Origin of the sequence: Flavobacterium sedimenticola, from assembly GCF_030053345.1 — a bacterium.
Taxonomy (GTDB): domain Bacteria; phylum Bacteroidota; class Bacteroidia; order Flavobacteriales; family Flavobacteriaceae; genus Flavobacterium; species Flavobacterium sedimenticola.
The window spans coordinates 57672-115342 of record NZ_JASGBP010000007.1 but is presented as its reverse complement, the minus strand read 5'-3'; the positions used below and the strand labels follow the sequence as shown (position 1 = coordinate 115342).

The following is a 57671-nucleotide window of genomic DNA, read 5'->3' as shown; positions in this document are numbered from 1 at the left end:
GATCGGTAACATTCCATGTCAACAACGAAGCCAAATCACCCAACTGTCCTACAGTACTATCCGGTAAATCGCCATTCACCACACTCAAAGCATTATAGCGAACCGCCATGTAAAAAATAGAACGAGCCACATCGCCTTTCCAAGAGCCTTGTGTACCGTTAGGCCCATTGTATCCGGTTAAACCGTAATCTTTATTACTGCGTGACGTATTTTCAGGTCCATCTTCGGCACGAATGTGGTGCGAATCACCATGACCGGCGGCAATATCATCGGGACCGGTAGCCGCCCAAACATTGATACCATCGGGAATATCGGAAGTTGCATTGGCAAATCCGCCGCGCGATTGCGGATAAATATGTTCTCGGTTCCAGGAACCTACATTACTGGACGTACTTTGAAAATCCAATTTGGCTCGGGGAGTTTCCACATACATTAACCAAACCTGGTTGCTGTTAAGCGGATTCTGATCGGCTACTTTCAAAATATCGGTAACATCACCGTAACTGTGCGCCCGAACGACTGAGGGGTTGGCAATAATGCCTTGCAAAGCTTGTTTTAATGCCGCGCCCGATAATCCTTCAATAGCGTCATAGTAACCGGCCGGAGCCGTACTGGTCACGTTCCCGTAAGTCGGATTTAAAGGCGTTCCGAAAGGAAGTGTCGTAAAATCATTATCCACCACACGAATATCAATATTATCGTTTAAGCGAATAAAACCCGAAGGTAAGGTCCCAAACCTGATGCGTAAAACCTCATCGCCTTCGTCAATGGTGTCGTCAACCAATGTAATCGTAGTGGTAAATGTGTTGGTGCCGGACGGAATCAAAACAGTAGTGTTTCCGGTAAAGTCGGCATTCGTAAATGAGCCGCTATTAAGTGTAAAAGTAAAAGTCAAATCGGAAGTCACATTAGTTTGCGTGGTAAACGTAATCGGAAAGCTACTGCCCTCATTTTTATGAGCCGTGTTTACCGTAATGGTTATACCGTTAAAAACAATTCCGCTTCCGTCATTAAGCGCTCCCGGGGTTGGCGCTTTTACCTCCCAAGTACCGTCGCTTTTACGCTGAATCGATTGTGTGGTTCCCTGACTGTTTGCGTTTTCATTCACCTGAGTAGTTACACCTAATAAAGTTTGCAGCGATGAAGCCTGTGTATTATTATTGGAATGCACCAAAGCATCTACCAAATTAGTGGTAGTCGCAGTCGTATTTAAAGGAAAATCGGAAGTAGAACCCAAATACAAACCTACCCCATCCGGACCATTTTGGATGCTGCTATTGTTAAAAATACGTTCCGGAACCGGAGACACTAAATTGTTTCCTACCACAACCAAACCATTGGCATCGGTAGTTAAGCCATTGAGACTAATCGTATAATAACTCTTGTCGGCCAAAGAACCGGTACCGTTAAAAAATACAAGAACATAGCCATTCAGGGAAAAGAAAGGAGTGGCCGATTTGATTTCTATAAATTCTTTATCATCGGTACTGGGCGTATCTGAATCGAATTCATTAATAAGCACTTGAGACTGGGCAATTGATGTGGACGCCATCAACAGCCAAAAAAATAATTTTTTGAGCATTAATTGAAATTTTGTCAAATGTATTGATAAGCCCCATAATTACAGAAATTTTATATTTTTTATAAATGTTAATTAACGCTTCTACTTTATTTTTAAAGAAAAAACTTAAATTATTTGTCGCCGTTAGAAGAAATTTACTATATGATGTTAAAACACATATTTTTGCACGCAACTAGGTTGAGAATGCTGATAATAAATAGAAATGCATTACTTTTACTTTGATTATAAGCAATCCTAATGTTTGAGTTTTTTGGTTACATCGGAGCCTTTTGTATTGGTTTGGTATTGGGAATCACCGGCGGTGGTGGTTCCATCTTAACAGTTCCGATATTGGTATATCTGCTGAGTCTCAATCCGGTAATTGCTACGGCCTATTCCTTGTTTATTGTAGGGACTACTTCGGCTTTCGGAACTTTTCAAAATTTCAAAAAAGGATTGGTAGCACCCAAAACCGCATTACAATTTGCCGTTCCCTCGGTCATTGGGGTTTATCTTACCCGAAAGTTTATCGTGCCGGCCATACCTGATCCGGTATTTTATTTTGCTTCTTTTCAATTCACGAAAAGCACTTTGGTGATGTTATTGTTCGCTGTGGTGATGTTTTGGGCCGCAGTAGCAATGCTCAAAAAAGATACTGATACAACCGTGACCAAAACCAAGCATCCTTTTTTCACCCTTTTAAAATTATTTTTGGTAGGTGTCTTAATCGGTTTAATTGGTGCCGGTGGTGGCTTTTTAATTATTCCGGCCCTGATGCGATTGGCACAACTGACTATTAAAAAAGCTATCGGTACTTCTTTGCTGATAATTACCCTCAATTCACTGATAGGGTTTTTAGGCGATGTACAAACCATGACAATCGACTGGCCTTTTTTATTGTCTTTTACCGGCTTATCTGTCATTGGGATATTTATCGGCTTGTATGTTCAAAAATATATTAATGAAAAACTGCTCAAGAAAATATTCGCCCTGTTTATCTTAGTGATGGCTTTCTTTATTTTTTACAAAGAAGTTTTTTCATAAAGTATTCCAAATTCAAAATAGTATTGTTTATCTTATCGTTACTTTTGTACAAACCATTTTACTATGAAAATTGAACAAATATATACCGGATGCATTGCTCAAGCAGCCTATTATTTAGAAGATAATGGGGAAGCCGCCATTTTTGATCCGCTACGCGAAGTACAACCGTATTTAGATAAAGCAGCCAAAGATAACGCCAAAATAAAGTACATTTTTGAAACGCATTTTCATGCTGATTTTGTATCCGGTCATTTAGATTTGGCTCAAAAAAGTGGTGGTGCTATAGTATACGGACCAACTGCCACGCCACATTTTAAAGCCATTATTGCTACCGATAATCAGGAATTCAAAGTAGGCCGTTACACCGTAAAAGCCATTCACACTCCGGGTCATACCTTAGAAAGCACTTGTTACTTGCTGACCGATGAAAACGGAAAACCACATGGCATTATTACAGGCGACACTCTATTTATAGGTGATGTGGGCCGACCTGATTTGGCTCAAGCATTAACCGAAGAATTAACTCAGGAAAAATTAGCCTCTTATCTTTACGATTCATTACGCCATAAAATCATGCCATTGAACGATGACTTAATTGTATATCCGAGTCACGGTGCCGGAAGTGCTTGCGGCAAAAATATGAGCAAAGAAACTACGGATACTTTAGGCAATCAGAAGAAAACCAACTATGCCTTGCGTGCGGATATGAGCAAGGAAGAATTTATAAAAGAACTTTTAGAAGGCTTGGGAGCACCTCCGGCCTATTTTCCTCAAAACGTACTGATGAACATTCAAGGGTATGAAAGTTTGGATACTATCATCGAAAAAAGCAACATCGCATTATCGCCTGCCGCTTTTGAAGCCGCTGCCAACCAAGGTGATGTTATTGTTTTAGATGTTCGTCATGAAAATGATTTCGTGAAAGCCCATATCCCTAACTCGATTTTTATCGGCATTCAGGGGAATTTCGCCCCATGGGTAGGTGCATTACTGAAAGATGTACATCAAAAATTAGTATTGGTAACCCCGGAAGGACGAGAAGAGGAAACCATTACCCGACTTTCCCGCGTTGGGTTTGACCATGTTTTGGGGTACCTGCAAGGCGGCATAGATGCTTGGGTAAACGCCGGATTTGAAACCGATAGTATTGCTTCTATTTCTCCGGAAGAATTTTCGGCCAAAAGAACCTCAGACAGCCTTGTAATTGATGTGCGTAAACCGGGAGAATATGAGGCTGAACATGTAGAAAATGCAGTTAACATTCCGCTGGATTCGGTAAATGAAAATTTTCAAAGTATTCCGAAAGATCAACCTTTCTTCCTGCATTGTGCCGGAGGTTATCGTTCGGTAATCATGGCTTCGATTCTTAAATCGCGAGGTATTCATCAGATGATAAATGTAGAAAAAGGAATGAACGGCATCAAGCAAACCAATGTACCTTGTACACAATTTGTATGTCCGTCTACCAAAAAATAAACCGTAAAAAAAACCAAAATTTACTCGTATAGTATTGCAATTTAAATACATTTGCAGACGTTAAAATTTAAAACAGAAAAATGAAAAAATTAATTCTTTTAGTAGCCGTAGCTTTTACTGTGTTTTCGTGTAAAAATTTAGCTGAAGGCGAATATATTGTTACCGGAAAAGTAAAAGGTGTGAAAACCGGCTTGGTATTTTTAGAAAAACAAGGTCCGATGGGAATGGGATTTGCCGCTATCGATACGGTGAAAATTGTAGATGGCGCTTTTGAATTCAAAGGAAAAACCAATGAGCCTGAAATTCATTTTATTCAAATAGATAAAGTCAACGGAAAACTTCCTATCATTTTAGAAGGCGGAGAAATCAATGTGGAAGTGAACAAAGACAGCTTGGTAAAATCTAAAATCAGCGGAACCTACAGCAACGAAGAGTTTACCAAATTCAACAATGAATCGGAAAAAATTCAAAAGAGATTGCAAGGCAAAGTAATGGAGTTTCAAATGAAAAACAGAACCGCAATCGAAGAAGCGCAGAAAAATAATGATACTGCTGCATTGAACAAGCTAAGAAAAGAGTATGATATCATTCAAAAAGACATCACCGATTATACCTTTGGTTATCCTAAAACGCATCCTAAATCATTTATCAGTGTATTGATTGTGCAAATGATGGCCGGCAATCCGAAGTTTACTCCGAAGGATATTGAAGACAATTACAATGCGTTAGACGAAAGCTTGAAAAAAACCAAACCGGGTAAATCCATCAAAGAAAACATTGATGCTTTAAAAAAAAAGCCAGCAGCGGGACAACCCTCGTCGTTAATCAAATAGCGCCTGCCTTTTCAGGACCCGATCCTAAGGGAAAACAAATTGCACTAAAAGACCATTTAGGTAAAGTAACGCTTTTAGATTTTTGGGCTTCTTGGTGTCCGCCTTGTCGGAAAGCCAATCCTGAGATTGTAAAGTTGTATCAAAAATACCATAGCCAAGGACTGAATATTATCAGTATTTCCATGGATGATGACCGAGCCAAATGGGAACAAGCCATTGCCAAAGACGGATTGACTTGGCCGCAAATATCCAACTTAAAAGAAATGGAAGATCCTATTGCTAAACTATATGGAATTTCATTGTTACCAACCACATTTCTTTTAGATAAAAAGGGCAAAATCATAGGTATCGATTTACCGCATGATGCCATGGAAGCCAAAATAAAGGAACTTTTAAAGGCTAACTAATCAATTTTGATATCCCCTGATACCAAATCTCCTTCGGGAGATTTTTTTATTTTACTTATATCCAAAGTCTTAAAAAAAACCTTTCTGATTTTAGACTATTTTATTTGCGAACCCCAAAAGTGTTTCTATATTTGCAGTCGCGAAAGCATTGGGGAGATACTCAAGCGGCCAACGAGGGCAGACTGTAAATCTGCTGACTAAGTCTTCGCAGGTTCGAATCCTGCTCTCCCCACAAATAAAAAAACAAAAAGTCTCAAAACCCTGCAAATCTTAGGATTTGCAGGGTTTTTGTTTTTCTGTTACCTCCAAATTATTCATTCTATCTTAAAGCTTAAGGGGCAAAATCGAGACCCTAACATTTTCTCAAATCCAGGGTCTCGCTAAATCTTCTTAAGCCTTACAAACACTGTACTTTCAAGCAGTTCACTAACCCGTTCAAAAGCTGTACCTCTTGTTTGTTATGACTCAGGAATTTAAATTGAATAATCATTAAAAGGTCACCACCATGAAAACAAAAATCACTTTGCATTTCTATGCTAAAAGCACGAAAATGAATGCTGATGGTAAATTACCAATCTATGTTCGATTAACAATTAATGGTCAGCGATTAGAATTTAGTTCTAAAAAGTTTATCAAAAAATCAAAATGGCTACCGGAGCTAGCAAAAATGAAAGGTCATTCAGAAGAAGCACGTTCAATTAATAGTTATCTCGACATGATGAGATCTAAAGTTTTAAGTGCTGAAATGTCTTTAATGCATCAGAACGAAATAGTCTCCATTGAGAGTTTCAAATCTATTTTACGAGGAATATACAAAAATCACCCAACTCTTGTTGAAGTTTTTCAGGATCATAATAACAAAATGAGAGCACTAGTCGGAAAACAATATGCCTCGGGAAGACTACAAAGGTTTGAGGTTACTTTAAATCATCTTAAAAACTTCCTTAAATGGAAATATGATGATAATGATATTTTGCTCTTAAAAATTGACTATGCCTTTATAACAGAATTTGAATTCTACCTTCGAAGCGTAAAAAACTGTGCTAATAACACCGCAGTTAAGTATGTTCGAAACTTTAGGAAAATCATCAATATCTGTCTGAACAATGATTGGATAGAGAAAAACCCTTTCAGTAAATATGAAGGCAAAGTTTATGAAGTTGACAAAGAGTTTCTGACCGAAGAAGAAATCCAAAAAATCTATTCCAAAAAATTCATGAATACTCGGTTAGAACAAGTAAGAGACATATTCATTTTCTGCTGCTTTACCGGCTTAGCCTACATTGATGTGCAACAACTCCGAAAAGACCATTTAGGAATTGGAATAGATGGCAACAAATGGATATTTAAGAATCGACAAAAAACAGATACACGTTCAAAGATTCCTTTGCTTCCTATTGCGGAAGAACTAATTCAAAAATATGCAGACCATCCTAAATGTTTAAATGAAGATAGAATTCTCCCTGTTCTCAGCAATCAGAAGATGAATAGTTACTTAAGAGAAATAGGAGATGTTTGCGGCATTCAAAAAGAAATAACATTTCATATGGCGCGCCATACATTTGCCACTAGTGTCACTCTAGCTAACGGGGTATCCATCGAAAGTGTTAGTAAAATGCTTGGCCACAAAAGCTTGAGAACGACACAACACTATGCCAAGGTAGTTGACAAAAGAGTCAGTGATGACATGGCTGTTCTAAAACAAAAATTATCAGTTCAAACACTTGTCAAAACCTCTTAAAAAAATATTCTGTAAAAATAATTCAAACTAATGAACGTTGTTCAAAAAAATAATTATCTTTGACTCGTAAATATGATTATGAGTACAGCAGATAGAAAGGCAAGAGATAAAGAAAACCTGAAAGCCCTTATCCTACAAGGAGCTAAAAAACTCTTTTTGGAAAAAGGAATTGAACAAACAACAATAAGAAATATAGCAGATGAGATTGATTACAGCGTTGGAACGGTTTATGTTTATTTCAAAGATAAAAATGCTATTCTTCACGATATTCACACAATTGGCTTTCAGGAATTAGGGGGTAGCTTCACTGAACTCTTCACTATTGAAGACCCTATGGATCGACTGAGAAAGATGGGCATTTTCTATATGAAGTTTGCTATTGAGAATTCTGAAATGTACGATTTGATGTTTAATGTAAAAGCTCCTATGGAGTTTATTGAACATTCTGAAAAGGAGGAATGGAACGAAGGTGTCGGTACTTTTAATGCTTTAAAAAATACAGTTGCCCAATGTATGGAAAAAGGACATTTTAAAGGACATTCACTCGAACCACTATCCTTTATGATTTGGGGAGTAGTACACGGCATGTGTTGCCTCGAAATTCGTCAAAGAACCAAGGGCGTAAAATTCTCAAAACCCGAAACCATTTTAATGGATGGTTATCATGAATTTTTAAAGATCATTGAAAAACTGTAGTATTTTTTTAATCTAAAAATTGAACGTTGTTCAATTATAAAACATTGTTTACCATGAAAAATATATTGGAAATTATGAAAAATAAAAACGAAGTTTTATTGATGTACGGAGCCATTTGTTTGTTGGGCGCACTGGTTTGCATCATCATAAGCAGGTATAGCGTTTTGGAAGTCATGGGGGTAAATGCCTGGATGAAACCGATTAAGTTTTTCATATCCGTGACCGTTTTTAGCTGGACTATGGGATGGTATTTACAGTATTTGGAAAATCAAAGGCAAGTTGAAATTTACAGTTGGTCGATGGTAGTCTTATTTTCGGTAGAAATGGTGCTGATTATTTACCAGGCTGCCCAAGGCAAGATGTCGCATTTCAATCAAGAGACCGCGATTGACCGAACGATATTCAGCCTGATGGCACTGGCCATTACCGTGTTGATGTTGCACACACTTTACATTGCTATTTTATTTTTTAAACAATCCCAATTTGAAGCACCCGAAACTTTAATTCTGGCCGTAAAACTCAGCCTGCTGGTAACCGTACTTTTTGCCTTTGAAGGCTTTGTGATGGGAGCGGCTTTAAAACACACCATTGGGAGTCAAGACGGCTCCCAAGGACTGCCGTTAGTGAATTGGAGTACCCGCCATGGCGACTTACGGGTAGCACACTTTTTCGGCATACACGCCCTTCAAATCATTCCCCTACTCTCCTATTGGTTGGCCCGAAGCAAACGAGAAGTAATGGTTATTGCCTTCGTCTATTTTGCTTTTGTGAGCTATACCCTATGGCTAGCCCTGCAAGGAAAACCATTAATTAAATTATAAATCCATTAAATCTATACCAGATGAAAACAGTCCTCAGCAGTATTTTGCTCCTATTGACCCTTATCTCCTTTGGCCAAAACGGCGTTATTAAAGGAAAAATAACCGATAAACAATCGGAAACACCGCTCCCCGGTGCTATCATCACCCTAGAAAATGTTGTCAATGCCGAAACCACCAGCGATGCTGACGGAAATTTTCAAATTAACAATGTACCCTTGGGAAGACAACTCATTACCGTGCGCTACATTGGCTATATGCCTGTTACCGTTCCTAATATTGAAGTAACATCGGGTAAAGAAGTATTCCTAACCATAGTGCTCACGGAAAATTTTAATGCCTTAGACGAAGTGGTTATCAAAGCGGAAGCCGGTAAAGTTAAAGCCATCAATAAAATGGCAGCGGTTTCCGCCAGACAATTCAGTTTGGAAGAAGTAAACCGTTATGCCGGTGGCCGAAGTGATGTTGCTCGATTGGTCGCTAATTTTGCCGGGGTGTCCACGGCTAATGACAGTCGGAATGACATCGTAGTAAGAGGAAACTCGCCGGCAGGTATGTTATGGCGGATAGAAGGTATTCCGGTCCCCAGTCCTAATCATTTCGCTACTTTAGGTACTACCGGCAGTCCGGTGTCAGCTTTAAATCCAAATTTATTGGCGAACTCCGATTTCTTGACCTCTGCTTTCCCTGCGGAGTACGGCAATGCCATCAGCGGTGTGTTTGATTTGAATTTCAGAAAAGGGAATACCGAAAAATATGAGTTCATGGTGGGCGTTGGCGCCTATCCCGGTGCCGAGTTCATGGCAGAAGGTCCGTTAGGCAAAAAAGGCGGTTCCTTCGTGGTGGCCGGCCGATACGGTATCGCAGGGTATCTGGGTGGTGCCGGCACTGGAACAGCGATTCCTAACTACAACGACATTGCTTTTAATGCCGATTTCGGCAAAACAAAATGGGGCACTTTTGCGGTGTACGGTATAGCCGGAATTTCTAATATTGAGTTTCTGGGCAAAGATGCCGAAGAAGATGATCTCTTTTCGGCCAAAGATGCCAATCAGGAACTGCGGTCTGATTTTGGGGTTTTGGGAGTTTCCCACAAACTGTTTTTCAATCAAAAAACGTTTATAAAAACCAACCTATCGGTAACGGGAAGTTCCAATAAATATGATGAAGAAAGAATATACAATTTAGATACCCCAACCGAAACAACAATACCGTTCACGGCAAGCGACAATACCGAAAACAGAGTAACTTTCAGCTCTTATTTGAATTCCAAAATCAATAAAAAGATTACTTTGAAAAGCGGAGTATTGCTCGAGCGGTTTGCTATTGATTACAGCTTAAACGACAGAGACCGCCAAGAGGATGCTGATGGTGATGGCTATCCCGATTTCAATTCGATTTACAATACCGAAGGTAATTATACCGTATTTCAACCCTATACCCAAGGACAATTCCGACTAACGGAAACATTGGTGCTGAATGCCGGTTTGCATGGACAATTGTTTTCGGTGACCAACGAGTTTGTTTTAGAACCGAGAACGTCATTAACCTATAGTATCAATGCCAAAAACAGTATTAATTTGGGCTACGGCATACACCATCAAAATGTACCGGCGCCAATCCTGTTTCAAAATGAAAATGTGAACGGGAGTTTGGTGCAAACCAACCGCCACCTCGACTTGGTGAGAAGCCAACATTTTGTGATGGGTTATGATATAAAACTAGCCGATAAATGGCGTGGAAAGTTGGAAGTGTACTATCAGTATATTGACAAAGCCGCAGTTGAAAATTTTGACAGCAGCTACTCCTCCTTAACCGAAGGATCTGATTTTGGCTATTCTACCGATAAAACCTCATTAGTGAGTAAAGGCAGAGGGGTTAATCAAGGAATTGAGCTAACCCTTGAAAAGTTTTTCAGCAAAGGCTATCATGCGCTTTTTACCACCTCGCTCTTTCAAAGTAAGTATGAGGGAAGCGATGGTGTGGAAAGAAATTCTCCGTTCAATAACCAGTATGTAATTAATGCACTTGGGGGTAAAGAATTTAAAATGGGCAAGCGTAAAAAAAATACTTTTTCCTTAGATGGTAAAGTAACGGCTGCCGGTGGTCGTTTTTATACTCCGGTCGATTTGGCGGCTTCCCAAGCAGCCGGCTACGAAATTAAAGAAAATGACAAAGCGTTCAGCCTGCAATACGACCCTTACTTTAGACTCGATTTGCGAATGGGTTTCAAATTTAATAGCAGTAAAAAGAAACAGTCTCACCTACTCTATTTAGAACTGCAAAATGTAACCGACAACAATAATATTTTCATCAACCGCTACAATCGTTTAACCAATCAAGTGAACCGCATAGACCAAATAGGATTCTTTCCGGATTTTGGGTATAAGTTTCAGTTTTAAAAAAGGTATAGGGTTATTCTATTCAAAAATGACTTCAATGATAGTTAATTATTAAGATTCTTGACAAGCAAACAAATAGAATAGTACATTTGAAGTGTCTCCTAAATAGTTTTTTTAAATGATCGCAATCTTAAGACAGCATATCATAGACAGACTGGGTAATGATATTGACAATTTAGATTTAGTATTGAGTCATTTTGAACCCGTTAAAACCAAACGTAACCAAATATTAGTAGCGCAAGGGGAAGTTTGTCAATATGTCTATTTTATTGCCAAAGGTTGTCTGCAAGTCTATACATATGACCAAGAGGCTAACGAGACAACACGAGACATCGTAATCGAGGGCACCTGGTGTTCTGAACTCTCCAGTTTTGGCACCGGAAATCCGGCTACTGAAAATATTCGAACTATAGAGCCTTGTGAATTGTTGGCCATTGACCGGCAAAGTTTTAAGAAACTGGTAGAATCCGTTCCGCAATTTGATAAAGTATACAAACAAATTTTGGAAGCTTCCTATAACAACTCAGTGTATCGGATAAATACTTTTATGACACTTACGGCATTAGAACGTATCAAATGGTTGATGCAATTTAGACCCAAACTAATGACTCGAGTCTCGAGCAAGCTCATTGCTTCCTATCTTGGGATTAATAAAGATGTGTACAGTCGGTTAAAAGCCAAGCTCTAAAACATCGACTTTTGTCATCGTTGGCAGAAATTTTAAGTGTGAAATTTGACTATTCAATAACTTAAAATTTTTAAAAATGACAACGTATCTTTTATTATTCAGAAATGCCAGTGGCCAAGAGGGTTACTTGGCAAGCGCACAAGACATGGTGGAAGACATGCCGAAATGGCAAGCTTGGATTGGCAGCATCGCGATGCAGGGCAAGTTGGTGCACACGGCGCCTATTGAATACCAAGCTTTGGTAGCAACCAACGAGGGGATTAAGACCGGACCTTACAAAGAAGCCAACAGTGTGTTGGTGTCCGGATTCTTACTTTGCCAATCAGATGATGTAAACGAGGTAAAAGAATGGAGCACGACTTGCCCTATACTCAAGTATCCGAACAGTTCAGTTGAAATCAGACCGTTAATTCCTTTTCCAACTAATTAAAGCTTGTAACTATGGACAAAATCTTAACTTTCGGAAGATATCTTTTCCCGTTATCGTTCCTATTGTATGTTGGTTTACACCTAGGGAAGCCTGAAGTTGGCGCCGCATTCGTACCCGACTATATTCCGTTTCCTTATTTTTGGAATTACTTTACTTTGTGTTGCATTCTGGCCTTTATCATTAGTGCTATCCTCGGCAAATATGACAAACTTGCCTATGTACTGATGGCTTTGTATGTAGTCCTGATGGCATTTTTAGTTCATTGGCCCAGAGCGATGGGACACGAATTAAGTTCCGACACGATGACCGGAGAGGTAAATCGGGAAAAAGAATTGGAAATGGTCAACTTCTTTAGAAATATGATGGTTACCGGTGCCTTGTTAGCCTTCGCCAAATATGTGGCTAGAGATAAGCGCATTATCGGTTAAATAACAAAAAGCCAAGTCAAATGACTTGGCTTTTTAAATCCTAAGAGAATTACTTCTTATTACCGACTTTCTTCCGTCTTTTGATGATTTCCTGACTATTGGTATTGGCCCAATCAATGATGTATTCCATTTGATGCATCAAGCTCAATCCCAAATCGGTCAACTCATATTCTACCCTCGGAGGTACTTCAGGATATACTTTTCGCAAAACCAAACCATCACTTTCTAAATTGCGCAGGGTTACGGTAAGCATCCGTTGCGACACATCGCCTATGCGATGTTTGAGTTCATTAAAACGCATTTTCCCATACCCTCCCAAAGCATATATAGATAACAATGTCCATTTGTCGCTAATTCGGGCAATAATGTCGCGTACAGGGCAAACACCATTTTTGGTTGCATTGGCGTGTTCAAAAATATTTTGAAATTTTTTATCGGTTGCAATCGCTTTAGTTTCCATAATAGTTACATAACTGTTCCTTAGTAATGCTGCTGTCCCCTCTTGTACATACAATAGTTACTATTTAATTTTGAGTTCTCAAAAGTAACTATAGTAAATTAAAAAAATCATTAAAATGGGAAAAATTTTTGTCACCGGTGCCACCGGTACCAACGGAAAAGCCTTAGTCGAAGCACTGCTTAAAAAAAACGCTGATTTTGTAGTGGGAAGTCGAAATGTTGCGGAGGCGCAACGAATATTGGACCAAGCAGTTGACATCCGAAGATTTGACTTTTCGGATGCGACAACCTATACGGAAATCGGTAAAGAAATTGATAAGGTATTTCTTTTAGGGCCACCTTTAACTCTAAAAGTGGATGAGCTAATCAATCCGTTCTTAGACTTTTTAAAAAGTAAAAAAATCACCAGAGTCGTCTATTTTTCGGCAATGGCGGCAGACAAAATGGGTACTAAACTGGATTTTCATACCAAAATTGAACAAAAGCTAAAAGACGACAACTTTGATTATACGATTTTAAAACCATCCTTTTTTGCTCAAAACTTTAAAAATTACGAGTCCGAAAACATCCTGGAAAGAAATATCGTGTTTATGCCGGCAGGCAATGGTAAAGCCGGTTTTGTTGATGTTAAAGATATAGCCGCTGTAGCCGCAGTAACATTAACAACTGAAGGGCATACCAAAAAAACCTACGAATTAACAGGACCGGAACTTCTTTCTTATAAAGAGGTTGCCTCACTACTATCTGAAGTGCTGCATAAAGAAATCATCTATCCGAATCCGTCGGTGGACCAATTCAAAGAGGTATTGCAAAATGCAGGTGCACCTGCCTTTATTGGCGAATACCTATCAAATGTTTATCAGGTTATTGCTAACAACGAAGTCAATTATGTGACTAACGATGTAGAATCTATAACCGGCAAAAAACCAACTGCTTTAAAAGAAGTAATCACTCGGGATTTCCTTAGCTGAATATAAATATCTAAAATGCCAAATTTTACAATTTGGCATTTTTTTATTTCATAACCGGCAATCGCTTCAATTTAAAAGTACTTGAATGTAATAGTTTTAAACTCAAAAGCTACATTTATAAAAAAATGGATTCTGTTTTTAACAAAAACTGTAACAATACTTAAAAATCAAATACTTATGGGCAAGTAATTCCGGTTTGTTATGGTAATCAACAAAAATATCTTTTCTGACAATAGCGGCAATGAATTGCGTCTGTCGAGCATTATTCAAACGGAACAAAAAGTACCCTTTCAAAACTTTTCGGCAAAATATGTCGCTTCCGGGAATGAAGTTTATACCCTAAACAACAAAAAATTTGTTGTCAAGCAAGGAGAATATGTAATCGGCAACAAGAACACCACTTCAAGTGTCTTAATAGACAATACTTCACCGGTAAATGGAATTTGTATTGATATTGCAAAAGAAATGATCACTGATATTATTGATTTTCAATATCAAAAAACAACCGCTTTCTCAGATTTTTTATTTGAACAAGAATGGATGGTACAAAAATACAATGCCAATAATACTTCTTTTGGCTATGCTTTGCAGCAATTGTCAAATGAATTTGAAAATTTACGTAATGAAAAAACTACAGTAAGTAAAGAATTATTCTATGCTGTAGCCGAATGTATTGTAAAAGACCAAAGCCAAATTTTTAAGGGCTTCAATGCTTTAAAATCAGTCAAGCAGGAAACAAATGGTCGATTATTTAATTTTATTTATGAGGCTAAAAACTACATGGATGACTGTTTTCTTGAAAAAATTAATATCGAATTAATAGCCCAAGAAGCTAAGCTGTCAGAATATCATTTTATCAGGTTGTTCAAAACCGTTTTTAACATAACGCCCTATCAATATATCATCCAACAACGATTAGCGTATGCTCAAAATTTATTATTACAAAAATACAGCCTATCGGAAATTGCCCTGCTAACTTCTTTTGCAGATAGCGCGTCTTTTTGCAAAGCATTTAAACTAAAATATGGCTGCACTCCAAAGCAATTTACCAGTATAAATTAGCAATTTTTGACAATCCTTTTATGGCCGTAGATTTTAATTTTGAATGAAAAATTCAAAGTGTTGAATCTAAAAGAAAATAAAATGACAAAAATCATTATCAAAGTAGCTGTTTTATTGTTTTGTGCTGTAAGCTCTTGTTTTTCACAAGAACAAACTTGGAAAAAACTAACCACCGAACCATATCCCGGCAAACAAGACGATATCACCTTCATAGATGAAAATACAGGATGGTATGTTAACGGCTATGGGAAAATTTTCCATACCACCGACGGCGGCACTACTTGGGAAAAACAAGTGGAACAAAAAGGAACTTTCTTCAGAACCATCGCCTTTGTTGATGAGAATGTTGGATTTGCAGGAACTGTGGGTACCGAATATTTCCCCAATGTAACCGATACTATTCCGCTATACAGCACCAAAGATGGTGGCAAAACATGGAAACCGGTAAACTATAAAGGGTCTTATGTAAAAGGATTATGTGCCATCGATTTGGTTAAAGAACAATATATCAATCACGGAAAAATTGATTACAAAACACACCTCTTTGCGGTAGGTCGTGTAGGTAGTCCGGCAAATATTATGATGTCGCATGATGGTGGAGAAACTTGGACATCAAAGAGTATGAATAACTATTGTAAAATGCTGTTTGACATCAAAATGTTCAACAAAAATGAAGGAATTGTTTGTGCTGCAACCAGCGAGGATATTACACAATCCAATGCCCTTATTTTAAAAACCACTGATGGTGGAGAAACATGGCAAAAAGTATATCAATCGACCCGACCTTATGAAACCACCTGGAAAGTTTCGTTTCCCACTAAAGATGTTGGATATGTGACCATTCAATCGTACAATCCGGATCCAAATGTAAAACAACAGCGGATAGCAAAAACTACAGATGGCGGCAAAACATGGACAGAAATTAACTTAGTCGAAGATGCCGGTACACGGGAATTCGGTATCGGGTTTATTGATGAAAACCACGGATTTGTCGGCACCATGAATAGCGGATTTGAAACCATAGACGGAGGAGTTACTTGGCAGAAAATAGATTTAGGCAGAGCTTGTAATAAAATTCGAATTTATAAAGACAAGAAAGGCAACATCTATGGATATGCTATTGGTGTAAATGTTTTTAAACTGTAAATTATTTTTACAATTCTTTCATCCAAATAATGACAATCAAAAAAGATATCTTTTTAAAAGCAATAAAATCAATAGCCTTTATTATTGTCTTTGGTGGTATTGGTTTTTTTGCCGGTAAAATGGGAATAGCCGCTTCTTCTGGTATGTCAAAATTGACATTCATCACGTTATTGCTGCTCTTTGTACCCATCTTTTTAGTGGTAATCGCCATTCATGAAGCCGGCCATGCCTTAGCTGGAGTCTGGATGAAATTTAATTTCAAAATCTATATCGTGGGTCCGTTTATGTGGGAAAAGAACAATAATAAATGGAGATTTAAGTGGAATAAAAATGTCAATACAGCGGGCGGCTTAGTAATTTGTATGCCGGTTGGGACTGAAAATATCGCCAAACGATTTTCTGTATATGCCGCTGGTGGACCAATTGCCAGTCTCACTCTGAGTTTACTCTCCTATGTATTGTACTACTCTTTACCAACGCATATCGAAAGTCAATTAATAACAAATTCATTGCTTATTATGGCTGTACTATCGCTAATCATATTTATATCCACAGCCATTCCGTTAAGAGCTAATGGATTTTCATCAGACGGCGCACGGGTACTGCGTATACTCAAAGGAGGTGATACAGCTCGATTTGAATTGTTAATTTTAAAATTAATTACAAACGCTTACGCAGGAATAAGACCAAGTGAAATCGACCAAAACGAGCTTAATGAAGCTTTAAGTCTAGCTAAAAAGTTAAAAGCTCCTTTTGGAGTTTATCTTCATAGTTTTTTACATCAATCAGAACTTGATCGGGGTAATATTGATAGTGCAGAGCAACACCTCCTCAACTATATCAAAGAAGTCGATTCAATTCCAAAAGGAATTCGAAATATAGTGTGGCTCGATGCAGCCTTCTTTTATGCCTTCGCAAAAAAAGACATAACTCAAGCTACAAACTATTGGAACAATTTTGAACCTGCCGCTTTAATCCCCAAAGCACAAATCCGAGCTACAAAAGCCGCAATGAATGTATTAAAAAATGAGAGTGAACTTGCATTAAGCAATTTAGAATCGGCGGAAAAAGAAATAGTAAATATGCTTGACCGTGGACTGAGCATAGCTTTACAAGAAAGAATTTCGGTATTGAAAAAAGACATTAATGTTTAAGAATCAAAAAACTTAGTATCCAAAAAAACTTTGCAAAAATATCTTTATGAAATCTATATAATTACAGTTTTTATGTATTTTTATTAAGTACTCAATTCCCGAATCACACACCATAACATTTGATTCGGGAATAACACTTCTATAGCTTTGTTGCATCATTCTTCTAAGCATGCAAAGCCAATCCTACCAACAGCGGATGAAAAATGTTTACCGGATGCTATTCGAATTAGCAACCGGTAATTTGGCTTATAGAATAGAACCAACTCCTTCGAATGATGAAATAGAGAAACTAAGTAGCGTACTTAACACCTTAGGATTGACACTTCAAAATACGATTGCAAAATCAGGCTATGTCATTCCCTACTATAACTATCAAAGCGTTATCCAAAATACTTTTTTACTGGGTATAGATTTCAATATCAAAAGCTTTAATGCTTCCGTCATTTCAAATCTCAGCTATAGTCCTGACGAGCTGAACAAAATGGTATTTGATGAAATGATAGCACCACAATCAGCAGATGTCTGGCAAAGCATAAAACAGGAAATCCTAAAAGATGTAGAATATCATTCCACGATTCAATTAGTTTTAATAACCGGAAATAAAAAACTACTCCCATTACACTTTACAATCTCTAAACTACTTATGAGTAATGAGATTTTAATAACTTCATTAACAACTGTACTTCAGGATTCTCTTGGTGACACTTTTAATTCAAATAATAAACCAACATCGCCCACAAAAGATTCTGCAATAATCCAAAACGTTTACGACTACATACTAAACAATCTCGAGGAACCACTTCCTCCGTTAAAAGTTCTGGCACGAAGATTTGGCTCTAACGAATTCAAATTAAAAGAAGGATTCCGTCATTTTTTCAATACAAGTATATACCAACTCTACAATAATGAAAGGCTAAAGAAAGCTCACAACTTAATTCTTCAAACCGATATATCGCTAAAAGAAATTTCATTTCTCTGTGGTTTTAATTCTTACCTAAATTTTTATAAAGCTTTCAAAAAAAAATACCGATACGCACCTAGTGAGCTCAGTAGAAAAACTACTCTTTAGAATAGTTATCATACGCATTTGAATATCTATAACAAATTGTTTTATAGAATTTTACACTACAAAACACTGCAAAATGAAGATTAGTAAAACCATACGTGAAATTTGCATTCAAACCATATGCGCAATGTATATAGTACTATTTGTGTATGCTGCAACCAGTAAAATCCTAGATTACGAAAATTTTACAGTTCAAATTGGTCAGTCTCCGTTACTAAGTGTGTTTGCCGGATTAATCTCTTGGCTCATACCAACAATTGAAATTATCTTAGCATTACTGCTAATGTCCAAAAAAACACAGTTTTTGGCGCTAAATGCATCATTCGTTTTGATGATGATGTTCACAGCATACATTTTCATCATTTTAAACTTTAGTGCTTATGTTCCCTGCTCTTGTGGTGGAGTACTCGAAAAAATGAGCTGGACAGAACACATGTATTTCAACATCGCGTTTTGTTTACTGGCACTAATTGCAATAATTTTTTCATTACAACAGCTTCCTTTACAAAGCAATACATCGAAGCGAAAATCGAAACTTCTTTTACTAGTAATGGCTGCAGCCTTAGGCATCGCCATAGTTTACGGCTCGTTTTTGAAGTCAGAACACATCATTCATCAGGAAAATAATTTCGTCCGCAGATATCCTCCACATTTATACAAAAGGATGGCAAAATTAGAACTGAAATACGGAGGCTACTATTTCGCAGGTTATTCAAACGATACTATTTACATGGGAAACTACCGTGCTCCGCTCGCAATTCTAGCAATTAGTTCCGACCTTAAAAATGCCGTAGAGCACAAAATAGAATTAAATAACTATGATTTACCATTCCGCGCGGCAAACGTACGAGTGCTCAATCAAAACTTCTTTCTCAGCGATGGCACTGTTCCTTGCTTGTTTAGGGGAGATATTTCATCATGGAATGCCACACAATTGTCAATCCCTAAAAAAAAGTTTTCGGCATTTGAACCAATCGATTCTGCAACAGCCGTCATCAGAAGCAGAAAGCCTATGATTAACGAGAGCATAGTAGGATTAATCAATTTATCGAAACAAAACAGTGAAATATTTTGGAATAACAAGGTACTGGAAAAGCAAATTGATGGTGTGTTTGATTGTGATGGAATATTGAATTACAATATCGAATTGGGATATATCATTTACACCTACTACTATCGAAACCAATTCATTGTATCAGACAATACGTTAAAAATTCAATACAGAAATAATACAATAGATACCACCACAAAAGCGAAAATTAAAATAGTAAAGCTTAAAAACGGAGACCGAAAAATGGCTATTCCACCGGTAACGGTTAACCGATTAATGACCACATCAGGAAAATACTTGTTTGTAAACTCAGACATTCGCGGGCACTATGAATCACTAAAACTATGGAAACAATCCCTTCCTGTAGATGTGTACAATTTAGTCACCAAAGAGTACATGTATAGCTTTCAAGTACACAACATAAAGGGAAAAAAACCCAATGCAATGTTTGCGGCAAAAAATACAGTCTATTTCGTTTTTGACAAAACCATGGTGGGTTACAAATTAGACAAATCGGTAATCAAAAACAATATCAGGAATGAGATCGAACACCTGTAGAAAAAAGTAGATCATTTATAAACTTAATTCTTTACATTATGAAAAATGCAAAATTGTTTTTGTCAGTAGCACTTTTCAGTGTTGCCGCAGTGGGTGCATTCGCAACTACTGCCTCCAAAACAAAAGCTGTAACAGTATCCGGTTACATCAAACAGGGTCCTAATTGTATCTACAAGAATGAATGCTCTGCAGATCCAACCTTAGTACTTTGTACTGAAACAAACACCGGTGGTGCTCAAGTTTTTGGCATGGATCCAAATGATTGTACTGTTGATTTGTGGAGAATCCACTGAGAAACAAAACAATTAAAAAAAGACAGTTCATTAGGCAATGAACTGTCTTTTCATTTTAATTAATTCCGTTTTCTATCCACTTAGGGCTGGTATCTCCCTTCAGAAAATAGTCTAGCCATTGCTCATAACGCCTTGTAAAATCAATTTGACTTTTGTCATTGGTAAGCCTGTGACGGTTCTCAGGATACACCAACATAATTTGCTTCTTCCCTAACCTTCTTAAGGCATTATAAAAGGCTATGCTCTGGTAATAATGCACCTGCCGGTCTAACTCACCCGTCCATATAAGCAGTGGTACCTTCACTTGGTCTGCAAACATAATCGGTGAGTTTTTCAAATAAACTTCCATACCCTCGTAAAGAGACTTACTCATACGCCATTGGTCAGACTCATAACGCCAAATCTCAGCACGCCCGTTATTCCAACCAACAGACAAATAACTACTTACCAAATCCGTTACGCCTGCCCCCACTATCACTGTCGCAAACAAGTCGGTTTGTGTTGCTATAAACGCTGTTTCATACCCACCAAACGAATGCCCCATCAATGCAATCTTGTCTTTATCAATCAAACCCATTTCTATTACCTTTTGCGTAGCGCCTATAGTACAATCCGTAGCACTCTTTCCAACATAGTCCGTTTCATAGGCAATGTCCGGATACAATACAAAATAGCCTTTTGAAGTCAACACGCTCAGGTTAAGTCCCCCACCGTTGTAAACACTGGGATTTACATAATTATGTACATGATTACTCATTTCTTCATAAATATAAACAACCATCGGATACTTTTTATGCGCGTCGTAATTCGCAGGATAAAACAAGGCGCCCTGCAACAACTTACCGTTAACTTCATAATCAATCAATTTGGAGCTGCCCCAATAATAAGAGGATTGCTGCGGATTACTGCAAAAAACTTCAACCGGTTTTCTATTTTTTGCCAAAGCAACCAATTTGGGTGATTCATTAAAGTCTTCAACTTTGCAATACAAGGTCAAACTACCTTCAGTAAAGCAAAGGTCAGTCACGGCTTTATCTTCAAATAGTAAAGGATAAGCAGTCCCTTGCCACCCATAATATCCGGTCGCTTTACTACGTCTTCCAACCGCTTTCAAATAAAATCCTTTCTCTAAAGACAGCAGTGGATAGGTGAATCCGTCTAAAATCGGAATCTTTTTCGTCTGCCCTGTCGAAGGAACAATCCTGAAAATAATTTCCTTTTCCCTTCCCTTAGTGAGTCGCTTAACCCCCAAATCCTTCAAACTGATGGCCCACAAATCAAAATCATCATAAACCAGCAAATCAGCATCATGCGCTGTCCAACCTGCAATGCTGAATGCCGGTTTTACTCCTCCTCTGGTATTTAATAAATGGAGCTTCCTCTGGAAGTTAACCGATACTCGGCTATGCTTTTTAGTCAACAGTTCATAAACAAACCAATCCTCATCAATGCGGTATAAAAAATATTTTCCTCCAAACGAAGGCATCACTTCGTCAGCCAAACACATTTTCTCCTGTAAATGTGAACCTACATCGGGCGACTTCAAATCCAAAACAAAACACTCAATTTTATTATTAAACTCAAACTGTGTTTTAACCCCTTTCGGGTTATAGGTTATCGCATACTGTCCGTCTCCACTCAGCATAATATTACTTCGTTCGGCGGTCGTTAACTTCAAAAACTGTCCCCCATCCGGCCACCACACATAACAAAATTGATTTTCAGGATGAGCTTCCCGCTCAGTCTGACTGTATATCCAGGTGTCATTGCCGTTCCAAATCTGTACCACGTCCTTTCCGTTGTCAGACAAACGCACCGCTCTCAGATAAAAGAACACTCGCTTGCCATCATGAGATAAAGTAAACTTACTAACCATCTTTTCATCAATAACATTACCTTCTCCGGTCGATTTAATAGGCAACTCAAATTCCCTCTTATCAAGCAATCTATAACAGTATAAACGCACTCCGTCGTTCTCTTTTTTAGGGCCTGTATCCCTTTTCAAACACACAAAGGAAGCGCCGTTTTGTTGCCACACGATGTTCTCAAAAACAACATCTTTCTCAGAGGCAAGCTTCTCAAAATGCTCCTGTATACCATCAAACGGGCAATAATGCAATGAAGCCTTTTCTTTGGCAATAGTATAAACCATTCCGGTTCCCGACGGATTAAAATAAAACCCCGTTACCCTTTCAATCTCGGCAAATGCCAATCCTTTACGCTCAAGAACAAGCTGTTGGTTCTCTTTCAAAACAACTAATGTATGACCATCACTTGAAAAACGAAACTTCCTTACACTATCAATCGCTTTGATAAATCCTGTTTTCAGGTTCAGCACTTTAAGCGTACTTCCCACCAAACAGGCAAATCGGTTATCCCGCCCAAAAACACCATGCGTCCCTTTCGGAAAGGCAAAACGCTTTTTCGCACTTTTATCACGTACAAAAAGGGTGTCCGATTTACTTTCATAAGCCAAATTATAACACACCCAATCCCCTGTCGCTGAAGCACATTTAATTTCCAAGGTGCTCCACAAACCATAGTCGCTTTCCGCGAGGTGTTTTTTTGGGGAAACCTGCCCCCATAAGGAGCAGGAAACAAACCCAAAAAAAATAATGAAAAAAATACTACTGTTAATATCCCGCATTTTGAGGCAAAAGGTTGGGATTAATCAATAACTCCGATTGGGGTACCGGCCAAAGGCTATCGTCACTGTTCCATCCGACTTTCACAGGGGTCAAAACAGCATCCAGTTTTCCGGTACGTTGCAAATCAAAAAAGCGGTGGCCAAACTCGGTAAAGAGTTCCACCCTGCGTTCTTTAATAACCGCTTCTATTATCTCCGCTTGCGTTACGGCTGTGGTACCGGCAAGTCCGGCGTTAGCACGAATAAAGTCTAAATCCTGCTTGGCGTTGCTCAGTTCACCCTGTCTGGCTCTTGCCTCTGCCCGAATAAGGTATTGCTCAGCAAGTCGCAAAACAATCGAATGCTCGGTAGTAGCAACATTACCGCTCCCTTGTTTATACTTATACGCATGGTGCCAGGTATTTACACCACTGGTAATGGTTCGTATCCAGGAAGTTCTTCGCAAGTCTCCGGTCTCAAAGGCATTATACAAATCAGGGCTTAAGGCAACCACAGGGGGTGGCCCGGCATTAAAAACAAAAAGGGCTCCCTCCTGCGTGTTTCCGGTGGTACCGGCAGGCGAAAATTGCCAAATCGTACCGGTACAGGCTTTCAAAAACACTTTATTCAAATCAGCCTCCCATACATACAAACCGGTTTGGTTTATCACCGCCGAGGCTTCATTACTGGCTTCTGCCCATTGCCCGTTATATAAATACAGCCGGGCCAACAATGCCTTGGCAGCAAACTTATTGGGACGTGATCTCATACTGCCAATATAATTCTCAGGCAACAAATCAGCAGCTTCTTCCAAATCACTAATACACAAACCATAAACCTGTGCTTTAGGCAATCGGCTTACGGAAACATTTTGCTGATAATCCGTTGTAGTAATGTAAGGACAGGCTCCATATACACCCACAAGGTACGAATGCAGCAAGGCGCGTGCAAAAAGAGCCTCACCGGTGAGTTGGTTCTTTTGTACCTGCGTCAATACCGACGAATGGCTTACTCCTTCAAGTACCGCATTAGCAGCATAAATTTGGCTGTAAGCACTATTCCATAAATCTTGAACATAGCTATGGGTGGCCGTCAAAGCATTACTGTAAAACGGATAGGCGCTGGTGGCCGATGTCTGGTACGACACCAACTCATCTGTATAAACACCGGCTAAGTGAGACAACCCAACCGGTCTACCGGTCATCAATCCAACATCACGCATTTTGGCAAAAACATCCTTCATGGCTGCCGATGCAGTATTGTAATCGGTAAAAACAGCCGCACTGGTCAACTGGGAATTCGGTTGCGCAACGTCTACAAAAGAGTCACAGGAAACAACCAACCCCAAAAGGAAACAACCTGCCAGATACGGCATCATATAACGAGTCATTTTTTGTTTATTTTTCATAATACATTTTTTTAAAGTTTAACATCAACGCCTAAACTAATAACCCGCATTGGAGGCAGGTAATTAAAACTCCTAAACTCGGGATCCCCGTCTTGGTATGCCGTAAAAGTCAAAAGGTTTTGTGCCTGAATATTCAACCTGCATTGAAGTCCTTTCAAATACGTGGGTACCGTGTAGGTCAATGCTATATTTTTTAATCGAATAAAAGAAGCATCGCTAATTGCTGCATCACTCAAAGCATACCGGCTGTAAGCTGTTGCCGCAGCACCATTAGCTCCTGTTGTATACACCTGTACATTCGAAATGTCTCCCGCTTGTTGCCATCCTCCGTTTGCAGAGGCCGGCTGATTTCCAAAGGCACCCGGTGGAGAATATTGCGAAACCGCATTCCAATTCAACTGCTTAACAAACTGAAACAAAAAATCCAATTGAAACCTCTTATAGCGTATTTGGTTTTGCAAACCACCAAAATACTCAGGACTCAAATCCTTTACCGTTTGTGCATCATCGGCAAACGTAATAACCCCGTCACCATTCACATCCTCAAATTCATAAACACCGGTCTGTGGGTTTACACCGGTCAAATGGTAAAGCTTTTGTATATTAATCGACTCCCCTATCACGTACTGATTGCGGTACGAACTGCTTGCAAGTCCCGGAAACGAAACCAGTCTATTCTTCATAAAGGAGATATTAAAATTTGTCGTCCATCCAAAATCCTTCCCTTGCACATTTACCGTTCTCAAAGTCAACTCAAGTCCGGTATTTTCAACCGTAGCATCCAAATTGGTCTGCATCGTCAAAAATCCTGTAGTCGAAGGCAAAGGCATTCCCACCAATTGGTTCGATGACCGGTTGTTATACCAACTGGCAGTAGCAAAAATGCGGTCTTGCAAAAAGCCCAGCTCTAAAGCGGTTTCAAGCTTAACATTCGTTTCCCAACTAAAATTCGGGTTAAACAATCGAATAGGCATCAGTCCAACCGAACCATCGTACAACCCTGTAGCCGATTGATACGTATCAAGATACTGGTAATCGCCAATTTGGTCATTCCCGGTAATCCCGTAACTCGCACGTAGTTTCCCAAAACTCAGGAACTTCATTTTACGTTGCAACAACTTCGCTTCCGAGAAAAGCCAAGCCGCCCCTATAGCGCCAAAATTGGCAAACCGCTTACCGGGACCAAACCGGCTCGAACCATCCCTCCTGCCGGTAAGGTTAACAATGTATCTCTCATCCCACGAAACGTTTAACCGTCCAAAAAATGCTTGGTATCGGTATCGTATCTCATCATCGCTCAAGGCCCTCAAATTACTGGCCGAGGCCAGGTTGTACAACAAACTGTTACTTGAAAACCCCGAGGCCAACTGCACCAATCGGTCCGTCACCTGGTTTTGAAACGTTCCTCCTGCCAACACATCAACCTTGGCCTTGCCCAACGCGCGTTGGTATTGCAACTGGGGCTCCGCTATCCACGACCGGCGGTTGGTGGCATTCACATAAATCGATGACGTTTGCGCCGTAGCAGCATACACCGGGTCATATACTGTTGAGGGGTTACTTCGGGATTCTTCATGCTTCAGGTCGGTAAAGCCAAAGCTTCCTTTAGCCGTAAATCCATACGGCAGCTTATACGATAGCGTAGTATTGGCAACAAAACTGTTGGTTTTGGCCAAGGCCTTGGCTTTCAGGGCTGCCAATGGATTTTCCCAAGTACTGTTTTCCCAGTTCAGGTTCCCGTCAGCATCGTATAGTGCCGGGGCATTGGGGGCTAAGTTTCGCGATACCCTCGTCAAATCCCTTGACGGCTGATCGTTATCCTGCACATCATAACTTCCCGAAAAAGCCATTTTAAACCGTTTGTCTTCGCCCTCGTGTCCCACGTTTACATGAGCACCGCCCTTTTTATACCTAAAATCACCCGGGAATACGGTACCCTGTGTCGAAGCGTTGGCACCCATCAAAAAATTGGTTTGGGCCGAACCACCCGAAACAGAAGCCTGCAGCGTGGTCATCTGTGCAGTACCACCGGTCAATTCCTTTTGCCAGTCGGTATAGCGGTCGCGGTCCCAGGTACCGTTCACATCATAAGCATTGCTCGGATAGTTGGTGATACCGTCGTTGGCAAAAGCCTGCTCTCGCATGGCTATATACTCTGCCGTAGAAAGCAAATCAACCATTCGGGTAACCTGCCCCGTGGCTGTGGTGGCCGAAGCACTAAACTGGGTTTTCCCCGCTTTCCCTTTCTTAGTAGTAATAAGTACCACGCCATTGGCACCTCTCGACCCGTAAATAGCAGTAGCATCGGCATCCTTTAGTACTTCAATACTCTCAATGTCATTAGGGTTAAGGGCATTTAATGGGCTGGTTGTAGTAGGCAGGTTGGTCGAGGTTTGGGCATTACCAATCGCGTCCGATGAAAAGGGCACACCATCAATAATATACATAGGAGCATTACCTATGGCTCTCAAACTGTTCAACCCTCTTATCCTAATATCAAAACCGCCTCCGGGCATGCCTGTCGTTTGTGTAATGTCTACACCCGCCATCCGGCCCTGCATCGCGGCCAATACGTTCAGTACGGGCTGCTTTTCAATATCCTTCGAACTAATTTTAGAAATACTCCCCGTCCGCTCCTTCTCTTTCACGGTATAGTAACCCGCATTCACGGTCACTTCTTTAAGCGTGGTAGCATCCTCCTGCATCGTCACATTTACAACACTGTCAACAGAGACTGCAACTGCAACTGTAGTATACCCAACATAAGTAAACACCAGCGTGTCACCCTCGGCAGCAGCTATACTAAACTGCCCTTTATCATCGGTAATGGTACTAGTAGGTTTTCCTTTAATAGAAACTGTAACACCCGGAAGCACTCCGTTAGCATCGGTTACTATACCGGTTATTAGCTGTTGCATTGTTTGGCTAATGGCTAAAAGCTGACCGCTGAAAGCCCTCTTGCTTCCCTTAGGTAAAGCATAACTGGCAAGACAGAAAAGATACACCCATATAAAAAAGGCATACCTAATAACCTGCTTACCCTTGAATAATGAAATTTTATTCATAATATTGGTTTGGTTAAATGAAACATTAGTTTTGTTTGCTTTAGGCCCTCTCTTCGCCGCCAAGCTATTCGGAGGGCCTTTTTTTGTTTATTGCCACCCTGAGCCAGCCTGTCCTGAGCTATGCCGAAGGATTGATGGGTCTTGGGTGCAGTGTAGCGGTTTTGTTTATTTCATAGGCTGTAGGGTTTAATGGTTTATAACTGTTTTAAAAAGCCTGCGCCGGGCATAGCAACTAACCCAACTTAAATAAAAACTCAACTAATACCCCATACGCAGGCTGTACGAGAAGTTGAAAAACAAAGAGAAATTAAGTGATAATAGGAAAAACTTTTCCCTTATCCCTAGTCCCTTATCCCTTAAAAAAATGATGAATCTAATAAGCCGGAGAAACCGTTAAAGTCTTAATACTTAATACTCCAGTCTTAATACTTTTTTCGCTTCGCGAAAAAAAAGGCGCGGAACTCAGCTTAAACGCTTTCAAGGCACTGGTATACCCGACGCACGAATAAGTGAGCCCACGCCAGTATCGACGTGAGCATCGTACTTATCATCTCGCGCGTTTAAAAATTACCAGTTTTTGAAAACGAGATTCAAAGCGAATGCTTCAATATTGTCATTTGAAGAATCGCAAATTTAAATAATTCGCTGCTAATATAAGAAAAATAATTCAATAAGGACTATAGTCCTTAGTTTTTTTATCTTTTTTAAACTCATTTTGTATAATGCATGAGTCGCTTAGTGAAATAGAAAAGTATATTATAACAAAAGTCAAAGAAATGAGAGAAAGCAAAGGCTTGAGTCAGGTCTCATTGTCTCTTTCTTTGGGTAAAAGCACTACTTTTATTTCAGATATTGAGGCACCTTCAAAAAAGGCAAAATATAATGTCAAACATTTAAATGATATTGCTAAAATTCTTGAATGTTCTCCCAAAGACTTTTGGCCAGAAAAACCATTTTAAATTATAAAAAAAATATGGCTCTTAAAAAAAAGAAGAATTAGCTTATTCCTTTTTTAGATTTGATGACACTGAGGAAATTCATATTTTTGAAGGGAAATTTACTCCCGATAACTGCTCAGCGAAATATTCGTGTATCTGCGGAAAAATTAATCGTAAAGACGATAATTTACAACTCATCGTCAAATGTTTAGACGAAGGTGAATCAAGAAATAGAGCAGCCGAATTAGGTAGAAACGTTTGTGGAGTTTGTGTTAGTCATTTGTATACTACTTATGTATAGAGTAATTTAAATGAATATGACAAAATAAGGACGCTTGAAAAGGTATCTTTTTATATTTATTAAGCCCTTGCCATAACGTAACTCAAAGTTTCATATCAAAAAAGGAGTACAAGACAATATTTTTTTCGTTAGATTTACAATAAATAGCCAATGTCAGATCAGGAAAAAGAAGACTTTGTGAAATATGCTCTTCAAAAAGTGCATTTCTATATCGAATCAAAATTTTGGTCTAAATTAGATAATGATACATTACATAAGTGGTTGAATAATTTCAAATCGACTGATGAAAAATATTGTGCAGCCAAGTTATTAGATAGACTTGTCTATTATTCAGAGGAAGATATTGTTCGACTATTAGAATTTGGATTTAATGAAATCGTATTGAAAAGGTACGTTTTAGAGTTAGAGTTAGAAAATGACTTTAAGGTATCTAATTACGACATTTTGAAATTTAGAAATAAATTTTATTCTAAATCTGTGATTGTCCCTCTGTTATCTAACAAAAATCCTAGCGAAAGTTCCTTAGCGATGACAAGGTACTTGACAAATGATCTTGGATTTCCAGAAAGTCGCATTCTTGATATTACCAACTTATCCGGTGAAGTTCTCAAAAATGCTAATAACCTTATAATTATTGACGACTTTATAGGGAGTGGCACTCAAATATTTGATTTCTGGAACGTAACCAAAATGAAAATTGACGATACAGAATATACTATAAATAAAATCAAGAGTCTTTATCCTAAACTTGAAATTGAATATCTTTGTTTGGTTTGTACAGAGGAAGGCTATTTGAATTTTCATACAAAGAATACCGCCGTCGGGTTGAAGATTACCTATTGCGAGAAATTAGCAAATAAGTTTAGGGTTTTTGGTAGCACATCTGTGTATTTCGATAGGGATGAGGTACAAGAAAATAAATCAATTATCGAAGGACTTTGTGATAAAAACGGAATTAGCTTATTAGGATATCAGGGTTTAGATTATGCAATTGCTTTTCACCACGATATACCAGACTCGTCTCTACCATTATTTTATAAACAAACAGAGAATTGGAATCCGTTATTTAGAAACAAAAAAACTAATACACAAACAGATGTCATCGTTTAACAATCCTTTTTCAATAGACAGAGCAGAGCAGTTAGGTGTTAAGCTGTTTGAATTTTACGCTAATCATAAAAATTTTGAAGGCCTACTTAAAAGTAAGTCACTAGTTATAGAAGGGGGAAGAGGCTCGGGCAAAACTATGTTTTTCCTCTACAATTCTTACTCAAATAAAAAAAATGAAGCGATTAGTAATGGATTAGATTTTAAGTCATTTTTTGAAAAAGAGAAAGTTATAGGCATTTATTTCAGAGCCGATTCAAATTTTGTTCCAGCTTTTCAACATAAAGGGATTGATGAGGATGAATGGACACAACTTTTTGGTCATTTTTTAAACATTACCCTTACTAAAAGGTTAATCGAAATTATAATTGACATACAAAAAGAGCTTATAAATTGGTCAGAAGAAACTATCGATGTTCCTACTGAATTGTCAATTTTTTTTGAAAAAGATTTAACTTCGTTTGATCAGTTATTGGAACTTGTCTTAAGGGAAGAAATACATCTAATCAGCTACATTAACAATTTAAACTCCGTAGAGCGACCTAAAGTTTTACCAAATAGTTATCTCCTCAATACGGTAGCAAAATCATTACTAAGTACTTCAATTTTTGAAGATAAAGCAATACACATCTTTGTAGATGAGTATGAAAATTTATTGGAGTATCAACAAAGATTGATTAATACGCTAGTAAAGCATCCTAATCCAGTTATATTCGATTTAGGAATGCGAAATAAAGGGTTAAAGACTTCCGAAACACTAGCAACAAGTGAAATTATTAGTGCTCCACACGACTTTAATTATTTTAACTTTGAACAATTTACCGAAAATGAATATGAAGAATTCATTATAGAAATCTGTAGAAAACGACTTCAAAAGGTTGATAGCTTAAAAGATTTAAATAATTCTGATTATTTTGATATAAAATTCTATCTTGGAAAATACAGCTATAAGTATGAGCTCAGTTTATTGCGTGAGGACTTAGCAGGCTCAATTAAACTTAAATTAAATGCAAATATAGGCACTAATGAATCTGCAAAAATTATGACAGAATCTGATGACTTGTTAATTTTACGTTTGAATTTAGTTTTAATTGAGAGAGGTTACGACCTAAATCATATTGCTGATGAATATCGTAAGTGGATCGATGGTAAACCATCGAAGTACTCAGATTGGTTGCATAATAATAAAATGGGGGTGGTATATTTATTATGTAAGGAAAGTAGCAGAGATAAATTATATTATGGATTTCAAACATACAAATCAGTTTCTTCTGGTATCATACGTTTTTTTATAGAATTATGTGAATCAGCCTTTAAACAAGCTTTTAGAAATGGTTTTTCATTTGATGAACCACGTGCTATAACAGCTGAAGAACAGACACAGGCGTCATACCACGTCAGTAGATACAAAGTAAATGATATTGAAACTTATACTCCTTATAGTAATTTTTTAAAACGGTTTGTTTTACTCCTAGGCAGTGTATTTGAGAAATTGCACCGTGATAAATTGCTTAGTGAACCAGAAAGAAACCATTTTAGTACCGATTTTGACAAGTTAAATGAGGACAGTAAAAGTTTTTTAAAGAATGCTGAATTATATTCAGTGTTGCAGATACGAGAGGAAACAAAAGTTAAAACCTCTACTATTGACTCTAATAATGTCGAGTATCATTTAAACCATATCTATGCACCATATTTTCAAATCTCTCCTCGTAAAATTAGAAGTCTTAAAATTGATCCAAAAAACTTGGATGCCTTGATAAACGGTGACAGTAAAAAGGCCAATGAAATCGCAAATGCGTTAGTTAAGGGAATAATTAATGATAGAGAAAATGATGCGCAACTCAAAATCGATTTATTCTAATGTTATACAACAGATATTATGAGTTAGGGTCAGATGATAGATTCAATGAGACTTTTAGAAACGTAGATATTGTATTTACAGGAAACAGCTCGGAAACTCGAGCTCAAAAAGTTATTTCACTGATAGAGGAGTTCTATACCGGCAATATCTTTTCAATCAATTACGATATTGAATTTGAAAAATATTCGATAGTTAATTCTCCTAAAAAAATTTCTTATCGTAAAGAAAATTTGAAGGATTCTGGGAAAGATTTATTAGTCGATTTTGAAAAAGATTTGGAAGATATCGGGATTGACAAAAAGGTCATACTTATTGACATTACTTCGTTGAAACACCCACTATTATTTTACTTTTTATCACTTCTAAAGACTAAATTTAAACCGAAAAAATTATTTGTAACATATACCGAACCAGAGGAATACGATCAACAAAAAATGGAAAATGTCACAAAAAAATTTGACCTTACTGAAAAATTTTGTACGGTAAATTCTTTTCCAGGATTTTTGCGAGTTTCAGATCATAATAAAGAAAAGCTTTTAGTAGCGTTGATGGGTTTCGAAGGCAATCGGTTTAGTAAAGCGTTTGAAGATGTCAACCCTTCAATGAGGAAAACCTATGCAATTGTTGGATTTCCTTCTTTTCAGCCGGGTTGGCAATATTATGTCTATTCAGAAAATCAAAATGCTTTAGAGCAATCAAAAGCGCACTTACTAATTAAAAGAGCTACTGCTAATGAACCTTTTAATATTTACAATATTTTGGAAGAAATTAAAAAGAATAATAATAACTACGAAATTACAGTTGCTCCAATTGGAACTAAACCTCACTCTCTGGGAGTCTGTATGTTCGCAATAGACAATCCTGATATTCAAATTTATTATGATTTCCCATCATTTGGCGACAAAAAACGAACAACTGGTGTTGGAAGTAGTTTTTTATATAATTTAACTGACTATATAAATGAATAATTTAGCTCAATTTTATACCCACGATAATTTTTCTAAGTTGCTATTATCTAAAATTTTAGCTAAAAATCCTAAACGAGTATTAGAAATCGGTGTAGGTGGAGGATCCTTGGTTCGCGCTGCAAAGAAAAAATGGAAACACAGTGATATAATTGGTGGTGATATTGACAGTATGAATGTTAGTACTTTGAAGGAGGAATTCCCTAGTATTAAACTTTTCGTTATTAATGGTCTTTCGTCACATTTAAGGGAAGATTTAAAGTTGGAATTAGGTTCGGTCGACGTCGCAATTTGTAATCCTCCTTATATGACGATTAAGAAGTCCGATGAATATGGAAAAATACTTGAGGAGAGTTTATTGGGATGTCTCGACAGCTACAGTCAATTAACATCTGACATAATATTTTTAGCTCAGAATTTGTTACTGCTTAAGGAAGGCGGTGAATTAGGAATAATTGTGCCAGATGGATTACTCACCTGTCAAAGATTTTCAATCTTTAGAGAAAAATTATTATCTAATTATAAATTAACGGGGGTTATTGAATTACCGTCCAAAATCTTTAAAAAAACTGAGGCTAAAACACATATACTTATCATTAGAAAATCAGTGTGCTCGTCGTTAAGCTTGCCAATTTATTTAGCCAATGAAAATGGGACAATAGCGTCTAAAATTCTAGTCAAAAAATCTGCTTTAATCTATCGAATGGATTACAAATACCATTCTTGGAAAAAGAATTCTAATCAAAAGACTTCCAATTCTCTTTTAGATCTAAATGTCGATATAATGCGTGGTTCTCGTTCAAAAAAGCAGTTAGAATCACTGCAAATAAATTACTTACATACAACAGATTTGAAAAATGAATATTGTGAATGTGAATTTCCATTGCATAAAACGATTGATTATCTTAGATATGCAGAGGAAGGTGATTTATTAATGTCTCGCGTAGGTAAAAGATGTATTGGAAAACTCATGTATGTAATTAAAGGTAATATTCCTATTTCTGATTGTATATATCGCATAAGAATTCCTTTTGAACACAGAGCCAAAGTAATTTCGAGTTTAAATAGTAAAATAGGAAAAGAATGGATTAATGCACATTCTCATGGGGTATGTGCAAAAGTTATTAGTAAACGTGACTTGTTAAATTATCAAGTAACTTATTAAGTTCGGATGACATGAATTTATAACATTCATTTTTATCATTAGATAAAATATTTTGACGTCGCACATAGTAATCTAATCGATTTTTTTTTTACCTTATTAAATGATTTTTCCCTGTTACATGATTAAAAGATGCTTGGGCATCTTTTTTTTTAATTCTATTAGTATAACGATTACTCACAAATTGCATACACACACGATAGCGCGGATTTGCAATCCGTAAATTTATCATTCAAAATTTCAAGTTTAAAAACTCATTTTTAGCATAACGATTACACCCAAATTGCATACATTTTTGAAATACTATTCAATACATTGATCCATTTAAACATCAAATCTATGGAATGGTATGAAATAGTAATTGTAATTCCGGCTATCATAATTGGAGCTTACCTTGGCATCAAATTAAAAGAATATAGAAACGGTATCTTTCATAACGACAGTTGGCGGAATCGTAAGAAATAAAACACGTATTTAAGGTTTTATAATAGAAATCTTAATATATTTGAGGTTGATAATTTAGAATGCGTTAGTGGCTATAAAACCAACTGAGAGGTTGATAAAAAGTATAAGATAACGACTATCGAATTGTTAGCGGAGATTCACAGGCACTCAAATCAATTAAAACAAAAATCTTTTTTAGTATTATGAACAGAAAAAAGAAATACATTCCAAAATCACGACATAATCCAGAAGTCCAAGCAAGAAAAATTGATTTACATAGAGAAGAGTTAAGACAAATTAAAAAAGCTGTTGAAGCATTGACATTTTCACATGACAATCACATTTCATACCTGGGCAACTTTGCAAGACACGATATTAAAAATTCTATTCAGAGTATGGATAGCATTCTATCTACAACAACAGCAGAAGAAATAACCGAACAGCAAATTTTATCTTTAAAAACTAATCTTAAAGTTATCAGAGAAACAATGGAAAACTTTTCTAAACTAGTTCCATATTCTAAAGATGAAAAATTCGAATACAGAAATTTACTTATTGCTGTTGAATTGCTAAGTAGAAATGACTTCTATAACGGGAAAATTAAACTCTTCAAAGTTTACCCAGAAGAAGAAATTTATCTTAATTTACCTTTTCAATCTGTTCTTCAAATGTTTAACAATTTAATAATAAACTCAATTAAGTCACTAGAATCAACAGAGAAGCCTATTATACAAATTTCTGCACATACAGATTCTGAAAAGCTCAACATCGAAATATCAGACAACGGACAAAGTATTCCTGAAAAAGATAATGAAAGAATTTTTGAATTTGGATATTCTACAACTGGCGGTTCAGGAATAGGATTATATCATGCAAGATATCTATGTGAACTTTTTAATGGCAGCATTCAATTATCAAATACAAAAATTGGATTTTCTAAGACATTTTTAATACATTTACCAATTATTGAATAAAACTGCAATGAGAAAAAATGTTATAATAATTGATGATGCTAAAGAACAAGCCGAAGGTTTAGCTAAGGGTTTAGGCAAACTTTTACCAGACTGTTCTTTTGAACATTACTCTACTGAATCAGAAATTCTTGATGCCATAGAGAATAGATTTTTTTCTCTTGCAATTCTTGATATTAGGATGGATGGTTTTTCTGTTGACGGGATTGAAATTGCAGAAAAAATATTTGAAGTAAACCCTTTCGCTAATGTCATCATTGTATCTGCCTTCAAGGACGAATACTTTTTGAGATTAAAAGACCTAATACTAACTGGTAAAGTTGTTGATATTCAAGACAAAGAGGAATTTGATAAGTGGCTTCCAAAACTTAAAAATTCAATCGAAAAATATTATGATAAATTAGATAAAGATCCGTCTGAAATAAATAATGCTTTGCTTCAGTTCTATTCAGAAGCAAAAAATGAAAAAGAAACATTCAGAAAAGGTGAAAGATTTGAACATTTCATGAGTTTAATGTTTCAATCAATTGGATTTAACCAAGTTCTTAAGCGTGTCAAAGACCAATCACTTAATGAAGTAGATTTAATAATCCGTAATGATATTGAGGACAGTTTTATAGGGAAATTTGGGAAGTATATTTTAGTTGAATGTAAAAATAAACCTGAAACAAAAGTTAATAAAAATGACTTTATAGTTTTTCAAAATAAACTAAAAAACACAAACGGATTAGCTGAATTAGGAATTTTAGCTACATCAGGTCATATTACAAAAAACACATATACTGAGGCAATTAGAGAATCAGGTGAAAATAGAAAGATTATATTTTTATCAAATCCTGAAATAGAAAAACTCATAAAAGCCGAAAACAAATTAAGCATTTTTAAAAGTTTAATTGACGAGCAAGTTAAAGATAATTAAACCTCCGCTAACAGCGGTTTCGCGCTATTGTTGGTTTTTCTTGAGTTGTACTTCTTCCCTCAAACAAAGTAAAACAGTCCGGGGAGCAATAATCATCAACTCGAAGAATCAAATAGTCCAAAAAGAGTTAAGATATTGTTATTCACAAGAGCCGATATCACTATTCAATGCTTCGACCCGAAAAATTTAGAGGTTGAGTTATAAGAATTTTAAAATTAAACTTTGGCAAAAAAAGGTAAAATGTGCCAAAACCTAATTTTAAATTTATAAAGCAGAATATCAATATCATTTTATGGGCAATTGCACCAACAATTGATAATTACTTTCTCTCCTTGTACTTAACAGCAGTGTTAAATTGCACATTTTCATCAAAAGGCTACTCTTTATTGACTTTATAAGAAAGCAGGCATTTACTATATTAATTCAAATAGTTCTTCATCAATTGGTGTTGCGAATAATTTTTCATTGTGCTTCAGGTGATTAATAATATGACCCGAAAAACCCAAATGCTTTAGTATAAGTTTATTTACGAGTTTATTTAATCGCAAGGCAGTCATAAAAATTTCTAAAAATTCTGATGATCCTTCTTCTATCTGAAGTGCACGGGCATGCAGAAAGCTATTTCTTTTACCAATGGCTTCAATATCTTTGGGTGTAAGTATAATATCATAAATTTTAAAGGGTTTAGATAACTTATCCTGATTAGTAGGACTGTTTAATCGATCAATATTTTTGGTTAAGATTATCATCGAGTCTTCGTTTCCAACCTCCTTAATCTGTTCCTCATACTCATTTAAAAGTAAATGCATTTTTTTAATTAATTCTCGGGAAATCTTTTTATCAGGTATAGGCTTAAGTCCTGCGTTTTCTTCAACAATAATATTTGTAATTTTCTCTAATGCTACAGAATATCCTGCTGGTCTCAGAATTAAACTTGATTTATTTGACTCTAAAATTAAAAGTATCAAGGTGGCATACTCACTTTCTGAGTTTATTTTTGCACATAATTTACCAAACAATTCACAATCAAATATTTTTAAAAAAAGGTCAAATTTTTCGGTTACAGCAGGATCTTGTGTATAACTGTATGGACTTACATGAATTGGGTTAGTCGTTCCATGAGTAATTATAGATTCTCGTAATTGAGAGTACGAAATGCCGTCTATGGTTTTAAATTGATTGTCTTCAGATCGCACGTAATAAGCCTCATTTTGTATAAAATCACCCGAAAGAAAACCATAGCCAACCATTACTGAAAAACATATATCAGCAAACTTTTCAAAATCTATTTTATCGTCAGCATCAATGATAAGATAGTTTAATTTATCATATTTGGTTTCATAAATACTAAAATCTAGCCCTTCTATAGAAACCTTAACCATACCTTTAGCAAATATTGTCGATTCATTTTTATAGGGAGATGAATAAATATAAGACCTAAGGTCACCGCTCCCAAAGGGGATTACAAACCGATAAAAAGACGGACTGGTCGAAAAATCTTCAGTTGAAAATTGTCGCAAAGAAGCCTGTGAGGACATAATACCTGTAAAATATTTATCACCGACATTTCTAGTGAGCTTTGTCGATTTCATACCAATATATAAATCATCAATTCTAAATTTTTGGTTACCATTTATTAGTTCTATATCATAACTGGTATTGATATAACTTACGGTATTATTTATGATTAATGTAAATCCTTTATCATCATTTTTCGATAATTCTGCCGGATGGTTGTTGATACCATGTGCGGGAACATTAACAATAACTGAAGAGGCATTATTCAATTGCAATATCTCAGCAAATGTGGAGTTAATATATAATTTTGGAATGGCTGCCTCCATTTTTTCGATCTCTCCTTTTAGTTTGTTTATTTCTTTCATTTCAATTCAAATTACTCTTTTCGTCACAAATATACATTATAATTAATTTAACATTAATATGTAAACAAATTTGTTTACTTTTGTAATATGAAACGTAATATCAACATACTAAAAGGTATTCATCCCGGCTTTGTATTAGCGCGCGAACTCGAAAAGCGAAATATAAAGAAAGGGAGTTTGGCGTTACAAATTCAGGAATACCCACAAACCATATCCACCATTACCAAAGGAAGACGGGATATGAACATCGGTCTTGCTTTGAAGATTGAACACATTTTAGGAATTGAAGAAGGTTACTTTATGACTCTTCAGGTATATTATGATATTGAAAAGGAAAAAAACAAACTGAATAAATCACATCCTGATTTATCTAAAATTCGTCCAATACTATTCTGGGATACCAAAATGGAGAAGCTGAATTGGCAAAAACAAAAAAAAGCCATCATCAAAAGAATATTTGAACGGGGTAATGAGAGTGAAAAAAATGAAATTATCCGTTTCTACGGAAATGATGAGGTTACTAAAATCTTGAACACATCAAAGCATGCTTCATTATAATACTGTTGACCCTCAACTAAAATCAATTCTCGACACCTTAATGCAGGCAGATATCTTTGCCGAATTCCGTTTGATTGGCGGTACTGCACTAAGTCTGTACCGCGGACACAGAATGTCCGTCGATATTGACCTATTCACAGACAGTGACTATGATACGGTTGATTTTGACGCTATAGACACATTCCTCCGGGAAACATATCCTTATGTCGATACAAACAATTTTACCGAAATTGGTTTTGGCAAATCGTATTACATTGGAGAAAGTGAAGACAACAGCATTAAATTGGATTTGTTTTATACAGAACCTTTTATTCAGGAGGAAAATGTCGTAGATAACATTCGAATGGCAACAGAGAAAGAAATTATTGCTATGAAGCTTGATGTAGTATCTCGCTCAGGACGTAAAAAGGATTTCTGGGACATTCATGAGCTAAAAGACGACTATACTATAGAAGAAATGTTCTCCCTCCACGAACAACGTTATCCTCATACGCACAACAGAGAATTACTCATTAATAACTTCACCGATTTCAGCGAAGCCGATGATGATTTCGAACCGGATTGCTTGCGGGGCAAGCACTGGGAATTAATCAAATTAGACATTATTGAGTATATAGCTACCTTATAATAAAATTGCTATAAAAACTGATAGCACGGTTCAGTAGAACCGTGCTATCGTGCGTGCACTTTATTAGATAAACAAAGTGCTGTAAAGTTAGTCATTTTTTTCGACAAAGTGAAGTCTTCCTGCTATATGCAATCACATATAAAATCTGGTTTTTATACAAAACTATATGTATTTGCATATAAAAAAGTTATTTCAAGCAAAATTATATGCAATTACATATAATTTCATATATTTGTTTGTAATTATATGCAAAAGCATATAAAGCAAACCAACAAATCGGAAACCATGAAAACATTAGCCGCTTTTGTAAAGGAAAAAAGAAACGAAGTCAACCTCACTCAGGAGGCATTTGCCGAGCGTGCCGGGGTAGCGCTTACGGTAATACGAAAAATAGAACAGGGCAAGGAAAACCTCAACCTCGAAAAAGCCAACCAAGTACTCAAAATGTTTGGGCATACCTTGGCACCGGTCAATACCAAAGAATTGTCTAAAAATGAAAACCCATGAGACAGGCAGCCATTTACTATCAAGAAGTTTTAGCAGGTACCCTAACCGAAACCGACGAGGGAGAATATACTTTTCAATACAATAACGAATATATCCAAACCCATCCTAAACAGTTCCTCACCTTTTCAATGCCGGTAACCCACAAACCCTATACCGACAAACGCTTATTTGCCTTTTTTGAAGGGTTAATCCCCGAAGGCTGGCTTCTGGACATCGCTTCCAAAAATTGGAAAATCAATACAAACGACCGCATGGGACTGCTCCTCGCCTGCTGTCAAAACTGTATCGGCGCCGTTAGTGTTCAACCAATACCCCAAGAAAATGCATAAGTGTTTATATTGCTACAAACCTTTAGAGAACAACGAAACCGACTTTCACGAACACTGCAGTCTGGCGTTTTTTGGCACCAAACAACCGCCTGTTTTTGAACACACCTTAAAAGACATGGCAGCGCTGGCAAAAAACGTAGTCGAACGCAGCGTTGCGGTTCCCGGGGTGCAACCCAAGTTATCGCTATCATTGGTAAACACAACCCTGCAAGATGGCAACAAAGGCCGATTAACCGTAGTAGGAGCTTTAGGTGGAAACTTCATCTTCAAACCGCCTTCCGAAAATTATCCCGAAATGCCCCAAAATGAGCATCTAACCATGCGAATGGCAGAAGCCTTCGGCATCAATACAGTCATGTCAAGTTTAATACGCTTGCAATCGGGCGAGTTGTCCTACATCACCAAACGCATCGACAGAACGACAACCGGAGAAAAAATACACATGCTCGATATGTTCCAAATTACCGAAGCGGTCGATAAATACAAAAGCTCTATGGAAAAAGTAGGCAAAGCACTGCAAGACTACTCGAGCAATACATTGCTCGATACCCTATACTTTCTGGAGCTCAGTGTATTCAGCTTCTTAACCGGTAATAATGATATGCATCTCAAAAACTTTTCAATGATCAATTCGGGAGAATCCTGGTCTCTGGCTCCGGCCTACGACCTCTTGAATGTAGCCATAGTAAACCCCGACGATACCGAAGAACTGGCATTAACACTCGAAGGCAAAAAGAAAAAACTAAAATGGGAACATTTTGAGCGATTAGGTAAAAAACTAGGCCTCAACGACAAACAGTTAAACGGAATGGTCAAACGATTCCTCAAAAACAAACCCGTTGCATTACAATGGATAAACAGCTCTTTTTTGTCTCAGGAGTACAAAGAAAAATACATCACTTTATTGGAAGAACGATACGAATGGCTTTTTAAGGCTTAAAGAACCAAATATTTTACAGGGTTTCCTTAAATTTGCCTTTCATTATTTGTCATGCTCACCGATATTTTCCTTCATCTTGTAAAACAATACACGAACCACCACGAATTGGCCAACAATATGTGGTTGGAAATATTTACAAAGTATTCTGAACCCAAAAGGCAGTACCACAATATTGCGCATCTGGAGAGCATTGTAGCCGAACTAAATGAAGTAAAAGACAAAATCCAAGACTGGGACACTGTCCTGTTTGCGGCATTTTATCACGATATTATTTACAAGGCTTCAAGCAGTTCCAACGAAGAAGACAGCGCCAAACTGGCCATGCAAAGACTGACCGAGATTAAATATCCTGCCGAGAAAATTGCCAAGTGTGCACAGCTCATCATTGCCACAAAAAACCACCACCTTTCAGAAGATGCAGACACAAATTGGTTAATAGATGCCGACTTGGCAGTACTAGGACAAAACCCCGAGACCTATCAAGCTTATGCAGATAATATTCGAGAAGAATACACCCTCTACCCCGACTTCCTATACAACTCCGGCCGAAAAAAAGCCTTACAGCATTTCTTAAAAATGCCCAATATCTACAAAACAGAGTACTTCAGCAACAAGTATGAAAAACAGGCACGAATCAATATTCAAAATGAATTAATAGCTATGCAGTAGCTTTTTCTTTCAAAAACCGGTCTATTACTCTCAAAACATGTTCATCAGCCTGTCTGTCCATTTCGAGGCACCGTTTAAAATCAAGCCGTGTTTCGTGGCAAAACATAAAAATAAAAACAACAAAAACAATAGCGGTTGGCCACAATGCAATCATAACAAAAAGAGGTAATTTTTAAAACACGTACAAACTCAAAACCAATACGTTAAGTTACAAAATAAAATCAATCCGGCAGTATAACATTCGGGAATACAACTATTCAATTCGAGAATCAATCAAAAGCACTTTTGGAGGCAATAGCACTCCCTTATAGATTTGCTAAAAACCTAACCCAACCAACTATGAAGTCATTCGCTGCATCATTGATGGCTGAACTCGAACAACAACTACTACACATTAAAGCCGAAAACAACTGCATCATTAAGCAATCCGAATTAGGTGTAAAATCAACCGTCAAAACAATCGAGAAATTAAAAACCTTTTTCTCCAATTACCGTTTCGAAAACAAAACACAGGAAATTGAATTCTTTAAAACAATAAAACCCCAATTTGCCGCAAAACTGATTTTCTTTAATGAAGTCTATAACATCGAGATTACCAAACCCTGCGATTCTAAAAAAGAAATCAAAAAACACTATGCTGCTTACAAGCAAAAACTAAAACGCTTTCACGAGGAAAACATCGAATTTTACAAGTACTATAAATCCGGAAATAGGAGTCTCGACAAAAAGTACTTTCTCAGAGGCAAGCATGATATCAAACTAACTTTAGACAGCTTTTATTTTCAATCAGATTACAGTTTTGCTACCTCGCACGATTACAAAGTAGCGCAGATAATGGCCTACGAGCAAATCCAATACTACCTCAACACCATGACTAAATCACTAAAACAAACGATTCCCGCAAACCACAAATTAAAGTGGTCCGCTTCAAAAACAGCCTTAGTCGAATTAATTTATGCCCTGGATACCGTTGGGGTATTCAATGAAGGAAAGTCGAGTTTACGAGAAACCGCAATAGCAATACAATCGTTTTTCAATATCGAATTAGGACAATTCAATCGGATATATTTAGAAATCAGAAACCGCAAAACCATAGAAAAAACACATTTCTTAGACCATCTCAAGCAAAGCTTACTCGAAAGAATAAACAGAGTCGATGAAAAGTAAATGGTTGCTCAGTGAGCAACCATTTAAAGTGCCAATACCTTGTTAATGTGGCATTGTGTCACTCCTGCTAACTAAAACGACCGGTTTTCGGCAATGCCGGTCACCAAACCCTTCATTACAGCGTCTGCCATACTATCGTCTGCTCCGTCCAAAGCGGCTATAATATTCCCAACCATGTACTGCCATTCCGGATCTTTATCTTTTTTAGGCTTCTTCTTTCTGGCATAAACAGTATGCCTGGCTATTGAAGTAGTTATCAGTATTGTTTTCTTATCAACATCAGGCAAACTGGAACTCAACTGCACGGCATCTTCATAAGAAACTATAAAATCATACAAAACCCCAAACTCCTGCTCCGTTTCACATCTTTGCAGCAAAGTATAAAAAAATGCTGTAAAACTGCTTCGGGCTTCACTACTAACTAAAGAAGCATTGACAATCTCTTCTTCTAACCCGGGCGGGGCTGAAATAATAGTAGCTACTCGATCGGCGTGAACAAAAGAATAGGGCATTTCTTTGGTCAAATCCATAAAAGATGGGGTAACATTTGCTATACCTTCAGCAGAAGTAATGATACCATTTAAGGTAAAAGGCAAACTACTGCTTTGATAGTACTCCGTTAATAGCTGATGATGTACTTGTCCGGCGGCATCATACAAATTGCCCTTGTTTATGGGTACCGTATCAATAATTACTGCTGTTCGTTCTCTGATAGCAGATTGGCTGGCAACTTCAGAGGGATAGTCACACGATATAAAAAGAGAAAAAAGTATTATACATAAATAAAAAAATTTCATAATAGTTAATGTTTTAAAATGGTACTGATTGTTGTTACATCAGTTCATTTCTCCCGGGATAATCTGAACAGGGTTGGATTTAAGAAACAAATCCTTTTGAATTCGGGACAAAACTATAGGCTTCAAAAAGGGCTCACAAACCCAGTAACACGGCATTCTCGAATTGTGGGTATGATATTCCCGAATTACACAGAGAGTACAAATAACTAAATGACAAGCTTTCAAAGCGTTGCAAAGAATCATAATGGGTATGACTGATTATCCCTTTTTAACAACTAAACCATAAGGCTTTTTTAATAATTTAGCTACATTTTGAGGCAAAATGGAATCGTATAATGCAACTCTCTAACACATTCTTAAACAGTGGTTTGAAATATGCAATCATGTTGATGATGTGCAATGGCATGTGGGCACAAAAACCTGCTGAAGGTTTAACAAACAAAGACTACAGCGAATTAATTAACGGAACCAGTAAATCCGACTCCGTCGAAGCCAAAAAATTTGCTGTGGCTTGGATAGCAAAATCAAAATCAGAGAAAAACTGGACACAACTGGCAGCAGCATACAAAGCAATGATGTATTTGGACGATCCAAGATTTCTGATGAAATATGCCGACAGTACAATTACAGTGGCAAAATATTCCAAAAATCCTGAGATTATTGGCAGTGCTTTTCTTACTAAGGGTATAATACATTACAGTCAAAAGCAACTTAAGCAAGCCTTAGACAACTATATACTGGCCGATAAGTATATTGCGTCTACAAACAACAAAAAAGTAAAATACAAGGTAAAATTCTCCATTGCACATACAAAATACTACTTAGGATTTTACCACGAAGCAATCTCATTGTTTCTGGAGTGTTTAAGTTATTTTGAGGAAGAAAGCGATATAGCCTATTTAAACACACTTCATTCCTTGGGATTGTGCTACAATAAAACAGGAAACGTAGAGTTGTCCTCCTATTATAACAGGCTGGGATTAAAAAATGGGAAAGAATTAGAAAATCAGGAAATGGAACCATACTTCAACCACTCCGAGGGTATAAATCACTTTTCCCGTAAAAATTATAAAAAGGCAATCACCGAATTACAACGAGTACTGCCGATAATGCAACAAAGAAAAGACTTCGCAAACGAAACAGTAGCCCACTTTTACATAGGAAAAAGCTATTGGGCAATACATCAGGAACAAAAAGCCATAACGTTTTTTAAAACCGTTGACAACGCATTTCTAAAATACAACTATATCCGACCCGACCTTCGAGAAAGCTATGAACTGCTGATTGACTATTACAAAAAACAAGAAGATGCTGAATTACAATTAAAATACATCAACCGCTTACTCAAAGTAGATAGTGTACTCAATCATAATTACAAGTATTTGTCTAAAAAAATCTTTAAAGAATACGACACCAAAAAACTGATAGCCGCCAAGCAAGATATTGAGAATGCTATGATGGTTAATAACAAAATTCACTATACGGTCATCTCTTCACTCTCAGGAGCAATTTTATTTTTGGTGTGGCGACACACACGAAATAAAAAGCGATACAAGCAAAAGTTTGAACAAATAATGGCCGAGAAGGAAAAACCAACAAAGCCCATTCAAAAATGTACCGGAGAAATACCATTCGATATCAATCCCGAATTGGTAAAAACCATATTGCAAAATCTGGAAAAATTTGAAAAGAATAAGAGGTATCTCGAAAAAGACATGACACTAATCAAATTATCAGGTTATCTTAAAACAAACCCTAAATACGCTTCCAAGATTATCTTAAAATACCGAGGCAAAAAAACAATCGAGTACATAACCGATTTAAAAATTGACTACATCGTCGAAAAATTAAAAACCGAAAACAAATACCGCAATTACACCTACAAAGCACTTGCTGAAGAAGCCGGCTTCGGCTCCACCCAAAACTTCACAAAAGCTTTTAACACGCGATTGGAAATGCCTCCTGCTTTCTTCATCCAACAATTAAAAAATTCTTTCCCTCTTTAACCGTCAGTTCGAGTGATTTTAGCAACGCTAAAATCGTATCGAGAACATTTTATTCAAAAATATTTTTCCACCACAACTTGTGAGGCACTTGTGATGTAAAACAAATCAAACCTCACAAATTTGTGCCATAACAATCTAAAACACACGTTATGGCTATCGAAGTTATTACCCGCGAAGATTTAAACGAGTTCCGTATCCTATTACTTAATGATTTTAAGGAACTCTTAAAAACCAATCCCCAACAAACAAAGCAATGGCTTAAATCCAAAGAAGTCCGCAAGCTGTTAAACATCTCTCCCGGCACGCTCCAAACGCTCCGAATCAACAAAACATTATCTTACACCAAAATCGGTGGCATCCTATACTACGACAACGCCGATATCAACAAACTCCTATCGGCAAACAAAGTTGCTGCTAATCCGACACTTTTCAAATAACTTGTCAAACTGAGCTACGCCTGCACTGAACGTAGACGAAGTGTCGAACTGCCTTACTTACGGCGGGAACCAACCATCACCGCCAGTCCAAAAGCGGGAACCTAACTACTCCGTCAGTTCGAGTGATTTTGCATAGCAAAATTGTATAACAAAACGTCAGTTCGAGTGATTTTGCATGGCAAAATTGTATAACAAAACGTCAGTTCGAGTGATTTTAGCTTTGCTAAAATCGTATCGAGAACACGTCCTAATACTTAGTACCTCACCAAAATGAACTACATCAAACACCTAACCGGCTTTTTCGAAAGGGTAATCCAAGATAAAACCCTTAATCCCACGCATATCAGTTTATACATTTCTTTATTCCAATTCTGGAACTGCAATCGATTTAAAAATCCAATCAGTATTTCCCGGGATGAAGTAATGCGTATTAGCAAAATTAGTTCCAAAGCTACTTATCACAAATGCCTTAAAAACTTGCATGAGTTAGGATACATCAAATACGAACCCTCATACAACCCATTTAAAGGCAGCCATGTCATCATGTTCAACTTCACCGAAGACCTAAAACCGCAGCCGAAAACAAGTTCAAAAAATGAACCTTTTTCTGAACCGCTATCAAAACAAGTAGTAAACAAGAATGATACAAGCGCTAAACAAGCAGTAGTACCTTCTATAAACAATACAAACGAAGTAAACATTTTAAACAATTCAAACTTGGGTAAGCCTGAGCAAAGTTTAAAAAATAGGAATGATAATTTTTTAGATAATGAAGAAACTAATTCAAAAGAAAAAAAGTTGCGCAAAAAAAAGAAAGGTTTCACGGAACCCGGATTATTAGAAATTATAACGTATTTCCAAGAAAACAACTTCCCTGAAATCGAAGCACAAAAATTCTTCAACTATTTCTCTAGTGTAGGCTGGTTGGTAGGCGGAAAAACGCAAATGGTCAATTGGAAAGCGGCAGCCGAGAACTGGATGCTAAATGCTGAAAAATTTAAAGGAGTCGCAGCAAACCACCAACACCTTACCACAAGTACTAATAAAAACTACGCCGAACCTCTATAACAAAACGTCAGTTCGAGTGATTTTACATAGCAAAATTGTACAACAAAACGTCAGTTCGAGTGATTTTACATAGCAAAATTGTACAACAAAACGTCAGTTCGAGTGATTTTACATAGCAAAATTGTACAACAAAACGTCAGTTCGAGTGATTTTACATAGCAAAATTGTACAACAAAACGTCAGTTCGAGTGATTTTACATAGCAAAATTGTACAACAAAACGTCAGTTCGAGTGATTTTACATAGCAAAATTGTACAACAAAACGTCAGTTCGAGTGATTTTACATAGCAAAATTGTACAACAAAACGTCAGTTCGAGTGATTTTACATAGCAAAATTGTACAACAAAACGTCAGTTCGAGTGATTTTACATAGCAAAATTGTACAACAAAACGTCAGTTCGAGTGATTTTGCATAGCAAAATTAAATAACAAAACGTCAGTTCGAGTGATTTTACATAGCAAAATTGAATAACAAAACGTCAGTTCGAGTGATTTTACATAGCAAAATTGTACAACAAAACGTCAGTTCGAGTGATTTTACATAGCAAAATTGTACAACAAAACGTCAGTTCGAGTGATTTTACATAGCAAAATTGTACAACAAAACGTCAGTTCGAGTGATTTTACATAGCAAAATTGTACAACAAAACGTCAGTTCGAGTGATTTTGCATCGCAAAATTGTATCGAGAACACCCATTAAACTGCAAACCATGAACACAAACCTAAACTACCCCGAAATAATCAGCTGGCTCAAAACCAAAGGCCAAGAACTCTATGGTAATCACTTCAAAATACATGAAGAAGATTACCCCATTATCTACAAACTAATCGCCTACTTCCTCAAAGACGAACAAGTATGCTTTCAATTTGGCATTAACCTCAACAAGGGCATTTTGCTTTCCGGACCAATAGGTTGTGGCAAAACCTCATTAATGAACTTAATGAAGTACCTGACACCTGCGGAATTCAAATTTTCAGTAAAACCATGCCGCGATATAAGCTTTGAATTCATCCAAGATGGGTACCAAGTAATCCACAAATACAGTAAAGGACAATTGTATAAATCGGAACCTAAAATCTATTGCTTCGATGATTTAGGATTGGAAAACAATCTCAAATACTATGGTAATGAATGTAATGTTATGGCCGAAATACTGTTGAGCCGCTATGACCTCTTCGTCAGCCACCGAATCCAAACCCACATCACCACGAACCTATCAGCTTCAGAAATAGAATCGCTTTACGGCAATAGAGTAAGAAGCCGGATAAGAGAAATGGTCAATCTGATAGCATTCAACAATGTTACAAAAGACAAAAGAGCGTAAACGTTTAACGCATAACTCTTTCACTGTTTATTGAATGTAACTAAGTATAGTGTAAACCCATATTTTAACTGCGATATCTTTCTCGTGAACTCTCAATTAATAATCAACGCTATTTGAAAAAATGTTGAAAAGCAGGTGGTGCTTACGTCAGTTGTTTGTTAGACAGACTAAAATCACTCCAAACGTTGTAAATCAAGAAAAATAAGAGTATATTAAATTTACGAATAACAGGCTATACTTATTGATTCTAATATTCTCAAGCCTTACTCTTGATTCCTTTACAATCTTTTTGGTATGGAGGATCAACCAACTCTACAAAAAACTAAAGCTACCTGTAATAGGCTATTAGAATTTTTTAGCGAAAATTTTAGATACGCTTTAAAATCGTCAACCATTCTGACAAAGTATTAACATTATTGAATCAAGTCGCTGAAAAGTGCTTTTTCAATAGTATATCATTCGAAATACAGATGATACCGTAAAAAATCAATATTAAAAAAATTCACATAAATCCAACTAACTGAAGTAAAAGTCCAAGAGAGTAATTGAGTTGACTCCCGATATTTGCCTAATAATTTTAAAGAATATAACCATGAGATTACAATTTTTAAAGGCAAATGATGAGTCTATTCATTTCGGACTACTACTGATTAGGGTTTTAATAGGTATAACATTCATTATACATGGATTCCCGAAGCTCACAGGGGGAGTTGAAACCTGGACATTTTTAGGCGGTACAATGAAAAATATCGGTATTGATTTTCTACCTGCTTTTTGGGGACTCTTGTGCGCTGTTGCTGAGTTTTTCGGAGGAATTCTGCTCATCCTGGGGATATTTACAAGGGTTGCCTCAATTGCATTATTTCTAACAATGATTATTGCAACCATTTTCCACATCTCAAACAACGACCCGTTTGATGTTTCTTCTCACGCGATTGAGGACGCGATAGTATTTCTGGGACTGTTCTTCACAGGTGCCGGAGTCTATTCGTTAGACAATAAGTGGTTAAAAAAATAACCCATCATAATAGTCAAAGAGGAAGCATAAATGTCTTCCTCTTTTTTTTCTGTGTTATTATGAAAAAATATATACAACATACAATCCTTACTTTATTTACACTACCTGTATTAGGTCAAATAAAAAATATAAAAATTGATACCTTAACAACATTAGAAAGAATGTATCTTGGAATGGGAGGTAATCAAGTTTTTAAAGTTGATACAGCTTTTAATGTAAGTACGCTTCGATTAGGTACTATACTGAACCAGGACTTAAATGATAAGTTCAGAATAGGAACAACTGCGGTTTTGAAACTTGAAACTTCCAATAAAGTAAAGTCCGCCGGAGCATTTGACTTTACCTATCTAATCAGTTCAAAAAGCAAATTACGAATTGGGTATTTAGCCACAGCTATCACGGAAATACGCCCAAATCCGACAACACCTGAAAGCCAAACTGAATTTAACTCTCAGTCAAAAATTCCCGGTGCACAGCCGACAATTAAATACTCGTTCAATAAAACAAATACTTCGTTTTCGAGCAGTTTGTCCTATAGCAATAAGCTATTAGGTGGTCAAATAAAAGTTGATCATAAATTTTTAAGCATAGGATTTCATCTCGATAAAGCCAGCATAATGACTGCAATGGATGTAAAAATTAAATCCGTTAGAATAATTTCAGTTAACCTTTGGAAAAACCAAATGTTCGCTCAAACAGTATCTTATAACTTCACAAGATATTTTGTTTATCTCGACTCGAAAATTAAAGCACCGAAATGGGAAGATATTGAAGTTGGAGGAAGAAGATATTTCAATAACGAAAATATATTTCTGAAAGGATTTATTAGGCTATCGATAAATTTTATTCCCAAAACAGTAACCGGGGGACTTTTTTTGTACCTAGACAAATAGAAATTATTGGCTATGGCTATAGTATTAAAGATTCAAATACCTGTTGTACATTTTTATAACAGAGTTCACTAACACCCTGTCCCGCCCAAAAGGTAATTAAATCCGGCCTACCCTGCTCGATAGCGGCCTTTCTTAATGTAGACATAAAGTGAGTTTGTAACGGAAACGGTAGGGTATAATTAATCTGGACATCTTCTGAAATTGAACCTGATATTCCCCTTGCCAGTCTTCCCGTAAAACTCTTGGTCAACGACGTATATCTTGCCCTTTCTGAAAAGAGGACATCCCTATATTCGTTACTGGCTCCAGATTCTTGACAAGCTAAAAAGGCGGTGCCGACTTGTACTCCTGAAGCTCCTAATTTAATAGCAGCTTCAACAGATTTTCTATTAGTTATCCCGCCTGCTGCAATTACAGGCAAATTGATTTTTCCGGCGATTTGCTGAATTAATGAAAAAGTTCCGTGTAACGATTTTTCGGCAGGTTTTAAAAATGATGGCCGATGACCACCTGCTTCAAAGCCCGAAGCTACTATCATATCCACTTCGGCAGATTCCAAAAATAACGCTTCATCAAGGGTTGTAGCCGCACCGATTGTAACAATATTTCTTTTTTTGAATTCTTTCAAAATGGCTTGATCGGGAACACCAAATACAAAACTAAATACGGGAATATTTTCTTGCAGCAAGACTTCAACTTGGCTTTCAAATTTACTGATGACAAATTGGGGTTTTTCAGGAATAGGGAGATGTAATTGATCAAAATAAGGCTTAAAATTTGAAACTACTAAATGGTAGGTTTCATCATCTACAATAGTATTGTCGTCAACATCATTAACCCACAAGTTAATATTGTAGGGCTTAGTCGTATGCGCCTTAATATCTGTAATCACTTTTCTTATTTCTTCGGGCTGAAGTTGGTAGGCTCCATAGCCCCCCAAACCACCTAAGTTGGAAACTTCCGAAACTAGCGTTGCGGTTGATAAACCACCACCCATCGGACCTTGTAAAATGGGATAATCCACTCCCAAAAGTGCTTTAAGCTTGTTTTTCATAATTACCTTAATCTGAAAATATCATCTGCACAACTATCCTTGGTATTATTACTTTTTATTTTGAAATTTGTTGTATTGAAATGGGCGCAATAAAATTACGCCCAAATCCTAACAACTGTACAAATCAAATCTTTTTAAGTTAATCGTTAATAACTATCAAGGCAAAGGAAGACTACATGCAATTCGACTTCTCAAAACGAAAGCCTATTCCGAAGCAGAATATAGTTCGCCTAGTTGCATGTTCATCATAATTGCCAAGTATTTTTATAAACTGAATAAAAAGTCGAATAATAGTTCGGAAATTTGTAATAGAAAGTATTATTTATGACTGATATAATAATACCATGAAATTAATTTACATTCGTGAAGAGCTTATTTACGATAACCCATTCTGAATTTATCTTTGAAAGAGATAAAAAATCATAGTAATTGAACCCCAACATTGGAACATGCAATTTTGCTACTGCATTATTCCCAAGTACTTCAATACTCAAGATTTCCATTCTAAAAGGCTCACTTAGCTCACTGGGCGATTTTCGCTCTTTGACACCCATTAGATATTGGTTGACATCTTTAAAATAAGGTTGTCCATTGATGTCTCCAATTAATAAACAGTTGGGGTGAAATACCTTTAAAAGTAACATGGTATCACCATTGAAAATACCGTTAAAATAATTTTGTATTGTTTGCTGAATGGCAATTGATTCTTTTGAATACATATCAAATAATTTTATATTAAAACTTTATTTGTTCATAAATACTTCCTTTAATATTTGAAAGAAGAGTAAACTAGTAACTAAACTACTTTTATCCAAACATGTGACCGGCAACGTGGCCTCCATCCACATTAATGATTTCTCCGGTTATAAAATTACTTTTCGCCAATTGGTATGTCATTTCAGCAATATCTGAAGCTTCGCCAATTCGGTTCAACAAGTGTAGACCGGCTAATCCATCAGCATCGTTAACCCCAATTTTACCTTGTAGTGGACTACGGATAATGCCTGGTGCAATGGTATTTACCCTAATGTTATTCTTCCCGAATTCTGCTGCCAACTGCCTTGTCAAAGCGTGAACACCTCCTTTACTTGTGACAGGTGCCGTAGCGGGAAATCCTGCTATGGCGTGGTCAACCAGCACTGTTCCTATATTGATCACAGAGCCACCACCGTTTACTAACATGTTAGGGATTACGGCCTGTGTTGTAAAATAGGTTCCTTTAAGATTTATATTATAAAATCGGTCTAAATCGTCTTCAACTACATCCAAAAATGGTTTTGGTGCAAATACCCCCGCGTTGTTAACCAAAACATCTATAGAATTAAATTTCTCGATAGCAGCACTTGCCAATTTTTCTCCGGTTTCTCTTTTTGAAATATCACCCGACACTACCAGAACATTTTCTGGAGAACCAAATTCCTGATAGACCTTTTGCAGTTGTACTTCATTAGTCGCGTTCATAATTACATTAAATCCTCTTTCAGCAAATAGCTGTGCAATAGCTTTGCCAATCCCGGAAGAAGCTCCGGTCACAATTACAGTTTTACTCATTTTTTAAAAATTTATTGATTATTGTTCTTTTCGTATTTCTGAAACCTGTTTCCCTTTCCATCCCCAATTATCAAGTCCTATCTCCTGGATTACAACATGTGTTAGATTTGGATCTTTTTTAAGGATTATGGACATAATTTCCGTAACCCTAGCAATGATTTCTTGCTTTTGTTCTTTGGTAACTTCTTCGTCAGTTACCTGAATATTTACATAAGGCATAATAATTTATTTTATAATTATTCTGCAAAGTTCATGTAACACATAATTGTAAAGAATAGCTAAATAGTCAATTTGCTTGCACTATTGCACATAGGTAAGAGGAACAAAAAAAGCATTACTAAATTGTAATGCTTTCAATTGATTTTATTAGCCCGATTATACAGTTATGGTACTCTTATATTGTTGAGGAGAAATGCCCAAACTGTTTTTGAAAAAACGAGTGAAGTATGCGGGGTCATCATAACCCAATTCAAAAGCGATTTCTTTTACACTTAAAGTATTATGATGCAATTGTCGTTTTGCTTCGAGTAAAATTCTTTCTGAAATCAGTTGTCCGGCGGTTTTATCCGAAAATTTTTTGGCCAAGTTATTTAGAGTTCTCGGAGTTGTTTTCAACAATGCGGCATACTCATTGACACTATGGACATTTTTATAATTCTTCTCGATACTTATTTTATAGTTCCTAAAGAGTTCGTATCCTAATTCGGGCTTAAAATTAATCGTCTGCTGCGAACGCTTTAATCTTGAAATATTGGTTATGAGTATTTTTAAGAACGAAGATAAAATCTGCTGCTGACCCATTTCGGAAGTATTAAACTCAACTGTTATTTGATAGAATAAGTCCTCAAAAACTTTGTATTGTGAAGCAGTAAGGTTGATAACAGGAAAGCTTTCGATGGCATCAAACAATAAACTATCAATTAAATATTCCTCAACATCTTTTTGATGTTGAAATAGCTCCGGTAAAAATTTAATTACAAAACCTTCCCCTCTTTGTTCCTGCTCAATTTTGTGGACCTGCCCGGGAGATAAGAGAAACAGTACTGAACCATTGTAATTATAACTTTGTCCATCTATATGGTGAATCCCTTTACCTTTTTTAAGCCAAATAATTTCGTAATGGCTATGCCTGTGATTTTCCTGAAACTCATTAATGGTACAGCTTTCTACATTAAAACCAGAAACCTTAAAGTATTCAATCGCATTTTCCTCACAAAACTGGTTTAGTTTGTTTATCGGTATGGGTTTCTCATTCTTTGCCATAATCATAATTTGTAAACAAAATTAGAAGTTTTTTCAAAAAAAAAAATTGGACAAATAGACAATTATCTTGCATTAACTCAACCTAACTTTCGCTCCGATACCTCCATCCCCGCGGGCATAAATTTGCGAAAGAGCGAAACGGCTTCCAAGGAATCAGAGGCTAGAAGCAGAAAGGCCCACCACTAATCCGTGACTTTTTACCGTTCTTATACATTCGAAAAGAAGGATACCCTAAACTAAATTTGCACAGTATAACTCAGGTAATGAGAAGTATAACTATATCTGGCAAAATATTTTAGAAATTTATTAAATCTAAAGTACCGATGAAATGGCAAAGGGTATAAAACTAGCTAGAAATGAAGTGTAGTTTCGTGAGTCCTTTTATGCAAACTTAATCCATATAAACAATTAAATAACAATGTAATAACACTTAATCCCGTACTCCCCCCCCCCAAAAAAAAAAAGACTGATGGACAGACCGTTCGGACAAATATCAACACCATAATAAAAACACCCGAAAAAACAATATTATTAAAACCTCCTGCTCCCAAGAAGAAATAATGAACTACACTACTCAACTCACAAATACTAAGAGGCCTCGTTTTTATTTCTACCTAAAACTAATACCTCTGGCTACCTTCTCGAAATACCCCTATTAAATGATAAACCTTTTAAAGTTTCGTACTGTTTAACAAGTATGAGAATTCATCATCTGTTTTGTTTTTTTGAGAAGTATGAATTCCATACTTACACCGAAGTTATAAGCAATACCACAAAACTCATTTTAAAATGAACGAAAAAGTAATATTTGAACTTCCTCACATTAAATTAGTCCAGAGTGAGAAAATGGAAATCATTGTTGCGGTTGAAGACACCGAATTGAATGATTATGTTGAAGATTTTTTGTGGGATAATTATGGATTGGATGAATATGGAATAGTAGAAAATGAAAAAGACAATCTAACTTGTTATTACAATTATTACGAAGTCAAAGATTTGGAACTCTTAATAGAAGCTTTAAAAAGTTTGGACGTGAAAGAAATAGTGCGAATTTTTGCTATTAACAATTAATGCAGTGCTTATAACAGCGGTTTGTAACAACTGCTAAGCTTGCGCTTCTCCCGAATTTTTCCTGACGGTCAGTCGCCTTAGGCTCTAGTTTCGGTAAATCCAAGAAGGAATTTTATATTTGTAATTAATAGTCGTATATATCACAAGGGGCGACACTGGATAAACCATTTTAAAGACACCCAAAACATTGATGGAATTATATAAATATCTAAATTCAATTTCTCCGCTCCAAGAAGAAACTTGGAGAAAGATTGAACAAATATTTACTGAAAAAACGCTGGTAAAAGGTGAGTATTTTATAAATGAAGGAGAACAAGCAAAACAAGTTGGTTTTTTGAAAAAAGGAATTATTAGAGCTTTTTATAGAAATAATGAAGGTTTTGAGTATAATAAACACTTTTTTATACCCCATTGCATGATAGGTGGATATTCCTCTTTGATAAAGTCGACACCCAATAAAATAATTCAACAAGCACTAACTAACTGCGATCTTTTAGTGGCCGATTATGCTGAAATCACAAAACTTTATGATCTGTTTCCCGACTTTGAACGAGTAGGTAGACAATTAGCTGAACTATATTTCGTAAATAAAGAACAACGTGAAATAGAAATTGTCCTGTTAAATGCTGATGAACGTTACTTAATTTTTCGTAAAGAATATCCGCAACTCGAACAATTAATACCTCAATACCACATTGCCTCTTATCTTGGTATCACACCCACTCAACTAAGCCGCATAAGAAGAAAATTTAACGAAGTATAGTTTTCTTTACATATGTAAATGCACAAGTGATAATTTGGGCATTTCTTTGCATCAAAATCTAAATTATAAAGATGATGCAAAAAATCTTATTAATCATAGCCATAGCGCTGTTTTCACATGATGCAAAATCACAGACGCTCAATGACCCAATTAATATCAACTACTCTATTCTACCCAAAACGAGTTTTGATAGAGTAGATGGAAATGTTACTACAAATTTTATTGATGTTAATGTAACTACCCCTGACATTAAAGTCAACAACAAAGTAAAAGTATTTAATGCGTTCTATTATCGTAATTCTAACTTTGATTATAATAGTTCACTCCCTCAAAATAATTCCTTTCCAACTACACTTCATGACATTCGTTATTCCGCTATTATTCGTATGCAACTAAATACCAAATGGGAAATTGTTACGATACCAAGAATAATGATAAGAAGTGATCTAAGCCAATCTTTTAATGGTAATGATTTCTTCCAACAAGTAGCCGTTTTTGCCACTTATGTAATAAATGGTAATCCTAACTTCAAGATTGGATTAGGTGGTGCTTTGAACAATGATTTTGAAAGAAATGCCTTTGTTCCGCTCGGTTCGCTTTATTACGACAGTAAGAAAGTAAAAATTGAAATTGTTTATCCCAATGCTAATTTCTTGTATAAAGAATCGGAAAATTTTGAATTTGGCCTTTTTGCCTCTGTTGATGGGGCCATATCAAGAGTTGGTCCATTTCAACTTGGAGATGACAATATAAACTATATCCGAACTTTTCAACTTTTAGTTGCTCCAACTGCTTCCCATCGAATTTACAAACAAATTTTCGGACATCTTAAACTTGGTTTTGCCCCTATACGCAATTTTGAAGCTATGAATAGCGATTTTAAAGCTACACAAAATCAAGACTTTGACTTAAAATCCAGCTTATTTTTTAGAACAGGTATCAGTTTTCGCTTAAAAAATTAATAACCCATAAAAATAATTTAAAATGAAAAACTTCAAATTCGCATTAATTTTATTTTTCTTGTCAACCTTAATAGTACAAGCTCAAAATAAGAAAGTAATCTTTATTATGAGTGCAGCAAAAGAATTAAAACTCAAAAATGGAAAATCGTATACCGAAACGGGGGTGTTTTTGAGTGAGTTCTATTTGGCCTATAAGGAAATTGTCAATTTAGGCTATGAAGTAGATTTTGCAACTCCCAACGGAATAGCATCTTCTATTGACAAGGAAAGTTACAAACCTAAATACTGGGGTAAAAAAGATACCTTAATCAATGAAGCATCTGAATTTGTAAAACAAAATCCGAAATTCAATCAGCCGCTAACTTTAGAACAAGCGCTTGAAAACATAAACTCCTACCAAGGAATGGTAATTCCGGGAGGACAAGGGTTAATGGTAGATTTATTTTTTGAACCCACTATTTCAAAAATCTTAAAAGACTTTTCTAAAAAAGGAAGGGCAATAGGTTTGATCTGCCACGCACCGGCGTTAATACTTTCTATACCAAAACAAGAAAATCCGTTTATTGGATATAAGGTAAATTCTGTAACGGGTTTCGAAGAATTTTTTATTGAAAATTTTGTGATGAAAGGCAAACCCAAAAACAGAAAAATTTCCAAACAACTAAAAAAATTAGGTTTGAAGTACAAAAAAGGAAGACCGGGAGCCAATTTTGCGGTAAGAGATAG

General features: G+C 36.6%; 54 protein-coding genes and 1 tRNA gene (2 of these 55 cut by a window edge). 43 read left to right on the top strand and 12 right to left on the bottom strand.

The features are described 5' to 3' along the window. On the bottom strand, positions 1-1582 hold the 5' portion of the coding sequence (locus QHT84_RS11170; protein WP_283239651.1) for an endonuclease. Its footprint begins 380 nt before the window's first position; only the first 1582 of its 1962 coding nucleotides appear in the window; the start codon lies at positions 1580-1582; its stop codon lies off the left edge, out of view. Positions 1583-1819: 237 nt separating this feature from the next. Between QHT84_RS11170 and QHT84_RS11165 the strand changes: the two genes are divergently transcribed. The 12 genes from QHT84_RS11165 to QHT84_RS11110 all read left to right on the top strand — a co-directional run bounded on the left by QHT84_RS11165 (position 1820) and on the right by QHT84_RS11110 (position 12524). Beyond that, positions 1820-2605, top strand: a complete 786-nt coding sequence (locus QHT84_RS11165; protein WP_283239650.1) for a sulfite exporter TauE/SafE family protein — start codon at positions 1820-1822, stop codon at positions 2603-2605. 63 nt (positions 2606-2668) lie between these two features. Further along, positions 2669-4081, top strand: a complete 1413-nt coding sequence (locus tag QHT84_RS11160; protein WP_283239649.1) for an MBL fold metallo-hydrolase — start codon at positions 2669-2671, stop codon at positions 4079-4081. Positions 4082-4161: 80 nt separating this feature from the next. Further along, positions 4162-4914: a DUF4369 domain-containing protein gene (locus tag QHT84_RS11155; RefSeq protein ID WP_283239648.1), complete on the top strand. Its 753-nt coding sequence runs from the start codon at positions 4162-4164 to the stop codon at positions 4912-4914. Then, complete coding sequence (locus QHT84_RS11150; protein WP_321169582.1) at positions 4911-5321, top strand: TlpA family protein disulfide reductase; 411 nt, start codon at positions 4911-4913, stop codon at positions 5319-5321. Before QHT84_RS11155 ends, QHT84_RS11150 begins: the two co-directional genes overlap by 4 nt. A gap of 150 nt (positions 5322-5471) precedes the next feature. Next, positions 5472-5553, top strand: a tRNA-Tyr gene (locus tag QHT84_RS11145). Positions 5554-5826: 273 nt separating this feature from the next. Next, entirely contained in the window at positions 5827-7062 is a 1236-nt protein-coding gene (locus QHT84_RS11140; protein ID WP_283239647.1) for a site-specific integrase, read from the top strand. A gap of 78 nt (positions 7063-7140) precedes the next feature. Next, positions 7141-7758 (top strand): TetR/AcrR family transcriptional regulator, encoded by a 618-nt coding sequence (locus tag QHT84_RS11135; protein WP_283239646.1) that lies wholly within the window; start codon positions 7141-7143, stop codon positions 7756-7758. 53 nt (positions 7759-7811) lie between these two features. Beyond that, entirely contained in the window at positions 7812-8579 is a 768-nt protein-coding gene (locus QHT84_RS11130; protein WP_283239645.1) for a hypothetical protein, read from the top strand. Positions 8580-8599: 20 nt separating this feature from the next. Then, the gene (locus QHT84_RS11125) at positions 8600-10978 is read left to right on the top strand and encodes a TonB-dependent receptor (protein WP_283239644.1); all 2379 of its coding nucleotides are present in this window, start codon (positions 8600-8602) and stop codon (positions 10976-10978) included. Positions 10979-11096: 118 nt separating this feature from the next. Further along, on the top strand, positions 11097-11666 hold the full coding sequence (locus QHT84_RS11120; protein WP_283239643.1) for a Crp/Fnr family transcriptional regulator: 570 nt from the start codon (positions 11097-11099) through the stop codon (positions 11664-11666). 76 nt (positions 11667-11742) lie between these two features. Then, entirely contained in the window at positions 11743-12096 is a 354-nt protein-coding gene (locus QHT84_RS11115; protein ID WP_283239642.1) for a YciI family protein, read from the top strand. An 11-nt stretch (positions 12097-12107) separates the two neighbouring features. Continuing rightward, complete coding sequence (locus QHT84_RS11110; RefSeq protein WP_283239641.1) at positions 12108-12524, top strand: hypothetical protein; 417 nt, start codon at positions 12108-12110, stop codon at positions 12522-12524. 49 nt (positions 12525-12573) lie between these two features. Here the strand turns inward: QHT84_RS11110 and QHT84_RS11105 are convergent, their stop codons facing one another. Next, positions 12574-12984 carry a winged helix-turn-helix transcriptional regulator gene (locus tag QHT84_RS11105; RefSeq protein ID WP_283239640.1) on the bottom strand — a complete coding sequence of 137 codons (411 nt, stop codon included), beginning with the start codon at positions 12982-12984 and terminating at the stop codon, positions 12574-12576. A 115-nt stretch (positions 12985-13099) separates the two neighbouring features. On the opposite strand from QHT84_RS11105, the gene QHT84_RS11100 reads away from it, so the two are divergent. The 7 genes from QHT84_RS11100 (at position 13100) to QHT84_RS11070 (ending at position 20284) form a co-directional block, all read left to right on the top strand. Continuing rightward, complete coding sequence (locus tag QHT84_RS11100) at positions 13100-13954, top strand: SDR family oxidoreductase (protein ID WP_283239639.1); 855 nt, start codon at positions 13100-13102, stop codon at positions 13952-13954. 201 nt (positions 13955-14155) lie between these two features. After that, complete coding sequence (locus QHT84_RS11095; protein ID WP_283239638.1) at positions 14156-15016, top strand: helix-turn-helix domain-containing protein; 861 nt, start codon at positions 14156-14158, stop codon at positions 15014-15016. A gap of 81 nt (positions 15017-15097) precedes the next feature. Next, positions 15098-16162: a WD40/YVTN/BNR-like repeat-containing protein gene (locus QHT84_RS11090; protein ID WP_283239637.1), complete on the top strand. Its 1065-nt coding sequence runs from the start codon at positions 15098-15100 to the stop codon at positions 16160-16162. Positions 16163-16191: 29 nt separating this feature from the next. Next, on the top strand, positions 16192-17316 hold the full coding sequence (locus tag QHT84_RS11085) for a M50 family metallopeptidase (RefSeq protein ID WP_283239636.1): 1125 nt from the start codon (positions 16192-16194) through the stop codon (positions 17314-17316). Positions 17317-17512: 196 nt separating this feature from the next. Beyond that, positions 17513-18385: a helix-turn-helix transcriptional regulator gene (locus tag QHT84_RS11080; RefSeq protein WP_283239635.1), complete on the top strand. Its 873-nt coding sequence runs from the start codon at positions 17513-17515 to the stop codon at positions 18383-18385. A 73-nt stretch (positions 18386-18458) separates the two neighbouring features. After that, the gene (locus QHT84_RS11075; protein WP_407649243.1) at positions 18459-19991 is read left to right on the top strand and encodes a MauE/DoxX family redox-associated membrane protein; all 1533 of its coding nucleotides are present in this window, start codon (positions 18459-18461) and stop codon (positions 19989-19991) included. A 38-nt stretch (positions 19992-20029) separates the two neighbouring features. Then, positions 20030-20284 (top strand): DUF6520 family protein, encoded by a 255-nt coding sequence (locus QHT84_RS11070; RefSeq protein ID WP_283239633.1) that lies wholly within the window; start codon positions 20030-20032, stop codon positions 20282-20284. Between the two features lie 55 nt (positions 20285-20339). Here QHT84_RS11070 and QHT84_RS11065 read toward each other — a convergent pair whose 3' ends face one another. Genes QHT84_RS11065 through QHT84_RS11055 form a run of 3 tightly spaced genes read right to left on the bottom strand, consistent with a single transcriptional unit; the run spans position 20340 to position 27383 of the window. Further along, positions 20340-22931, bottom strand: coding sequence for an alpha/beta hydrolase family protein (locus QHT84_RS11065; protein ID WP_283239632.1), 2592 nt, complete (start codon positions 22929-22931; stop codon positions 20340-20342). Next, positions 22918-24318 carry a RagB/SusD family nutrient uptake outer membrane protein gene (locus QHT84_RS11060; protein ID WP_283239631.1) on the bottom strand — a complete coding sequence of 467 codons (1401 nt, stop codon included), beginning with the start codon at positions 24316-24318 and terminating at the stop codon, positions 22918-22920. The genes QHT84_RS11065 and QHT84_RS11060 overlap by 14 nt, the downstream gene beginning before the upstream one ends. Before the next feature lie 11 nt (positions 24319-24329). Next, positions 24330-27383 carry a SusC/RagA family TonB-linked outer membrane protein gene (locus tag QHT84_RS11055; protein WP_283239630.1) on the bottom strand — a complete coding sequence of 1018 codons (3054 nt, stop codon included), beginning with the start codon at positions 27381-27383 and terminating at the stop codon, positions 24330-24332. Between the two features lie 776 nt (positions 27384-28159). Here QHT84_RS11055 and QHT84_RS11050 point away from each other — a divergent pair. From QHT84_RS11050 to QHT84_RS11020, 7 genes are all read left to right on the top strand, one after another. Next, a complete protein-coding gene (locus QHT84_RS11050) occupies positions 28160-28342 on the top strand; it encodes a helix-turn-helix domain-containing protein (protein ID WP_283239629.1) in 183 nt (60 codons plus the stop codon). Positions 28343-28772: 430 nt separating this feature from the next. Further along, positions 28773-29732, top strand: coding sequence for a phosphoribosyltransferase-like protein (locus QHT84_RS11045; RefSeq protein WP_283239628.1), 960 nt, complete (start codon positions 28773-28775; stop codon positions 29730-29732). After that, the gene (locus tag QHT84_RS11040; RefSeq protein ID WP_283239627.1) at positions 29719-31593 is read left to right on the top strand and encodes an ORC-CDC6 family AAA ATPase; all 1875 of its coding nucleotides are present in this window, start codon (positions 29719-29721) and stop codon (positions 31591-31593) included. Before QHT84_RS11045 ends, QHT84_RS11040 begins: the two co-directional genes overlap by 14 nt. Beyond that, a complete protein-coding gene (locus QHT84_RS11035; RefSeq protein ID WP_283239626.1) occupies positions 31593-32561 on the top strand; it encodes a hypothetical protein in 969 nt (322 codons plus the stop codon). Before QHT84_RS11040 ends, QHT84_RS11035 begins: the two co-directional genes overlap by 1 nt. Further along, positions 32554-33723, top strand: coding sequence for an N-6 DNA methylase (locus tag QHT84_RS11030; protein WP_283239625.1), 1170 nt, complete (start codon positions 32554-32556; stop codon positions 33721-33723). The genes QHT84_RS11035 and QHT84_RS11030 overlap by 8 nt, the downstream gene beginning before the upstream one ends. 644 nt (positions 33724-34367) lie before the next feature. Beyond that, the gene (locus QHT84_RS11025; protein ID WP_283239624.1) at positions 34368-35138 is read left to right on the top strand and encodes a sensor histidine kinase; all 771 of its coding nucleotides are present in this window, start codon (positions 34368-34370) and stop codon (positions 35136-35138) included. Between the two features lie 7 nt (positions 35139-35145). After that, the gene (locus QHT84_RS11020) at positions 35146-36054 is read left to right on the top strand and encodes a response regulator (protein ID WP_283239623.1); all 909 of its coding nucleotides are present in this window, start codon (positions 35146-35148) and stop codon (positions 36052-36054) included. A gap of 413 nt (positions 36055-36467) precedes the next feature. Here the strand turns inward: QHT84_RS11020 and QHT84_RS11015 are convergent, their stop codons facing one another. Beyond that, positions 36468-37937, bottom strand: a complete 1470-nt coding sequence (locus tag QHT84_RS11015) for a hypothetical protein (RefSeq protein WP_283239622.1) — start codon at positions 37935-37937, stop codon at positions 36468-36470. A gap of 87 nt (positions 37938-38024) precedes the next feature. On the opposite strand from QHT84_RS11015, the gene QHT84_RS11010 reads away from it, so the two are divergent. The 7 genes from QHT84_RS11010 (at position 38025) to QHT84_RS10980 (ending at position 42735) form a co-directional block, all read left to right on the top strand. Further along, the gene (locus QHT84_RS11010; RefSeq protein WP_283239621.1) at positions 38025-38495 is read left to right on the top strand and encodes a helix-turn-helix transcriptional regulator; all 471 of its coding nucleotides are present in this window, start codon (positions 38025-38027) and stop codon (positions 38493-38495) included. Further along, positions 38482-39123 carry a nucleotidyl transferase AbiEii/AbiGii toxin family protein gene (locus tag QHT84_RS11005; RefSeq protein WP_283239620.1) on the top strand — a complete coding sequence of 214 codons (642 nt, stop codon included), beginning with the start codon at positions 38482-38484 and terminating at the stop codon, positions 39121-39123. Before QHT84_RS11010 ends, QHT84_RS11005 begins: the two co-directional genes overlap by 14 nt. Before the next feature lie 285 nt (positions 39124-39408). Next, positions 39409-39630 carry a helix-turn-helix domain-containing protein gene (locus QHT84_RS11000; protein WP_283239619.1) on the top strand — a complete coding sequence of 74 codons (222 nt, stop codon included), beginning with the start codon at positions 39409-39411 and terminating at the stop codon, positions 39628-39630. Next, positions 39627-39959 (top strand): HipA N-terminal domain-containing protein, encoded by a 333-nt coding sequence (locus tag QHT84_RS10995; RefSeq protein WP_283239618.1) that lies wholly within the window; start codon positions 39627-39629, stop codon positions 39957-39959. The genes QHT84_RS11000 and QHT84_RS10995 overlap by 4 nt, the downstream gene beginning before the upstream one ends. After that, positions 39952-40899, top strand: coding sequence for a HipA domain-containing protein (locus QHT84_RS10990; protein WP_283239617.1), 948 nt, complete (start codon positions 39952-39954; stop codon positions 40897-40899). The genes QHT84_RS10995 and QHT84_RS10990 overlap by 8 nt, the downstream gene beginning before the upstream one ends. Before the next feature lie 51 nt (positions 40900-40950). Continuing rightward, the gene (locus QHT84_RS10985) at positions 40951-41568 is read left to right on the top strand and encodes an HD domain-containing protein (protein WP_283239616.1); all 618 of its coding nucleotides are present in this window, start codon (positions 40951-40953) and stop codon (positions 41566-41568) included. Positions 41569-41907: 339 nt separating this feature from the next. Beyond that, positions 41908-42735, top strand: coding sequence for an RteC domain-containing protein (locus QHT84_RS10980; protein WP_283239615.1), 828 nt, complete (start codon positions 41908-41910; stop codon positions 42733-42735). A gap of 71 nt (positions 42736-42806) precedes the next feature. Here the strand turns inward: QHT84_RS10980 and QHT84_RS10975 are convergent, their stop codons facing one another. After that, complete coding sequence (locus QHT84_RS10975; protein ID WP_283239614.1) at positions 42807-43532, bottom strand: hypothetical protein; 726 nt, start codon at positions 43530-43532, stop codon at positions 42807-42809. 368 nt (positions 43533-43900) lie between these two features. On the opposite strand from QHT84_RS10975, the gene QHT84_RS10970 reads away from it, so the two are divergent. The 6 genes from QHT84_RS10970 (at position 43901) to QHT84_RS10945 (ending at position 50281) form a co-directional block, all read left to right on the top strand. After that, positions 43901-45538, top strand: coding sequence for an AraC family transcriptional regulator (locus tag QHT84_RS10970; protein WP_283239613.1), 1638 nt, complete (start codon positions 43901-43903; stop codon positions 45536-45538). Positions 45539-45687: 149 nt separating this feature from the next. Beyond that, a complete protein-coding gene (locus QHT84_RS10965; RefSeq protein WP_283239612.1) occupies positions 45688-45975 on the top strand; it encodes a helix-turn-helix domain-containing protein in 288 nt (95 codons plus the stop codon). A 543-nt stretch (positions 45976-46518) separates the two neighbouring features. After that, complete coding sequence (locus QHT84_RS10960; protein ID WP_283239611.1) at positions 46519-47043, top strand: hypothetical protein; 525 nt, start codon at positions 46519-46521, stop codon at positions 47041-47043. A 712-nt stretch (positions 47044-47755) separates the two neighbouring features. Then, positions 47756-48370, top strand: a complete 615-nt coding sequence (locus QHT84_RS10955) for an ATP-binding protein (RefSeq protein WP_283239610.1) — start codon at positions 47756-47758, stop codon at positions 48368-48370. Positions 48371-48962: 592 nt separating this feature from the next. Continuing rightward, positions 48963-49388 (top strand): DoxX family protein, encoded by a 426-nt coding sequence (locus QHT84_RS10950; RefSeq protein WP_283239609.1) that lies wholly within the window; start codon positions 48963-48965, stop codon positions 49386-49388. Positions 49389-49447: 59 nt separating this feature from the next. Then, positions 49448-50281: a hypothetical protein gene (locus tag QHT84_RS10945; protein WP_283239608.1), complete on the top strand. Its 834-nt coding sequence runs from the start codon at positions 49448-49450 to the stop codon at positions 50279-50281. Positions 50282-50297: 16 nt separating this feature from the next. Here QHT84_RS10945 and QHT84_RS10940 read toward each other — a convergent pair whose 3' ends face one another. The 5 genes from QHT84_RS10940 to QHT84_RS10920 form a co-directional block, all read right to left on the bottom strand. Further along, a complete protein-coding gene (locus QHT84_RS10940) occupies positions 50298-51335 on the bottom strand; it encodes an NAD(P)H-dependent flavin oxidoreductase (protein WP_283239607.1) in 1038 nt (345 codons plus the stop codon). A gap of 350 nt (positions 51336-51685) precedes the next feature. Beyond that, positions 51686-52054 carry a nuclear transport factor 2 family protein gene (locus tag QHT84_RS10935; protein ID WP_283239606.1) on the bottom strand — a complete coding sequence of 123 codons (369 nt, stop codon included), beginning with the start codon at positions 52052-52054 and terminating at the stop codon, positions 51686-51688. A gap of 88 nt (positions 52055-52142) precedes the next feature. Next, positions 52143-52886, bottom strand: coding sequence for an SDR family NAD(P)-dependent oxidoreductase (locus QHT84_RS10930; protein WP_283239605.1), 744 nt, complete (start codon positions 52884-52886; stop codon positions 52143-52145). Between the two features lie 18 nt (positions 52887-52904). After that, a complete protein-coding gene (locus tag QHT84_RS10925) occupies positions 52905-53105 on the bottom strand; it encodes a tautomerase family protein (RefSeq protein ID WP_283239604.1) in 201 nt (66 codons plus the stop codon). Between the two features lie 156 nt (positions 53106-53261). Beyond that, complete coding sequence (locus tag QHT84_RS10920) at positions 53262-54149, bottom strand: helix-turn-helix domain-containing protein (RefSeq protein WP_283239603.1); 888 nt, start codon at positions 54147-54149, stop codon at positions 53262-53264. A gap of 789 nt (positions 54150-54938) precedes the next feature. Here QHT84_RS10920 and QHT84_RS10915 point away from each other — a divergent pair. From QHT84_RS10915 to QHT84_RS10900, 4 genes are all read left to right on the top strand, one after another. Next, entirely contained in the window at positions 54939-55220 is a 282-nt protein-coding gene (locus tag QHT84_RS10915; RefSeq protein ID WP_283239602.1) for a hypothetical protein, read from the top strand. Between the two features lie 190 nt (positions 55221-55410). Beyond that, entirely contained in the window at positions 55411-55983 is a 573-nt protein-coding gene (locus QHT84_RS10910; RefSeq protein WP_283239601.1) for a Crp/Fnr family transcriptional regulator, read from the top strand. A 71-nt stretch (positions 55984-56054) separates the two neighbouring features. After that, a complete protein-coding gene (locus tag QHT84_RS10905; RefSeq protein ID WP_283239600.1) occupies positions 56055-56945 on the top strand; it encodes a DUF6268 family outer membrane beta-barrel protein in 891 nt (296 codons plus the stop codon). A gap of 22 nt (positions 56946-56967) precedes the next feature. Continuing rightward, positions 56968-57671: the 5' portion of a DJ-1/PfpI family protein gene (locus QHT84_RS10900; protein ID WP_283239599.1), read on the top strand. It continues 109 nt past the right edge of the window; 704 of the gene's 813 nt are visible here — the first part of the coding sequence; its start codon is at positions 56968-56970; its stop codon lies off the right edge, out of view.

Bases quoted from the DNA above. Each gene is read 5' to 3' on its own strand.
- QHT84_RS11165 (WP_283239650.1), top strand. From the start codon at position 1,820: ATGTTTGAGTTTTTTGGTTACATCGGAGCCTTTTGTATTGGTTTGGTA.
- QHT84_RS11160 (WP_283239649.1), top strand. From the start codon at position 2,669: ATGAAAATTGAACAAATATATACCGGATGCATTGCTCAAGCAGCCTAT.
- QHT84_RS11155 (WP_283239648.1), top strand. From the start codon at position 4,162: ATGAAAAAATTAATTCTTTTAGTAGCCGTAGCTTTTACTGTGTTTTCG.
- QHT84_RS11140 (WP_283239647.1), top strand. From the start codon at position 5,827: ATGAAAACAAAAATCACTTTGCATTTCTATGCTAAAAGCACGAAAATG.
- QHT84_RS11135 (WP_283239646.1), top strand. From the start codon at position 7,141: ATGAGTACAGCAGATAGAAAGGCAAGAGATAAAGAAAACCTGAAAGCC.
- QHT84_RS11130 (WP_283239645.1), top strand. From the start codon at position 7,812: ATGAAAAATATATTGGAAATTATGAAAAATAAAAACGAAGTTTTATTG.
- QHT84_RS11125 (WP_283239644.1), top strand. From the start codon at position 8,600: ATGAAAACAGTCCTCAGCAGTATTTTGCTCCTATTGACCCTTATCTCC.
- QHT84_RS11120 (WP_283239643.1), top strand. From the start codon at position 11,097: ATGATCGCAATCTTAAGACAGCATATCATAGACAGACTGGGTAATGAT.
- QHT84_RS11115 (WP_283239642.1), top strand. From the start codon at position 11,743: ATGACAACGTATCTTTTATTATTCAGAAATGCCAGTGGCCAAGAGGGT.
- QHT84_RS11110 (WP_283239641.1), top strand. From the start codon at position 12,108: ATGGACAAAATCTTAACTTTCGGAAGATATCTTTTCCCGTTATCGTTC.
- QHT84_RS11105 (WP_283239640.1), bottom strand. From the start codon at position 12,984: ATGGAAACTAAAGCGATTGCAACCGATAAAAAATTTCAAAATATTTTT.
- QHT84_RS11100 (WP_283239639.1), top strand. From the start codon at position 13,100: ATGGGAAAAATTTTTGTCACCGGTGCCACCGGTACCAACGGAAAAGCC.
- QHT84_RS11095 (WP_283239638.1), top strand. From the start codon at position 14,156: ATGGTAATCAACAAAAATATCTTTTCTGACAATAGCGGCAATGAATTG.
- QHT84_RS11090 (WP_283239637.1), top strand. From the start codon at position 15,098: ATGACAAAAATCATTATCAAAGTAGCTGTTTTATTGTTTTGTGCTGTA.
- QHT84_RS11085 (WP_283239636.1), top strand. From the start codon at position 16,192: ATGACAATCAAAAAAGATATCTTTTTAAAAGCAATAAAATCAATAGCC.
- QHT84_RS11080 (WP_283239635.1), top strand. From the start codon at position 17,513: ATGAAAAATGTTTACCGGATGCTATTCGAATTAGCAACCGGTAATTTG.
- QHT84_RS11075 (WP_407649243.1), top strand. From the start codon at position 18,459: ATGAAGATTAGTAAAACCATACGTGAAATTTGCATTCAAACCATATGC.
- QHT84_RS11070 (WP_283239633.1), top strand. From the start codon at position 20,030: ATGAAAAATGCAAAATTGTTTTTGTCAGTAGCACTTTTCAGTGTTGCC.
- QHT84_RS11065 (WP_283239632.1), bottom strand. From the start codon at position 22,931: ATGCGGGATATTAACAGTAGTATTTTTTTCATTATTTTTTTTGGGTTT.
- QHT84_RS11060 (WP_283239631.1), bottom strand. From the start codon at position 24,318: ATGAAAAATAAACAAAAAATGACTCGTTATATGATGCCGTATCTGGCA.
- QHT84_RS11055 (WP_283239630.1), bottom strand. From the start codon at position 27,383: ATGAATAAAATTTCATTATTCAAGGGTAAGCAGGTTATTAGGTATGCC.
- QHT84_RS11050 (WP_283239629.1), top strand. From the start codon at position 28,160: ATGAGAGAAAGCAAAGGCTTGAGTCAGGTCTCATTGTCTCTTTCTTTG.
- QHT84_RS11045 (WP_283239628.1), top strand. From the start codon at position 28,773: ATGTCAGATCAGGAAAAAGAAGACTTTGTGAAATATGCTCTTCAAAAA.
- QHT84_RS11040 (WP_283239627.1), top strand. From the start codon at position 29,719: ATGTCATCGTTTAACAATCCTTTTTCAATAGACAGAGCAGAGCAGTTA.
- QHT84_RS11035 (WP_283239626.1), top strand. From the start codon at position 31,593: ATGTTATACAACAGATATTATGAGTTAGGGTCAGATGATAGATTCAAT.
- QHT84_RS11030 (WP_283239625.1), top strand. From the start codon at position 32,554: ATGAATAATTTAGCTCAATTTTATACCCACGATAATTTTTCTAAGTTG.
- QHT84_RS11025 (WP_283239624.1), top strand. From the start codon at position 34,368: ATGAACAGAAAAAAGAAATACATTCCAAAATCACGACATAATCCAGAA.
- QHT84_RS11020 (WP_283239623.1), top strand. From the start codon at position 35,146: ATGAGAAAAAATGTTATAATAATTGATGATGCTAAAGAACAAGCCGAA.
- QHT84_RS11015 (WP_283239622.1), bottom strand. From the start codon at position 37,937: ATGAAAGAAATAAACAAACTAAAAGGAGAGATCGAAAAAATGGAGGCA.
- QHT84_RS11010 (WP_283239621.1), top strand. From the start codon at position 38,025: ATGAAACGTAATATCAACATACTAAAAGGTATTCATCCCGGCTTTGTA.
- QHT84_RS11005 (WP_283239620.1), top strand. From the start codon at position 38,482: ATGCTTCATTATAATACTGTTGACCCTCAACTAAAATCAATTCTCGAC.
- QHT84_RS11000 (WP_283239619.1), top strand. From the start codon at position 39,409: ATGAAAACATTAGCCGCTTTTGTAAAGGAAAAAAGAAACGAAGTCAAC.
- QHT84_RS10995 (WP_283239618.1), top strand. From the start codon at position 39,627: ATGAGACAGGCAGCCATTTACTATCAAGAAGTTTTAGCAGGTACCCTA.
- QHT84_RS10990 (WP_283239617.1), top strand. From the start codon at position 39,952: ATGCATAAGTGTTTATATTGCTACAAACCTTTAGAGAACAACGAAACC.
- QHT84_RS10985 (WP_283239616.1), top strand. From the start codon at position 40,951: ATGCTCACCGATATTTTCCTTCATCTTGTAAAACAATACACGAACCAC.
- QHT84_RS10980 (WP_283239615.1), top strand. From the start codon at position 41,908: ATGAAGTCATTCGCTGCATCATTGATGGCTGAACTCGAACAACAACTA.
- QHT84_RS10975 (WP_283239614.1), bottom strand. From the start codon at position 43,532: ATGAAATTTTTTTATTTATGTATAATACTTTTTTCTCTTTTTATATCG.
- QHT84_RS10965 (WP_283239612.1), top strand. From the start codon at position 45,688: ATGGCTATCGAAGTTATTACCCGCGAAGATTTAAACGAGTTCCGTATC.
- QHT84_RS10960 (WP_283239611.1), top strand. From the start codon at position 46,519: ATGTTCAACTTCACCGAAGACCTAAAACCGCAGCCGAAAACAAGTTCA.
- QHT84_RS10955 (WP_283239610.1), top strand. From the start codon at position 47,756: ATGAACACAAACCTAAACTACCCCGAAATAATCAGCTGGCTCAAAACC.
- QHT84_RS10950 (WP_283239609.1), top strand. From the start codon at position 48,963: ATGAGATTACAATTTTTAAAGGCAAATGATGAGTCTATTCATTTCGGA.
- QHT84_RS10945 (WP_283239608.1), top strand. From the start codon at position 49,448: ATGAAAAAATATATACAACATACAATCCTTACTTTATTTACACTACCT.
- QHT84_RS10940 (WP_283239607.1), bottom strand. From the start codon at position 51,335: ATGAAAAACAAGCTTAAAGCACTTTTGGGAGTGGATTATCCCATTTTA.
- QHT84_RS10935 (WP_283239606.1), bottom strand. From the start codon at position 52,054: ATGTATTCAAAAGAATCAATTGCCATTCAGCAAACAATACAAAATTAT.
- QHT84_RS10930 (WP_283239605.1), bottom strand. From the start codon at position 52,886: ATGAGTAAAACTGTAATTGTGACCGGAGCTTCTTCCGGGATTGGCAAA.
- QHT84_RS10925 (WP_283239604.1), bottom strand. From the start codon at position 53,105: ATGCCTTATGTAAATATTCAGGTAACTGACGAAGAAGTTACCAAAGAA.
- QHT84_RS10920 (WP_283239603.1), bottom strand. From the start codon at position 54,149: ATGGCAAAGAATGAGAAACCCATACCGATAAACAAACTAAACCAGTTT.
- QHT84_RS10915 (WP_283239602.1), top strand. From the start codon at position 54,939: ATGAACGAAAAAGTAATATTTGAACTTCCTCACATTAAATTAGTCCAG.
- QHT84_RS10910 (WP_283239601.1), top strand. From the start codon at position 55,411: ATGGAATTATATAAATATCTAAATTCAATTTCTCCGCTCCAAGAAGAA.
- QHT84_RS10905 (WP_283239600.1), top strand. From the start codon at position 56,055: ATGATGCAAAAAATCTTATTAATCATAGCCATAGCGCTGTTTTCACAT.